Annotated in this window: 63 protein-coding genes and 4 pseudogenes (1 of these 67 only partly in view); 45 read left to right on the top strand and 22 right to left on the bottom strand. The window is 52.9% G+C overall.

The annotated features are described in order from the left end of the window. Window positions 1-934, top strand: a 934-nt coding sequence (locus QXT02_RS04160) for a HisS family protein (RefSeq protein WP_342812097.1), incomplete at its 5' end; no start/stop codon positions are given. On the opposite strand, the gene QXT02_RS04165 is transcribed toward QXT02_RS04160, so the two are convergent. Then, a complete protein-coding gene (locus tag QXT02_RS04165; protein ID WP_342812098.1) occupies window positions 917-1750 on the bottom strand; it encodes a TIM barrel protein in 834 nt (277 codons plus the stop codon). The genes QXT02_RS04160 and QXT02_RS04165 overlap by 18 nt on opposite strands. Window positions 1751-1794: 44 nt before the next feature. On the opposite strand from QXT02_RS04165, the gene QXT02_RS04170 reads away from it, so the two are divergent. After that, window positions 1795-2403, top strand: a complete 609-nt coding sequence (locus QXT02_RS04170; RefSeq protein WP_342812099.1) for a CDP-alcohol phosphatidyltransferase family protein — start codon at window positions 1795-1797, stop codon at window positions 2401-2403. Here the strand turns inward: QXT02_RS04170 and QXT02_RS04175 are convergent. Beyond that, window positions 2400-2711 (bottom strand): PadR family transcriptional regulator, encoded by a 312-nt coding sequence (locus QXT02_RS04175; RefSeq protein ID WP_342812101.1) that lies wholly within the window; start codon window positions 2709-2711, stop codon window positions 2400-2402. The genes QXT02_RS04170 and QXT02_RS04175 overlap by 4 nt on opposite strands. Window positions 2712-2787: 76 nt before the next feature. Here QXT02_RS04175 and QXT02_RS04180 point away from each other — a divergent pair, with 76 nt between their 5' ends. From QXT02_RS04180 to QXT02_RS04200, 5 genes and pseudogenes are all read left to right on the top strand, one after another. Next, window positions 2788-3168 (top strand): hypothetical protein, encoded by a 381-nt coding sequence (locus QXT02_RS04180; protein WP_342812102.1) that lies wholly within the window; start codon window positions 2788-2790, stop codon window positions 3166-3168. Next, a pseudogene (locus tag QXT02_RS04185) lies at window positions 3155-3838 on the top strand (inositol-3-phosphate synthase); the annotation flags it as partial. The gene QXT02_RS04180 and the pseudogene QXT02_RS04185, both read left to right, overlap by 14 nt. Further along, a pseudogene (locus QXT02_RS04190) lies at window positions 3827-5233 on the top strand (LAGLIDADG family homing endonuclease); the annotation flags it as partial. The pseudogenes QXT02_RS04185 and QXT02_RS04190, both read left to right, overlap by 12 nt. 9 nt (window positions 5234-5242) lie before the next feature. Further along, window positions 5243-5653, top strand: a pseudogene (locus tag QXT02_RS04195) (inositol-3-phosphate synthase); the annotation flags it as partial. Then, a complete protein-coding gene (locus QXT02_RS04200; protein WP_342812104.1) occupies window positions 5653-6537 on the top strand; it encodes a carbohydrate kinase family protein in 885 nt (294 codons plus the stop codon). The pseudogene QXT02_RS04195 and the gene QXT02_RS04200, both read left to right, overlap by 1 nt. Window positions 6538-6895: 358 nt before the next feature. Here QXT02_RS04200 and proS read toward each other — a convergent pair whose 3' ends face one another. The 4 genes from proS to QXT02_RS04220 form a co-directional block, all read right to left on the bottom strand. Further along, entirely contained in the window at window positions 6896-8329 is a 1434-nt protein-coding gene (proS, locus tag QXT02_RS04205; RefSeq protein ID WP_342812105.1) for a proline--tRNA ligase, read from the bottom strand. 69 nt (window positions 8330-8398) lie between these two features. Further along, window positions 8399-8824 carry a CBS domain-containing protein gene (locus QXT02_RS04210; RefSeq protein WP_342812107.1) on the bottom strand — a complete coding sequence of 142 codons (426 nt, stop codon included), beginning with the start codon at window positions 8822-8824 and terminating at the stop codon, window positions 8399-8401. 51 nt (window positions 8825-8875) lie between these two features. After that, window positions 8876-9082 (bottom strand): DUF6485 family protein, encoded by a 207-nt coding sequence (locus QXT02_RS04215; protein ID WP_342812217.1) that lies wholly within the window; start codon window positions 9080-9082, stop codon window positions 8876-8878. 42 nt (window positions 9083-9124) lie between these two features. Then, window positions 9125-10189 (bottom strand): aminopeptidase P family protein, encoded by a 1065-nt coding sequence (locus QXT02_RS04220; RefSeq protein ID WP_342812108.1) that lies wholly within the window; start codon window positions 10187-10189, stop codon window positions 9125-9127. Window positions 10190-10287: 98 nt separating this feature from the next. On the opposite strand from QXT02_RS04220, the gene QXT02_RS04225 reads away from it, so the two are divergent. From QXT02_RS04225 to QXT02_RS04265, 9 genes are all read left to right on the top strand, one after another. Beyond that, window positions 10288-10605 carry a hypothetical protein gene (locus QXT02_RS04225; protein ID WP_342812109.1) on the top strand — a complete coding sequence of 106 codons (318 nt, stop codon included), beginning with the start codon at window positions 10288-10290 and terminating at the stop codon, window positions 10603-10605. Next, window positions 10593-10796 carry a DUF2283 domain-containing protein gene (locus tag QXT02_RS04230; RefSeq protein WP_342812111.1) on the top strand — a complete coding sequence of 68 codons (204 nt, stop codon included), beginning with the start codon at window positions 10593-10595 and terminating at the stop codon, window positions 10794-10796. Before QXT02_RS04225 ends, QXT02_RS04230 begins: the two co-directional genes overlap by 13 nt. Before the next feature lie 70 nt (window positions 10797-10866). Beyond that, window positions 10867-11409 carry an isochorismatase family cysteine hydrolase gene (locus QXT02_RS04235; RefSeq protein ID WP_342812112.1) on the top strand — a complete coding sequence of 181 codons (543 nt, stop codon included), beginning with the start codon at window positions 10867-10869 and terminating at the stop codon, window positions 11407-11409. Continuing rightward, window positions 11406-12602, top strand: coding sequence for a nicotinate phosphoribosyltransferase (locus QXT02_RS04240; protein WP_342812114.1), 1197 nt, complete (start codon window positions 11406-11408; stop codon window positions 12600-12602). The genes QXT02_RS04235 and QXT02_RS04240 overlap by 4 nt, the downstream gene beginning before the upstream one ends. Next, a complete protein-coding gene (gene proB / locus QXT02_RS04245) occupies window positions 12603-13406 on the top strand; it encodes a glutamate 5-kinase (protein ID WP_342812115.1) in 804 nt (267 codons plus the stop codon). Continuing rightward, window positions 13397-14734, top strand: coding sequence for a glutamate-5-semialdehyde dehydrogenase (locus QXT02_RS04250; RefSeq protein ID WP_404980436.1), 1338 nt, complete (start codon window positions 13397-13399; stop codon window positions 14732-14734). Before proB ends, QXT02_RS04250 begins: the two co-directional genes overlap by 10 nt. Before the next feature lie 14 nt (window positions 14735-14748). Next, complete coding sequence (locus tag QXT02_RS04255) at window positions 14749-15231, top strand: phosphopantetheine adenylyltransferase (RefSeq protein WP_342812117.1); 483 nt, start codon at window positions 14749-14751, stop codon at window positions 15229-15231. A 64-nt stretch (window positions 15232-15295) separates the two neighbouring features. Then, window positions 15296-16501: a bifunctional phosphopantothenoylcysteine decarboxylase/phosphopantothenate--cysteine ligase CoaBC gene (gene coaBC, locus QXT02_RS04260; protein ID WP_342812118.1), complete on the top strand. Its 1206-nt coding sequence runs from the start codon at window positions 15296-15298 to the stop codon at window positions 16499-16501. Between the two features lies 1 nt (window position 16502). Further along, the gene (locus QXT02_RS04265) at window positions 16503-17441 is read left to right on the top strand and encodes a pantothenate kinase (RefSeq protein ID WP_342812119.1); all 939 of its coding nucleotides are present in this window, start codon (window positions 16503-16505) and stop codon (window positions 17439-17441) included. A 21-nt stretch (window positions 17442-17462) separates the two neighbouring features. On the opposite strand, the gene QXT02_RS04270 is transcribed toward QXT02_RS04265, so the two are convergent. Beyond that, window positions 17463-17984 (bottom strand): nitroreductase family protein, encoded by a 522-nt coding sequence (locus tag QXT02_RS04270; protein ID WP_342812121.1) that lies wholly within the window; start codon window positions 17982-17984, stop codon window positions 17463-17465. A 55-nt stretch (window positions 17985-18039) separates the two neighbouring features. On the opposite strand from QXT02_RS04270, the gene QXT02_RS04275 reads away from it, so the two are divergent. Beyond that, complete coding sequence (locus QXT02_RS04275; protein WP_342812123.1) at window positions 18040-18294, top strand: hypothetical protein; 255 nt, start codon at window positions 18040-18042, stop codon at window positions 18292-18294. An 84-nt stretch (window positions 18295-18378) separates the two neighbouring features. Here the strand turns inward: QXT02_RS04275 and QXT02_RS04280 are convergent, their stop codons facing one another. Next, window positions 18379-18648 (bottom strand): hypothetical protein, encoded by a 270-nt coding sequence (locus QXT02_RS04280; RefSeq protein ID WP_342812124.1) that lies wholly within the window; start codon window positions 18646-18648, stop codon window positions 18379-18381. Between the two features lie 66 nt (window positions 18649-18714). Between QXT02_RS04280 and QXT02_RS04285 the strand changes: the two genes are divergently transcribed. Beyond that, a complete protein-coding gene (locus tag QXT02_RS04285) occupies window positions 18715-20478 on the top strand; it encodes a ribosome biogenesis/translation initiation ATPase RLI (protein WP_342812126.1) in 1764 nt (587 codons plus the stop codon). 18 nt (window positions 20479-20496) lie between these two features. After that, the gene (locus QXT02_RS04290) at window positions 20497-20766 is read left to right on the top strand and encodes a hypothetical protein (RefSeq protein WP_342812128.1); all 270 of its coding nucleotides are present in this window, start codon (window positions 20497-20499) and stop codon (window positions 20764-20766) included. Here the strand turns inward: QXT02_RS04290 and QXT02_RS04295 are convergent. Next, entirely contained in the window at window positions 20763-20999 is a 237-nt protein-coding gene (locus QXT02_RS04295; protein ID WP_342812129.1) for an LSM domain-containing protein, read from the bottom strand. The genes QXT02_RS04290 and QXT02_RS04295 overlap by 4 nt on opposite strands. 142 nt (window positions 21000-21141) lie before the next feature. Between QXT02_RS04295 and radA the strand changes: the two are divergent. The 3 genes and pseudogenes from radA to QXT02_RS04310 form a co-directional block, all read left to right on the top strand. Beyond that, window positions 21142-22065, top strand: a pseudogene (gene radA / locus QXT02_RS04300) (DNA repair and recombination protein RadA); the annotation flags it as partial. A 58-nt stretch (window positions 22066-22123) separates the two neighbouring features. Next, on the top strand, window positions 22124-23041 hold the full coding sequence (locus QXT02_RS04305) for a ParB N-terminal domain-containing protein (protein ID WP_342812130.1): 918 nt from the start codon (window positions 22124-22126) through the stop codon (window positions 23039-23041). Window positions 23042-23049: 8 nt separating this feature from the next. Continuing rightward, window positions 23050-24243: a cofactor-independent phosphoglycerate mutase gene (locus tag QXT02_RS04310; protein WP_342812218.1), complete on the top strand. Its 1194-nt coding sequence runs from the start codon at window positions 23050-23052 to the stop codon at window positions 24241-24243. On the opposite strand, the gene QXT02_RS04315 is transcribed toward QXT02_RS04310, so the two are convergent. Together QXT02_RS04315 and QXT02_RS04320 are read right to left on the bottom strand one after the other, a co-directional pair. After that, complete coding sequence (locus tag QXT02_RS04315; RefSeq protein WP_342812132.1) at window positions 24200-25384, bottom strand: MFS transporter; 1185 nt, start codon at window positions 25382-25384, stop codon at window positions 24200-24202. The genes QXT02_RS04310 and QXT02_RS04315 overlap by 44 nt on opposite strands. Window positions 25385-25386: 2 nt before the next feature. Beyond that, complete coding sequence (locus QXT02_RS04320; RefSeq protein WP_342812133.1) at window positions 25387-27246, bottom strand: threonine--tRNA ligase; 1860 nt, start codon at window positions 27244-27246, stop codon at window positions 25387-25389. A 100-nt stretch (window positions 27247-27346) separates the two neighbouring features. On the opposite strand from QXT02_RS04320, the gene QXT02_RS04325 reads away from it, so the two are divergent. The 11 genes from QXT02_RS04325 to tmk all read left to right on the top strand — a co-directional run bounded on the left by QXT02_RS04325 (window position 27347) and on the right by tmk (window position 38717). Further along, window positions 27347-28105, top strand: a complete 759-nt coding sequence (locus tag QXT02_RS04325) for a 60S ribosomal export protein NMD3 (RefSeq protein WP_342812134.1) — start codon at window positions 27347-27349, stop codon at window positions 28103-28105. Window positions 28106-28157: 52 nt separating this feature from the next. After that, window positions 28158-29831 (top strand): biosynthetic-type acetolactate synthase large subunit, encoded by a 1674-nt coding sequence (gene ilvB / locus QXT02_RS04330; RefSeq protein ID WP_342812219.1) that lies wholly within the window; start codon window positions 28158-28160, stop codon window positions 29829-29831. 8 nt (window positions 29832-29839) lie between these two features. Then, the gene (ilvN, locus tag QXT02_RS04335; RefSeq protein WP_342812136.1) at window positions 29840-30322 is read left to right on the top strand and encodes an acetolactate synthase small subunit; all 483 of its coding nucleotides are present in this window, start codon (window positions 29840-29842) and stop codon (window positions 30320-30322) included. Window positions 30323-30332: 10 nt separating this feature from the next. Beyond that, window positions 30333-31319: a ketol-acid reductoisomerase gene (gene ilvC, locus QXT02_RS04340; protein ID WP_342812137.1), complete on the top strand. Its 987-nt coding sequence runs from the start codon at window positions 30333-30335 to the stop codon at window positions 31317-31319. Between the two features lie 63 nt (window positions 31320-31382). Next, window positions 31383-33041, top strand: a complete 1659-nt coding sequence (gene ilvD / locus QXT02_RS04345) for a dihydroxy-acid dehydratase (RefSeq protein ID WP_342812138.1) — start codon at window positions 31383-31385, stop codon at window positions 33039-33041. Between the two features lie 273 nt (window positions 33042-33314). Further along, window positions 33315-34571: a 3-isopropylmalate dehydratase large subunit gene (locus QXT02_RS04350; protein ID WP_342812139.1), complete on the top strand. Its 1257-nt coding sequence runs from the start codon at window positions 33315-33317 to the stop codon at window positions 34569-34571. Continuing rightward, a complete protein-coding gene (locus tag QXT02_RS04355; protein WP_342812140.1) occupies window positions 34571-35086 on the top strand; it encodes a 3-isopropylmalate dehydratase small subunit in 516 nt (171 codons plus the stop codon). The genes QXT02_RS04350 and QXT02_RS04355 overlap by 1 nt, the downstream gene beginning before the upstream one ends. Window positions 35087-35125: 39 nt before the next feature. Continuing rightward, window positions 35126-36256 (top strand): isocitrate/isopropylmalate dehydrogenase family protein, encoded by a 1131-nt coding sequence (locus tag QXT02_RS04360; RefSeq protein WP_342812141.1) that lies wholly within the window; start codon window positions 35126-35128, stop codon window positions 36254-36256. Between the two features lie 63 nt (window positions 36257-36319). Next, complete coding sequence (locus QXT02_RS04365; RefSeq protein ID WP_342812142.1) at window positions 36320-36883, top strand: UbiX family flavin prenyltransferase; 564 nt, start codon at window positions 36320-36322, stop codon at window positions 36881-36883. A 23-nt stretch (window positions 36884-36906) separates the two neighbouring features. After that, on the top strand, window positions 36907-38079 hold the full coding sequence (locus tag QXT02_RS04370; protein ID WP_342812143.1) for a site-2 protease family protein: 1173 nt from the start codon (window positions 36907-36909) through the stop codon (window positions 38077-38079). A gap of 47 nt (window positions 38080-38126) precedes the next feature. After that, window positions 38127-38717, top strand: coding sequence for a dTMP kinase (gene tmk, locus QXT02_RS04375; RefSeq protein WP_342812144.1), 591 nt, complete (start codon window positions 38127-38129; stop codon window positions 38715-38717). Window positions 38718-38765: 48 nt separating this feature from the next. Here tmk and QXT02_RS04380 read toward each other — a convergent pair whose 3' ends face one another. Then, the gene (locus QXT02_RS04380; RefSeq protein ID WP_342812145.1) at window positions 38766-40067 is read right to left on the bottom strand and encodes an HD domain-containing protein; all 1302 of its coding nucleotides are present in this window, start codon (window positions 40065-40067) and stop codon (window positions 38766-38768) included. 175 nt (window positions 40068-40242) lie between these two features. Then, a complete protein-coding gene (locus QXT02_RS04385; RefSeq protein ID WP_342812146.1) occupies window positions 40243-41259 on the bottom strand; it encodes a sugar phosphate nucleotidyltransferase in 1017 nt (338 codons plus the stop codon). A 70-nt stretch (window positions 41260-41329) separates the two neighbouring features. Here QXT02_RS04385 and QXT02_RS04390 point away from each other — a divergent pair, with 70 nt between their 5' ends. Genes QXT02_RS04390 through QXT02_RS04405 form a run of 4 tightly spaced genes read left to right on the top strand, consistent with a single transcriptional unit; the run spans window position 41330 to window position 44004 of the window. Continuing rightward, window positions 41330-42709 (top strand): signal recognition particle protein Srp54, encoded by a 1380-nt coding sequence (locus QXT02_RS04390; protein ID WP_342812148.1) that lies wholly within the window; start codon window positions 41330-41332, stop codon window positions 42707-42709. A gap of 52 nt (window positions 42710-42761) precedes the next feature. Beyond that, window positions 42762-43058 (top strand): 50S ribosomal protein L21e, encoded by a 297-nt coding sequence (locus QXT02_RS04395; RefSeq protein ID WP_342812149.1) that lies wholly within the window; start codon window positions 42762-42764, stop codon window positions 43056-43058. After that, window positions 43055-43393: an RNA polymerase Rpb4 family protein gene (locus QXT02_RS04400; RefSeq protein WP_342812150.1), complete on the top strand. Its 339-nt coding sequence runs from the start codon at window positions 43055-43057 to the stop codon at window positions 43391-43393. Before QXT02_RS04395 ends, QXT02_RS04400 begins: the two co-directional genes overlap by 4 nt. A 26-nt stretch (window positions 43394-43419) precedes the next feature. Further along, window positions 43420-44004: a DUF655 domain-containing protein gene (locus QXT02_RS04405; RefSeq protein WP_342812151.1), complete on the top strand. Its 585-nt coding sequence runs from the start codon at window positions 43420-43422 to the stop codon at window positions 44002-44004. 14 nt (window positions 44005-44018) lie between these two features. On the opposite strand, the gene QXT02_RS04410 is transcribed toward QXT02_RS04405, so the two are convergent. Continuing rightward, a complete protein-coding gene (locus tag QXT02_RS04410; protein ID WP_342812152.1) occupies window positions 44019-44363 on the bottom strand; it encodes a hypothetical protein in 345 nt (114 codons plus the stop codon). A gap of 76 nt (window positions 44364-44439) precedes the next feature. Beyond that, window positions 44440-44703: a UPF0147 family protein gene (locus tag QXT02_RS04415; RefSeq protein WP_342812153.1), complete on the bottom strand. Its 264-nt coding sequence runs from the start codon at window positions 44701-44703 to the stop codon at window positions 44440-44442. A gap of 66 nt (window positions 44704-44769) precedes the next feature. Between QXT02_RS04415 and QXT02_RS04420 the strand changes: the two genes are divergently transcribed. Genes QXT02_RS04420 through QXT02_RS04435 form a run of 4 tightly spaced genes read left to right on the top strand, consistent with a single transcriptional unit; the run spans window position 44770 to window position 46853 of the window. Beyond that, entirely contained in the window at window positions 44770-45090 is a 321-nt protein-coding gene (locus QXT02_RS04420; protein WP_342812154.1) for an Sjogren's syndrome/scleroderma autoantigen 1 family protein, read from the top strand. 4 nt (window positions 45091-45094) lie between these two features. Further along, window positions 45095-45301, top strand: coding sequence for a FaeA/PapI family transcriptional regulator (locus QXT02_RS04425; RefSeq protein ID WP_342812155.1), 207 nt, complete (start codon window positions 45095-45097; stop codon window positions 45299-45301). A gap of 20 nt (window positions 45302-45321) precedes the next feature. After that, window positions 45322-45921 (top strand): CPBP family intramembrane glutamic endopeptidase, encoded by a 600-nt coding sequence (locus QXT02_RS04430; protein WP_342812156.1) that lies wholly within the window; start codon window positions 45322-45324, stop codon window positions 45919-45921. A gap of 50 nt (window positions 45922-45971) precedes the next feature. Beyond that, window positions 45972-46853, top strand: coding sequence for an ATP cone domain-containing protein (locus tag QXT02_RS04435; RefSeq protein WP_342812158.1), 882 nt, complete (start codon window positions 45972-45974; stop codon window positions 46851-46853). On the opposite strand, the gene hypF is transcribed toward QXT02_RS04435, so the two are convergent. The 5 genes from hypF to QXT02_RS04460 form a co-directional block, all read right to left on the bottom strand. Next, on the bottom strand, window positions 46843-49158 hold the full coding sequence (gene hypF / locus QXT02_RS04440; protein WP_342812160.1) for a carbamoyltransferase HypF: 2316 nt from the start codon (window positions 49156-49158) through the stop codon (window positions 46843-46845). The two genes, QXT02_RS04435 and hypF, sit on opposite strands and share 11 nt — an antisense overlap. A gap of 142 nt (window positions 49159-49300) precedes the next feature. Further along, entirely contained in the window at window positions 49301-50173 is an 873-nt protein-coding gene (porB, locus tag QXT02_RS04445) for a pyruvate synthase subunit PorB (protein ID WP_342812161.1), read from the bottom strand. 4 nt (window positions 50174-50177) lie between these two features. Continuing rightward, complete coding sequence (gene porA / locus QXT02_RS04450; protein ID WP_342812162.1) at window positions 50178-51356, bottom strand: pyruvate synthase subunit PorA; 1179 nt, start codon at window positions 51354-51356, stop codon at window positions 50178-50180. After that, window positions 51353-51613, bottom strand: a complete 261-nt coding sequence (locus QXT02_RS04455) for a 4Fe-4S binding protein (protein ID WP_342812163.1) — start codon at window positions 51611-51613, stop codon at window positions 51353-51355. The genes porA and QXT02_RS04455 overlap by 4 nt, the downstream gene beginning before the upstream one ends. After that, on the bottom strand, window positions 51610-52143 hold the full coding sequence (locus tag QXT02_RS04460; protein ID WP_342812221.1) for a pyruvate ferredoxin oxidoreductase subunit gamma: 534 nt from the start codon (window positions 52141-52143) through the stop codon (window positions 51610-51612). The genes QXT02_RS04455 and QXT02_RS04460 overlap by 4 nt, the downstream gene beginning before the upstream one ends. 143 nt (window positions 52144-52286) lie before the next feature. Here QXT02_RS04460 and QXT02_RS04465 point away from each other — a divergent pair, with 143 nt between their 5' ends. From QXT02_RS04465 to QXT02_RS04480, 4 genes are all read left to right on the top strand, one after another. Then, the gene (locus tag QXT02_RS04465) at window positions 52287-52433 is read left to right on the top strand and encodes a desulforedoxin (protein ID WP_342812164.1); all 147 of its coding nucleotides are present in this window, start codon (window positions 52287-52289) and stop codon (window positions 52431-52433) included. Between the two features lie 132 nt (window positions 52434-52565). Beyond that, on the top strand, window positions 52566-52988 hold the full coding sequence (locus tag QXT02_RS04470; protein WP_342812165.1) for a ferritin-like domain-containing protein: 423 nt from the start codon (window positions 52566-52568) through the stop codon (window positions 52986-52988). A 134-nt stretch (window positions 52989-53122) separates the two neighbouring features. Then, complete coding sequence (locus QXT02_RS04475) at window positions 53123-53395, top strand: glutaredoxin family protein (protein ID WP_342812166.1); 273 nt, start codon at window positions 53123-53125, stop codon at window positions 53393-53395. Between the two features lie 5 nt (window positions 53396-53400). Next, entirely contained in the window at window positions 53401-53895 is a 495-nt protein-coding gene (locus QXT02_RS04480; protein WP_342812222.1) for a ferredoxin-thioredoxin reductase catalytic domain-containing protein, read from the top strand. A gap of 38 nt (window positions 53896-53933) precedes the next feature. Here QXT02_RS04480 and QXT02_RS04485 read toward each other — a convergent pair whose 3' ends face one another. Further along, window positions 53934-54782 (bottom strand): thiamine pyrophosphate-dependent enzyme, encoded by an 849-nt coding sequence (locus tag QXT02_RS04485; RefSeq protein WP_342812167.1) that lies wholly within the window; start codon window positions 54780-54782, stop codon window positions 53934-53936. After that, window positions 54773-54795, bottom strand: partial view of a 2-oxoacid:acceptor oxidoreductase subunit alpha gene (locus QXT02_RS04490; protein WP_342812168.1) — the 3' portion only. Its footprint extends 1669 nt past the window's final position; 23 of the gene's 1692 nt are visible here — the last part of the coding sequence; the start codon falls outside the window, past its right edge; its stop codon occupies window positions 54773-54775. Before QXT02_RS04490 ends, QXT02_RS04485 begins: the two co-directional genes overlap by 10 nt.

Genomic DNA, 54795 nt, shown 5'->3' on the forward strand with positions numbered 1-54795 from the left:
GAAGCGGTGGCGACAGTTTCTTCAGTCCGGGGCGGAGATTATCGGCACAGATGACCCCGCCGCCGACGCTGAGGTAGCCGCTCTGACCAGCCACATCATGGAGGATCTCGGTTTTGCCGATTTTGAGCTAAGGCTGGGGCACATCCGCCTTCTCCGCGAACTCCTCTCCCACGCCGGTGTTAAGAATGAGGCCCAAGACCCCATCCTCAGAGCTGTGGACTCTAAGGAGGAGAGCCGCATCAGCGAGGAGGTCAGAAGGGCCGGGATAAAGCCCGCCGAGGAAAAGCTGCTGCGGGAACTCATTGCCCTGCGGGGTGAGGTTTCAATTCTAGGGAAGGCAACGCCTCTCCTGCGCGGAATTCCGAGAGCTACGGCGGCGCTGAGAAATCTCCAAGCCATCATAGATTATCTGCCCTCGCTAGGCGTCAAGAACTTCTCACTTGACCTCGGCATTGCCCGCGGCCTTGACTACTACACCGATTTTGTCTTTGAGGTCTACCTTGGCGGCGTCCAGGTCGCCGGCGGCGGTCGCTATGATGGGCTGGTGGAGCAGCTGGGCGGGGAGCCGACGCCCGCGGTTGGAGTTGCCTTCGGGATCGACAGAATTGCCCAAACGCTGTTGGAGCGCAAAATGGTGCCGCTCAAGGATCGTTTGAATTGCCTGGTTCTGCCGGTTGACGCGAGCGTCCGTGCCGAGGCGATGGAGGTAGTCACCGAGCTGCGCCGGGCAGGATTGGCGGCGGACATCGATCTCATGGGGCGAAAGTTCGGCAAGGCCATGGAATATGCCAACGCCATCGGAGTAAAACGGGTGGTCGTCATCGGTCCCAAGGAATTGAAGAAGGGACAGGTCATTGTTAGGGATATGGTCACGGGGAAGCAGGAGGCGGTGGCCCGGCAGGATTTGCCCCGGGCGTTAAAACCGGTAGCCTAACTTCTCAAACTTTTTCTTCAAAATCAGCGAATCTTGTTCCAGAACCGGTGATTCAGAGATTATGGTGATGTTTAGGTTTCTCCTGATGACTTCCCTGACCAGCGGGTCCACCGGCGGCTGGTCGAAGGAAATCGGCAGATGGCGTCGCTCGTTCCCCGTCCCGGGTACTTTAGCCGGCGTCCACTCCATGCTGGTGAAGTGAGTGTGCAGATGTTTTAACTTCAGCGGCTCCAGCTGGTCGAAGATCTTTCCATAATCTATTTTCCCCGCGCTTCTGGCCCAGAGGTGGGCGAAGTCGACGACGGGCTCGCAGCCGCGGACTTCTTGGCAGAGCCTCACCAGCTCCTCGAGCGACCCGAAGGCGCTTATCTTGCCTGTGGTCTCGTGGCCCAGCACCACCCCTTTCACACCCATCGCCTTCATTCTGTCCAGCATGTCAAGGTCGGCCTCCTTCACCACCTGGTAAGCAGCTTCTGGGGTCAGCGAGCCGTAGAAGCCGGGATGAAAGACGGCGATCCGGGCACCCATATGGTAGCAGCGCTCCACGGAATCGAGAATTCTCTTCTTTGAGGCCTCAAGCTTCTTCTTGTCCGTGGAGCAGAGGTTGATGAAGTAGGGGCAGTGAACGGAGAGCTCGATCTTCAGCTCCCGGGCCAGCCTGCCGACCTCCTCGGCGGTCTGGTTGCTCATCGCCACGCCGCGGACGAACTCGATCTCCATCGCGTTCAGCTTCAGCGCTGCAACCTGCTTTAGGCCGCCGAGGGTAGTGTGGTCCTTGCTGGAGATGGGGACTCCGGCGGGGCCTAAATATATCATGGTCTCCAAAACCCTTATGGCGGCGGAGAAAAAAGCTTCCGCTGGTGGAAGTTGACATGTTGAGCCGGGTCCGCGAGAGGGTTAAGGACTTGATAGCGCCGGTGGCCCAACTTTTTGCTAGGAGTGGGTTGAGCCCGAACGCGCTCACCTTGCTAGGGTTGGTTTTCGGCATCATCGCGGCTCTTCTCTTTGCCCTGGGGGAGCAGCTCCTCGCTGGAATGGTCCTGCTGGTGGCGGGATTTTTTGACATCATCGACGGAGCCGTTGCCCGGCTGCTTCAGAAGGAAACGGCCTTCGGCGGGGTGTTGGACTCCGTCGTCGATCGCTACGTGGATTTCCTTTTGTATGCCGGCATCATCTACGCGCTTATCCACCACCGGATTGCCGAGCCCGAGATTATGCTGGGCTGGGGGTGGCTCTGGGGATTGCTGGCAATTGCGGGTAGCTTCATGGTGAGCTACACTCGGGCCAGAGCTGAGGCCGCTGGTTCTGGACGGCTGGACGTAGGATTTGCCGAGCGGGCCGAGAGGTTAATAATTTTGGCGATCGGGGCCCTGCTGAGCCTGACACTCTACGCGGTGGTCATTATCGCCGTGATTGCAAATCTAACTGCCGTGCAGAGGATGTTGGTAACCAGACAGAGGTTGCACTAAGCGGCGAGCTTGGTGTAGGTTTCCTTAAAATAATCTATCGCTTCCTGCAGTAGGTCTTCTCCCTTCTTGGTTATCTTGTAATACTTCCTCGCCGGCTTGCCCCGCTGCTCCTTCCAGGAAACCGTGACGTAGCCCCCTTTCTCGAGACTGTAGAGAACGAGATAAGAGGTCACCGTGGGCGGTTTCCAGCCGAATCGTTTCTGGGTCTCTTGGCGCAGCTCGTATCCATACATGGGTCGCTCCTGGAGCAGCTTCAGGAAGTAGGGCCAGATCATCTCGGTCGTGGTCTTCCGTTTTATCCTTGCCATGGCCATAGAAAACCAAAATTAAGTGGTTAGCAAGCCTTAAATAGTTAATTTTTAGATATATTTCATAGGTTGAAATATGGTTGTAACAAGTTTACATTGTGAGAACTGCGGCTACGAGTGGAGGCCGCGCGGGGTCCCTCGGAGGTGCCCCTCCTGCCGTTCCCAGCTCGGGGAGACAAGGGCCCGCCAGTGGAGGCTCGCGGAAAGGCGACTAGCACAACTGCTGGCGGCCCGCGGCTGGAGTGCCGTCTTCCCTGCGGGAAGGCCGATAGACGTTCGTGTTGAAAAGGGCGGAAAAAAACTGTTTCTGGATGTTAAGTCAGGGCAGGACTATCTCCTCAGAGGGTCGCAGCTGGAGGAGCTGCTGCAGCACCGCAAGGACGGAGCTGAGGTGGGCTTTGCGCTGGAAAGGAAGGGAAAGTTCTACCTCTTCAAGTTGGTGGATGTGCTGGGGTGATGGTGTGGCTGAAATCAGATTGGCAATCGTTGGTGTCGGTAACTGCGCCTCATCGCTGATTCAGGGCTTGGAGTACTATAAGGAGGCGCGGGAGGATCAGTTTGTTCCCGGACTGATGCACGTCAACTTCGGCGGCTACCACATTCGCGACATCAAGCCTGTCGCCGCCTTTGATGTCGACGCTAACAAGGTTGGTCGAGATTTATCCGAGGCCATCTTCGCTCCGCCCAACTGCACCAAGAAGTTCTGCGAGGTGCCGAGGCTGGGCGTGGAGGTCAAGAGAGGTCCGATTTTAGACGGCCTCGGCAAGTACCTCAAGCCGGTTATCCCCGTTGACCCCACGCAGCAGCCGGTGGACGTGGCGGAGGAACTCAGAAAAGCAAAGGCCGACATCTTGGTGAGCTATCTTCCCGTGGGCAGCTATGAGGCCTCGCGCTTCTACGCCCAGCAGGCGATCGAGGCGGGCTGCGGTTACATCAACTGCATACCTGAGTTCATTGTCTCAGGAAAGGAGTGGGGGGAGCGCTTTAAAAAGGCCGGGTTGCCCTGCGCTGGCGACGACATCAAGTCACAGGTGGGCGCGACGATACTGCACCGGACGCTAGCCAAGCTTCTGATCGACCGAGGCGTCAAGCTGGAGGAGAGCTACCAGCTGAACATCGGCGGCAACAGCGTAACCGGTGATGAGGAAATTCTGCTTGAGGTGGATGGAGTTTTGACTAGGGTGAGAATCGGTGATTTCATAGATCAGATGATGGCAAAGTACCCTGTAAGCCTCAGGGATGGAAAAGAGGTGCTAGAAACTTCGACCATGAAGGAGGAGATAAGATGTTTCACTATCACTGACGATTATCAGCAGGTTCTAGCACCGGTGACGAAGCTGATCCGCCACAAGATCTCAGAACCTATTTTGGAAGTTACCTTGGCCGAGGGACATAAGATCAGGATAACGCGGGACCATAACCTTTTCACCATAGGCGACGACGGGAGATTGAAGCCGCTTCCAGGGAGAGAACTCAAACCTGGCAAGACTTTCGTGGTCGTACCGGCCAAGCTTGTGGACGATAGGGAGGAAGTGGACGCGAGAGATCTCACCCCCTACTTCGATGGCGCCTGGGCGGTGAAAGCAGAGGAAGAATTTCTTTCTGTTCACAATCACCCTGAAATTAGCATCCCAGTGAACTTTCCTATCACTGACGAGTTTCTGCAGGTAGTCGGGCTCTGGCTGGCGGATGGGTCATTTGATAGAAAAGATTCAGCTGCCAATCTAGAAATTGGCGTGGGTAATGATCCTGAATGTTTGGAGGTAATAAATAGATGGGCCAAAAACTTTAATGTCCAGTACGAGATCCGCGGTGACAAAAAAGTTGCGGTGAGAATTAGGTCTAAAACTATAGGGACGATAATGAAAAGGGCCTTTGGCTTAGACGGTAACTGTTACACAAAAAAGGTACCTGATTTTGTCTTCGACCTGCCGGAGAAGCAAGTGGCTCAGGTTTTGAAGGGCTACTTCAGCGGTGATGGTTGTCTCGTGGGAAAACAGGTAAGATGCACCTCTGTGTCGCAGCCTCTCATCCAGGACATCCAAACATTGCTTTTGAGGGTCGGCATTTATTCGGCTGTGTTTAGCGAGGACGGTGGAGAAAGCAGCTGGGGACCTTCCTACCAGTCCGCTAGATTGTGGCACTGTGTCATTTCCTCCCGTGAAATGCTCAAACGCTTTGTGGAGAAGATAGGGTTCATTCAGCGCCAGAAAAATGAAGCTATCAGAAAGGTTGTGGCCAGCAGAAGTTTTGATAAATTTTTCATACCCAAGATCCGTTTAATAGAAGAAGCTGGAATTAAACCGACGACGCCATATCGACTGCCAGCGGTAGAGGGCCGGATAGTCCTCTCGCAGCTCGACCGCGTTAAAGATGGGAGAGTTCGGGAACAACTGAGAAAACTTTGCCAGGGAGACATAAGGTTCGTGAAGGTGAAAGAGGTCAGGGAACTTCCCGCCGAGCCACGGCACGTCTATGATTTAAGCGTTCCTAGATATGAGAGATTCGTTTGCTCTAACATCTTAGTGCATAACACCGACTTCCTAAATATGCTTGAGGAGGAGCGGCTGAGTTCAAAGCGGGTGAGCAAGACCGAGGCGGTTTCCAGCCAGGTGCCCTATGAAGTCCCGCTCAGGATTGGCCCTAGTGATTACGTTCCTTTCCTTAAGGACAATAAGGTCTGCTACATTTACCTGCGGGGCCGCAAGTTCGGCGACATCCCGTTGACGATCGACGTCAAGCTTTCAGTTGAGGACTCGCCCAACTCCGCCGGCGTGGTCATCGATGCCGTCAGGGCGGTGAAGCTGGCCCTCGACCGTGGCATCGCCGGGCCGCTGATTGGAGTCTCCGCTTACTTCTTCAAACATCCACCGGTTCAGATACCGGATGACCAAGCGAGGCAGGCAGTGGAGGACTTCATAGCTGGAAGGAGGGACAACTGATGGCGCCGGATGTCGTTGTCATCGGGCACGTGGCGTTGGACATCAACGTCTTTCCTTGGGGAGTGGTGGAAAATGTCCTTGGCGGCGCACCCACCTACTCAGGGCTGCAGTTTGCCGCCCTGAAGCAGGAGGTGGGCATTGTGGCTAAGGTGGGCGTCGACTTCACCGAGAAGTTCCCGCCCATTTACAGCAGACTCGGGCTCGACACCGAGGGGATCTACGTCGCCGGCGAGTACACAACCACCTTTGAGAACATCTATGACGAGCAGGGGAACCGGACCCAGGTCTGCAAGCACGTGGCGCCAAGGATAACTCCCGAGGACATCCCGAGCCGCTACTTGGACGCGAGGGCTTTTTATGTTTCACCGATTGCCAACGAGATCACGCCGGAGCTGCTGAAGTTTGTCAAGAGGGAGTCTAACCTGGTGATGCTGGACCCGCAGGGAATTCTGAGAGTTATCAGTGCTGATGGCAGGGTCGGGATTAGAGCTAGAGATCTTTCGGGGTTCCTCAGCCATGTTGATATCGTCAAGCTGGGGAGGGAGGAGGCGATTGTCCTCGGCGGTGACGTTGAGGAGGGTATGCGCGGCCTTCAGAGGATGGGTCCGAGGGTGGTCATCGTCACTAGGGGCGGCGAGCCGACGACGGTTTTGAGCGAGGGAGGGTTGGTCAGGATCAATCCTCTTAAGGTTGAGGCTAAGGACATGACCGGAGCTGGCGATGTCTTCGGGGCGGCCTTTCTCACCAGATACTTGGCGACGCGGGATGTCTTGAGATCGGCGAAATTTGCCGTGGCCGCTGCAGGTTTGAAGGTCAGATACAAAGGACCGACGGGATTCCCGACCGAGCCGGAGATCCTAGAAGCCGTTCAGCGCTTGACTTGATTAACCGGTTTCCTGTTAAATCCGATTCTCCTCGTTTGGAACACCAAGCCCACAGCTTCGGGCGAGATCGGCCAGTTATAGAGCCTCCAATCGTTGCGGTACTTAACTCCGCGGGATAGAAACAGCTCCCCTCTGTTTATCTTTCTGTGGAGCCTTCTAGGCGCTGATTTCGTTCTTGGTTTATCCCACATTCTAAGATATCTGGTTTTATGAAGAAAGGCCGCCCGTGACATTGGCTGAGTTTTGTAAATCAAAGTGGTGAACAATGGTTGGTGGGTTGATTTGCAGACTTCTGCTACTAATGAGCTGTAAAAAAGAGTTTGGGTTAGAGACGTGTATCCGTCCACATGCTGTGATCTTAATAAGTCTTGGCCAAGAGCGCGTTTACCGTCGCCTGCCGAGAACAGATGGGGCATTTAGCGGTTTGCGTGGGCGCGCTGTCGATTTCCTCTCCGAGCATTTCTCCCTCAGTCTTCTCCGCTATCTGTTTGCCGCAGGATTCCTGACCGCACCAGGGAATTCTAACAATACCCCCCCGTTTTTTCAGCAACTCCTTGGCTGACTTCAGATCTGTGGTCGAGTTTACAAAGCCTTGGAACGATTTTTTAGCCCTCTCGCGAAGGTGATTGGTGATCTGCTCCAGAACTTGGACCAGCTGGGTTTTCAGGGATTTTCTGGCGATGGTGAGCTTCTCGCCAGTATCACGACGCACGGCCGTGATCTGCTCCCTTTCCACATCCTTGGGGCCGATCTCAATCCTGAGCGGCACCCCTCTTCGCTCCCAATAATAAAATTTGTTGCCCGGGCGCAGGTCGCGGTTATCAAGATGGGCCCTGATGCCAGCAGCAGTGAGTTCCTCCTTTACCTCACCAGCGACCTTTTCCACCGGAGTTTCCCTTTCCTTAAACGGGATCGGGATAATCACCACTTGGACCGGGGCAACCTGAGGCGGCAGACAGAGTCCGTCGTCATCCCCGTGAGCCATGATCGCCGCCGCCACCGCCCGCTCGGAAATCCCGTAGCAGGTCTGATAGACAAGGTGGTGCTTGCCATCCACTCCTTCGTACCTCAGCCCGTAAACCTTGGCGAAATTCTGTCCCAAGTTGTGGATGGTGCCGATCTGCAGCGCCTTTCCGTCTGGGGTGATGGTGTCAAAGGCGATGGAGTAAACCGCGCCCGCGAAGGTGTCCCAAGGCGGGCGTTTGCTGACGATGTAGGGCACGCCGAGTTCATCGTAAAATTTCTGGTAAATTTTGATGGCCTCCTTGACCTGCGACTCCGCCTCATCCTTGGTGGCATGAGCAGTGTGAGCCTCCTTGAACGTGGTGACCTCACGCAACCTGATCATGGGCTTGGTCATCTTAGTTTCATAGCGGAAGACGTTGACGACTTGGTAGACCTTGATCGGCAGGTCGGCGTGAGTCCTGATCCACAGGGCGAACATGGGATACATGGAGGTTTCCGAGGTTGGGCGCAGGGCTAGCCTGATGTTCAGCTTCTGATTTCCACCGTGAGTCACCCAGTAAACTTGTCCACCGAAACCCCTGATATGTTCGGCCTCCTTCTGAAACAAGGTCTCAGGTATCAGTAGCGGGAAGAGCACTTCATGGTGACCCGAACTCTCATGAAGCTGCCTCAGGATCGAAAAAACCAGATTGCGGAGCTTCATCCCATACGGTCTCCAGACATACAATCCCTTCACTGGGTAGCGGGTGTCCATGATGTCAGCTTCCTGGAGCATGTCGCTGAACCATCCGCTGAAATCCTGTCGCCATCGCTCCCTTTTAACCAAGCCACCACCTTCCGATAATCGCCGTCTGAGGTTTAAGTAATTATTGAGGCCGGTGGTATCTTGAAAAGTTTAGTCCACATCCCAGCCGATGATGGCTAGGTCAAAGTTGGTGATCAGTCCAACCAAGTTTCCGTCTCTGTCGATGACCGGTATTCTCCGCAGCCTTTTGTTTTTCATCAGCTTAACCACGTCCAGCACCGTGGCGTCATTGTAGCAGGTCACCACCGATTTAGTCATCACATCCTTGGCCTTCATCTTCTTGGGATCCTTCCCCTCATAGACGACTTTTCTGATGACATCACGGAATGTTATCAGCCCCTTCAGCTTTCCAGCCTTGGTCACGGGGAGACACTCGACGTTTTTGTTTATCATCTTCTTGACCATGCTGAACACGGGTTCCTCGGTTTCAACGGTGATGACATTTTTAGTCATGATCTCCTCAACGGTTAGATTTGAGACGGTTGAACCCCTAATGGAATCAGATACTTCTTTCATCTCACCACCTCCAGCTCAGAAACATCTCGTGTTATATGGGGTTATAATTACTTAAACCCGCCCCTTATAGTACTCTAAAAATGTTCGTAACGATCGATCGTAGATTCGCTCGACCTCTGGCGGGAAAAGGCAGGCGGGCAGCTCTCCCATTTCCCAGTGGTACCTGAGGCACTCGCAGCAGATGCCCTTTCTCGGGCAGGGCTCGTAGGTGCAGTTGCATTTCTGTCTGTTTTTCTCAAGGTTGCAGGTTCTTTTCATGGCACTCATAAAGAAAACGACCCGCTTGGTTTAAAAATTTTGTCAGCGAGTCAGCGCCGCGTAGCCGTCTCTTTTCACCGCCACCGTATCTTCCCAGCGAGCTCCCCCAACACCCGGGATGTAAACACCTGGCTCCACGGTGAGTACCATCCCACGGCGAAGGGTGTCCCGCGATAGTGGATATAGGTTCGGGGCCTCGTGAATCTCAAGCCCCACCCCATGGCCGCCGCCGTGGTTGAAGAATTTTCCGAATCCCGCCCGCCCGATAAACCTTCTGGCGGCGGCATCCACAATTCTTGCTTCTACCCCATCTTTTATCCTTTCCAGGGCAGCATGCTGTGCCTCCTTGACCACTTGAAGAATCCTGAGCTGTTTCCTGCTTGGCGAGAGAGCAAACGTCCGCGTCATGTCAGAGGCGTAACCGTTGAATATCGCGCCCAGGTCAACGACGACGAGCTCTTCCTTTCCCAGCTTTCTCGAGGTCGCGGTTGAGTGTGGCAACCAAGAATTGTTACCCGAGGCGACGATGGTTGGGAACGGGGTCCCTTCCGATCCCGCCTTTCTCATTTCATACTCGATCTCAGCAGCAATCTCAAGCTCAGTTCTACCAGGTTCGATGAGTTCCGCCGCCAGCTTCATCCCGAGCACCGCTATTTTTGCCGATCTTCGCAGCAGGTTCAGCTCTTCAGATGATTTTATCATCCGCAGGTTTTGCACGACTTCCGGTGACAGCAGATAGCCGGCTTCATGCAGGCCGCGGATTTTTCTGATGAAGTTCCTGTCTCCACCATCATATCCAACCGAGCGGGAGCCGATTTCCTCGAGTACCTTGGCGATGAGCTGCCAGAGCTCCATGAAAAAGACCCTTTCACCTCGTTGCAGCGGGGCCTTCCAGCTGGAAAAGCCCCTGATGTCCTTAATCTTGCTCTCCCTCTTGGCCCGCTCCAGCTCCAGTCGGCTGCAGATCAAAATAGGTTCACCGTCGACCGGTACAATTACTGCCTTGGCCGCGGTGGTTTCGGCCAAGTAGCGGGTGTTCCTGAGGGAGAGGTAAGCATCTAGGCCGCGCCTTTCGAGTTCTCCTTTCAACCTCTTAATTTTTTTCAAGCCGAACCCACTATCTTTTGCCTTCCCGGTAAAATAAGGGTGAAGTCGGCGATTGATCGCTTATAAATAACCAGCACAAAAATTGTCGTTGGGTCATCTTGGTGTTGGTTCAGTCGGTGTTCGACAACGATGTCCGTCTCAATTTTTCCACACTCAGAATCACCCTCGCCCGACATCCGGAGATGGTCAAGATGAAGCGGCTGGATCAAGAGGTGGTCACCGCAGTCTCGGAACCTGATTTTGTCCTCGCAGGCAAGTATGGAGAGAACATCGCCGTCAAGAGGATCGTGGCCGGTTACTTTTCAGGTAAGTGGCTGCTGGTCCCATATCAGGAGGGTGGGGACGTGAGTACGGTTTCAGCAACATCGCAAATAGAAAAAATGGTGGGAGGAAGGCTGATCCTGTGGAAGCGGTAATAAAAAATGTTGAGGACATCGATGCCTTTTATGACCGCGTTCATGACGTCCTTTACCTCAGTTTTGGCGGGGTTTATCCCGCCGAAGATTCTGAGCTGACCAGTAAGGATGTGATAGTCAGATACCGAGGACGCCGTATCGTTGGCATTACAATACTGGAGTTCTTCAAGCGCGTTTGCCGGTCAACGTGATTTTTTAGCTTTCAGTCCCGAAGAGCCTGTGATATTTATTTAGCGGGACTATCATTATTGGGGATAATTTTTGAGGGCAGCATTGATCGTTATTGATATGATTAACGACTTCGTGACGGGTAAGTTCGGTTTCAAGGGTGCTCTGGAAATCGTGCCCCGGATTCAGCAGCTACTCACAGCCGCCAGAGTCAAGGGAGTTACGGTGATTCATGCCTGCGATGCCCACACCCCAGCCGATCCCGAGTTACGGGTCTGGGGCGAGCACGCCATGGCCGGCACTAGGGGGGCTGAAGTAATCCCAGAGCTGAGCCCCCTCAAGGGCGAGGCAGTGATCTCCAAGCGCACCTATGATATTTTTCAGGTGCCCAGATTGGTGAGACTTCTCAAGAAAAAGGGCATCGAGGAGCTTGTGCTGGTCGGGGTCGTAACTGAGATATGCATCCAACACTCAGCGGCCGGGGCTTTCTTCAACGGCTACCGGGTGGTGATTCCGAAGGACTGTGTGGCCTCCCCGGACGAAAGGGACAAGGAGCGCGCTTTGGAATATATGAGGAGAATTTACGGCGCGCAAATCACAAATTCTAAGGAAATAATCAAAGGGTGGGGAAAATGAGAACCTTCAACGTTGCCTCCGATGAGGAGATAAAAAAGGGCGCCACCACCGATATCTACTTCGTCCGGACAAGCCAAGTCCTGAAGGCGAAGGGGCTTGATGGAAAAAGAGTGATTGCGGAGGTGACTGCAGGAGGGCTCCCGGAGGGCTGGCCCTGGGGGGTCCTCTGCGGCTTGGATGAGGTGGCCACCCTCTTTGAGGGCTATCCGGTCGATGTCTACGCAATCCCTGAGGGAACCATTTTCCGCCCGCAGGATCATTTTGGAAACAGGTTGCCCGTCATTGTCATCGCGGGACCTTATGGTAGTTTCTGCGAGCTAGAAACACCAATGCTGGGGCTGATCTGTCAAGCATCGGGCGTGGCCACGATGGCGGCTAGGTTGAGAAAGCTGGCCTGGGAGAAGCTGCTGGTCTCCTTCGGCATCAGGCGCGTCCACCCGGCCCTTTCCCCGATGATTGACCGGGCGGCCTACATTGGCGGGTTTAATGGGGTTTCCAGCCTCTCTGGTGCAAAGAAGATTGGAAAGGAGCCGATGGGGACAATGCCCCACGCCCTGATCGTTGTCTTCGGTGATCAGGTGAAAGCTTGGAAGGCATTCGACCAAGTGATCCCGCGGCAGGTGAACAGGGTGGCGCTGGTTGACACCTACTTTGACGAGAAGGCGGAGGCCATCATGGCAGCCGAGGCCCTTGGTAAAAATCTCTGGGGAGTCAGACTGGACACGCCGAGTTCGAGGAGGGGGAACTTCGTCGAGATAATCAAAGAGATTAGATGGGAACTAGACATCCGTGGCCATCGTCAGGTGAAGATAGTGGTCTCAGGGGGGATAAACGACCAGAACATAACCGAGCTGGTCAATGCAGGAGTGGACGGCTTTGGGATCGGGACCTCTCTGAGCAATGCCCCCACGATTGATTTTGCCATGGATATAGTCGAGATGGATGGAAAGCCCGTGGCCAAGCGAGGAAAACTCGGGGGAAGAAAGCAGGTCTGGAGATGTCGAAGGTGTCTGAAGGATGTGGTGACGCCGTTTGGGGAGCGAGCGCCGCGATGTCCTGCCTGTCGCGGAGGAACCGCACCGCTGTTACAGCCATTGATAAAAGGTGGAAAAATCGTGGCGGAGGAGAAGTCCGTGGACAGGATAAGGTCTTATGTGCTGTCGCAGTTAAAGAGAATTCCAATGGTGGCCTAGATGGACCAACAGACGGTGAGGAAACAGCTAGCTAAGGCGAAGAGGATTGTGGTTAAGATAGGCACCAGCAGCATCACCGATGAGAACCATCGCCTTGACCCGGAGAAGATCGGCAGGCTGGTATCCAACGTGATGGGGCTGCGGTCGCGGGGCAAGGAGGTCATCTTGGTTTCTTCGGGAGCCATTGGGGCAGGTATTGGCCGTCTCAACCTTGACGGCAGACCCAAGGACATCCCCGCCTTGCAGGCGACAGCTGCGGTGGGCCAAGGCATGCTGATGCAGGTTTACTCCAAGTATTTTGGCGAGTATCAACAGCCGGTGGCGCAGATCTTGCTAACGGCGGAGGACTTCAGCAACCCCCGGCGCTACCGGAACTTCAGGAATATGCTTGCCACGTTAATGAAGTGGGGTGTGGTCCCGGTAGTCAATGAGAACGACAGCGTGGCCTCAGATGAGATAAGGCTGGGCGACAATGACATCCTCTCCGCTTATGTTTCCATAGGTGCTTCGGCCGATCTCCTCGTGATCTTGACCGATGTCGATGGTCTTTATATGGGCTATTCCAAACGGGGAAACCGTGGTAAGTTGATTAAGACGGTTGATGGGTCGCTGAACGTGGAACGGTACGTGGATAAGGCCTCCCGGGGTTTTGGTGGCATGCTCACCAAGATTAAGGCGGCCCGGATGGTGACGGAGAAAGGTATCCCAGTGGTGATAGCCAGCAGCAGCGAGGAGAAGGTTCTGGAGAGAATTTTGGACGGAGAGGAAATCGGTACCTTGTTTCTTCCGGTGAGATTAAGATGAGCGAGGTCCTTGAAAAGGCGGCTGCGGCTAGGAAGGCGGCCCTGAAACTGGCCACCATCACCACCGAGGTCAAGAATTCGGCCCTACTGAAGGTCGCCTCGGCCATCCTAGAGAATAAAGAGGCACTTTTGAGGGCCAATGCTGAGGACCTGAAGGCAGCCGAAGGACTCTTAAAGAGGGGTAGAATTTCCTCTCCACTATTTCAGAGGCTCAAGCTTTCCGAGGACAAGCTGAAGGAGATCGCCAAGATGGTTCGAAGTGTTGCGGAGCTTGAGGACCCCGTGGGACGGACTCTGTATGCCGTGGAGCTTGATCGGGGCCTTGAGCTTTACAAGGTTTCCTGCCCCATCGGAGTTATCGGCGCGATATTCGAGGCCCGCCCCGACGTCCTGCCACAGATATCAGTGCTCTGTTTAAAGTCGGGAAACGCGGTGGTGCTCAAAGGGGGCAGCGAGGCCCGGCGCTCCAATGAGGCCTTCTTCAACGTGATTAAAGCAGCCAGTGAGGCGACTGGAATTCCGCCCGGGTGGATCCAGCTGATCGAGGCCAGAAGGGAGGTCAGGGAATTGCTGAGACTGGACGAATATATTGATCTGCTGGTTCCCAGAGGAAGCAAGGAATTCGTTAAGTTCATTCAGGCGAACACCAACATCCCAGTCCTCGGGCACGCTGAAGGGCTCTGTCACATCTACGTGGACGCCGACGCCGACATCGAGAAGGCGTTAAAGATCTGCTACGATGCCAAGGTACAGTATCCGGCCGTCTGTAACGCTGTGGAGACGATCTTGGTGCACAGCAGAATCGCTGAGCAATTTTTAAAGCCGCTGGGAAAACTTTACGCTGAAGCCGGTGTTGAAATTAGGGGCGACGAAAGGGTGAGGAAAATCATTCCCGAAGCCAAACGGGCCACGGAGAAGGACTGGCGCACCGAGTATTTGGATCTGATCATCTCAATCAAGGTGGTCGACAGCATTCAAGAAGCCATAGACCACATCAACACATACGGCTCCAAACACACCGATGCCATTGTAACCGAGAACGGAAGGAACGCCCGGCTCTTTCTCACCGAGGTCGACTCATCCAGCGTGATGCTCAATGCTTCCACTAGGTTCAGTGATGGCTACCGCTATGGACTTGGGGCCGAGGTCGGCATTTCCACAGGCAAGATCCACGCCCGCGGCCCGGTTGGTCTTGAAGGGCTGACCACCTCAAAATACTACTTGCTCGGAGACGGACATGTTGTGGCCGACTACTTGGGACCGGAGGCCAAACCTTTTACCCACGTCCCGCTGAAAAAAAGATGGTCTGAGGTTGAAAGGGAACTCTAGAGGTCGGTGGTGGTTTGAAGTTCCGGAAGGTTGTGGTCGGCGGCACTTTTGATTACCTGCACAATGGACACCTTGCCATTATCTCCAGGGCCTATGAGATTGGGGAACGGGTTACCATAGGCATCTGCTCTGACGAGATGCAGCAGCTCCTTATGAAGGACTCCGCCGGCATCCAACCTTTACCCATCAGATTATGGAGGCTTCTGAATGAGCTGCACAACCGGGGCTGGCTAGGGCGCACGGAACTAAATGTTTTATCGGATCCTTACGGGACCGCGGTCAGCGACAGGAACATCGATGCGATAGTTGTCAGCCCGGAGACAAGAGCGAGGGCTGAGGAGATAAACAGGATCCGGATTTCAAAGGGCCTGAATCCTCTGGAAATCGTGGAAATCCCGTTTGTCCTGGCCGAGGACGGCAAGCCGATCTCCTCAATAAGAATTCGGTATGGCGAGATCGACGTCCACGGTAAAAAACTGAACCAATCTAGGATTTAGCGACTAAGCTTTAAATTACGGACCAAACAACGTTTAAGCGCGATGGAAAGCCCATGGTGAATTTATGCATCCGTCAAAGGATATACAGGGCACGAGTGGTTCAGAACTAAGCGGCCGCAAGATTGCCCTCTGTATCACGGGTAGCGTTGCCGCGGTCAAGTGTCCTGAGCTGGCAAGGGAACTCATGCGCCAGGGGGCCGAGGTGCGCACCTGCATGTCCCAGCAGGCCACCCAGCTGATAACGCCGGAACTGATGCACTGGGCCACCGGTAACGAGGTCGTCGTCAGGCTCACCGGCAGGTTGGAGCACGTGGAGCTGGCGGAGTGGTCCGACTTAGTTCTGGTGGCACCGGCCACCGCTAACACGATTGCTAAAATATCCTGCGCTATTGATGACACCCCGGTGACCTCCGTCGTCTCGGTTGCCCTCGGGCTCAAAAAGCCCGTGGTGGTGGTTCCAGCGATGCATGCGTCGATGTTTGCCCATGAACTCTTTCAGCAGCACTTGACGAGGCTCCGCTCGGTCGGTATCCAAGTCATAGGGCCGAAAATTGAGGAGGGTAGGGCCAAGATAGCCGAGGTTGGAGAGATAGTTCAAGTTGTCATCAGGACACTGGGTCCTAAAGACATGGCTGGTCGCCGGGTTCTGGTCACGGCTGGCCCCACCATCGAGCCGATAGATCCAGTCAAGATAATCACCAATCGGAGTTCGGGAAAGATGGGTCTGGCCATAGCCCGCGCGGCTGCGGCCAGAGGCGCCGAGGTATCTTTGATTTATGGTCCCGGCACCGAGATCCCACCAACTGGGGTGAAGGTGATCAGAGTGCAGACGACACAGGAGATGCGAGATGCCTTTGTGAAGGAGCTGGAGTTGCGACCCGACATAGTTGTTGCTGCAGCGGCTCCTCAGGATTTCGTTGTGGAAAGACCATCTGAGTGTAAACTCAGACATACGGAACCGGTGACGCTCAGGTTGATTCCTGCTCCCCGTGTTCTTTCAGGAGTGCGCGAGTTCTCCCCAAGTTCCTTCGTGATCGGTTTTAAGACAGAATGTGGGGTTAGCGATGAGGAACTCTTTCACGCCGCAGAAGCCAAGTTGAATGAGGGTCTCGATATGGTGGTGGCAAATGACGTGAGTCGGCCAGGAGCAGGATTTGGCACCGACACCAACGAGGTTCTGATCGTCACGAGATCAGGCTGGAGAAAAATGAGGGCCACTAAGACAGAGATTGCAGGAGTGATCTTGGATTTGGCTGTGGCTAAAGCTTAAGATGCTGGTGGTCAGGCTGGCGGAATCGTTGAAATTGCGAAAACAGCCTTCAAGCGCAGCAGCGTTTGTTCCAGCCCACATCTCCGGTTTTTTTCAACCCTGTGAAGCCAGCACACCTGAGAGGACGGGATCAAGGAACTGTGGGCCATGCTTGAATTTTGGTGTAAGAACGGAGGTTAATGTTGAAAGTTCCGACCGCAACAGGGTGGAGGTGTTTATTAATGGCAAGCCGGCACCCGAGGCTAAGACGACGTTGACGGTAGCGGAGCAAATTTTGAGCCAGGTGGAAGAGACTTTTCGGTTGAGAGTAGATCATTTCTGTGAGGTACCGGTGGGCGCCGGATACGGAGCAAGCGGGGCCGGGGCTTTGGGCACGGCTTTTTCCCTAGCCAAGGCGTTGGGCCTGCGCCTGTCAAGACGCCAACTGGTGACAGCGGCCCACGTGGCTGAAGTGCGTTGCTGCACTGGGCTGGGTGACGTGGGCGCCCAAGCTCACGGTGGTCTTGTCATTGGTTTGGAGCCCGGTGCACCACCATACGGAAGATGGAAGGGGATAAGAGTGCCCCGGGAGGTTAAAATTATCTGCGCCACTTTGGGTCCCATTCCTTCGAAGAAACTTTTGAGCGAAGCGGATTTCAGGAGGCGCGCCGGAGAAGTGGGGACCTTGGCTTTCAAAAAAATGATGGAACGGCCGGACGTCTATAACTTCATCACCGCCTCGAAGGAGTTTGCGGAGAATTTGGGACTTTTCGACGACGAGCTGAAGGAGCTGGCCAGAGCGGCTGAGAGGTCCGGGGCCATTGGCGCCAGCCAGGTCATGATCGGGCGCGCGGTTTTTGCCATTGCCTGTGGGGAAAGCATCGCCCGTGTTCAAAGGACCTTTCTGGAGATGCTGGATGCTGAGTCGCTCTTGGTCGCCGACATTTATCGGGGCGGATGAGCCATCGTTGGAGAATTTTCTTTAAAAGGTTTCCAGATGTATTCTTTCCTTCAACGGTGTCCGGGGAGTGGGCTTTGGCTTTTCGCGTGGCTTGCCAATCGGAATCATTATCAGCGGCCTAATTCCCTCGGGCGCCTTTATGGCTTCAGCGACAGCTTTTTCATCGAAGGCTCCAACCCAGCAGGTGCCATAGCCTAGGGCGTAGGCCGCGAGGTGGATATTTTGTGCCACGGCTGCTGTGTCCTGAATGCAGTAGAGGTTTCTCCCTCGATCACCATAGCGGCTGGCGGTTCGGTTAATGTCCGCGCAGATTACAATAACGACTGGGGCCTCGGCCAAGAAGCTCTGGCCCCGGGCCGCCTGAACCAGCTTTTGCTTGTTCTTCAGGTCCTTAACAATGACAAATTCCCAAGGCTGGCAATTCCCCGCGCTGGGGGCGGCTATTCCCGCCTCCAGAATTTTATCCAGATCGGCGTTTTTAATGGGTTCAGGGATAAAGCCGCGGATGCTCCTCCGTCCCTTGATCGCCTCGAAGACATCCATTCAATCGCCGAAGTAATTTTATAAAAGAGTGTTAAAAGTTCTTTTGGTGGATTCGGTGATTGAGTCCTCAGAACTGGACTGGATAGTCCAGAAGACGGCGGAATTCCTCGCCGACAAGGTCAAGGACGGCCCCCTGACCGATCGGGACATCAACCTAGCTTTCGAAATCTTTGCTAGACCGCGTCTGGAGAGCTTAAGTTCATCGTTCGAGAGCGATCTGGAGCGCATCCAAGCGCGCGATTTAATCATGATGAAGCTGAACGACCGGGCCAAGCAGCTCAATGCTGAATTTTGGAAAAAGACAGAATAATTGCCTTTAGCCTGTTAATCGTTGACGTTCCATAGCTTGGGAAGTACGGGGCAAAGAATTGAGGGGAACCGTCCTTGTTCGGTTTTAGATCAGGAGAGGCTTGCCCGTCCAGATCCAGAAGATAATCAACAGGCAAATTATGGCAACCAAGATTAATCCCACGCCCCACTTTCTCGCTTGAGCCTTGATGCAGATGTAACCGAAAATCCCGGTGGCGCCTATGATCACAATCAACACGATGGTAAGGATGATCTGGGCAATCAGCTTAACCCAGCCCCCACCGAGGAAAAATCCAAGGAGAGGCAGCACGATGACGAGGAAGACGATGATTCCCAGCAGGTACGCCGTCCTCATCTTTCCACCAATGCCCATTACGTGTGGTTCTTTTAAAAGTTAGTGTAATACCAGTAGGGATTGGCCATGCCTAGACTCGCGGTAATACGGCAAGATTTCTGTCAGCCGAAAAGATGTTCATTAGAGTGCCATCGCTTTTGTCCCGGCGTCAGAACCGGTGATGAGACGATAGTAGTTGACGAAAAGACGGGCAGGCCGGTGATATCGGAGCAGCTGTGCAGCGGTTGTGGGATCTGTGTGCATAAGTGCCCCCTGAAGGCGATTTGCATCATTAACCTTCCCAGCCAGCTCGAGGGCCGCTGTGTTCACCGCTATCAACCCAACGGCTTCGCCCTCTTTGAGTTACCTATTCCGCGCGCCGGTAGCGTCACCGGGCTGGTGGGTCCGAATGGGGTGGGAAAGACGACGGCGCTTCAGATCCTAGCCGGACGCTTGAAACCCAATTTAGGTAAGGAGGAGGCGACCCGGAAGGAGTTGATCGAATTTTTTAAGGGCTCGGAGCTTCAGAACCACTTCAAAAAAATCGATGAGATCAAGATAGTTTACAAGCCGCAGGCAGTCGATGACCTGCCCAAGGCCGTCAAGGGAAAACCCCTGAAATTACTTGAAAAAATTGACCAGCGCGGCGTGGTGAAGGAACTGATTCGCTCCCTAGCGCTCGAGGAGTTTCTTGATAGAGAGATAAGGATGTTGAGCGGTGGGGAAATGCAGCGTTTGGCCATAGCGGCGGCGGTTGCCCGGGAGGCCGACATTTACTTTTTCGATGAGCCCAGCTCACACCTCGATGTTCATCAGCGCTTGAACGCGGCGGCGGTGATCAGGTCGCTGGCAGCCGCGGGCAAGGCAGTCATGGTTGTGGAGCACGACTTGGCGATGCTGGACTATGTTTCCGACTATGTGCACGTCCTCTATGGTAAACCGGGAGTTTATGGAGTTGTCTCTTCTCCACGAGGCGTCAGAGGCGGGATAAACGTTTTTCTCGATGGTTATCTTCCTGAGGAAAATATCATGTTCCGGAGGGAGCCCATAAAATTTGAGTTGAGGCCGCTTTCAAAGGTCGGGTCGGGTGGGAAACCACTTTTGAGTTATCCCCGGTTGGTCAAGGCCTTCAAGGATTTCCGGCTGGAGGTTTCACCGGGCGAGGTTTTTGCCGGTGAGGTGGTTGGAGTTGTAGGCCCGAATGCTGTGGGAAAAACCACCTTCGTCCGCATACTGGCCGGCGAAGTTAAGCCCACCTCTGGCAAAATTGATTTTAATTTTTCCGTGTCGCATAAGCCACAGTATCTGAAGGCTGATTTTGATGGCACAGTTGAGAAATGGTTGCATGAACAGCTGGGTGATTTTGACCCCTCCTTTGTCCCGGATATTCTACAACCGCTCGAGATAGAACCGCTGATGGAAAGGGAACTGAGGAGCCTAAGCGGCGGTGAGTTGCAGCGCGTCTCAATAGCCGCTTGTCTGGGGCGCCGAGCCGACCTTTATCTGCTTGACGAGCCTAGTGCCTATCTAGATGTGGAGCAGCGGTTGAATATGTCCAAGTGCATCAGGAGAACCATGGAGAAGAAGGAAGCCGCAGCCTTCGTGGTAGATCATGATGTGCTCAGCATCGATTACATCTCGGATCGATTGCTGGTTTTTACCGGTGAACCCAGCAAGGAGGGCAGGACACATGGCCCCTTGGGGATGCGCGATGGCATGAACCTCTTTTTGAAGGAGGTGGGCGTGACCTTCCGGAGGGACCCCCAGACCGGACGCCCGAGGGCCAACAAGCCCAACAGCGCCCTGGATAGGGAGCAGAAGGCGAGGGGTGAGTACTTTTATCTTCACTGATAAAGTTAAGGTGATAGCATGGGAGTCGCCGAGGATATTAACTGGCTGAAGGCCGACGAGGCTGGGGTTGGTAAGGTCTTTACCATCATCGCCAAACAAGGCGGTTTAAAGCTGCGTGAGCTCAAGGAGCTTTATGGTTCCGAGGACTGGTGGCCGGTAAAGGCACACCTCAGCGCCCTCATTGCCAGAGGACTAGTGACTGAGTTTGAGGGAATTTACAAGCTAACCGAGGATGGCAAAAAGGTGCTGGAGAGCTTTAAGGCGATGGAGGTTGTCAAGGCAATTTAAGTTGAAATATCCGTGACGTTTCCGCCCTTGAGCAGGACGAATCGGTGTTTTATCGGTCCTTTTTCCGTTAGCTCCTCAGTGTTCTCTAAGATCATGTTCATATGTTCATCGTAACTCGTCAGCTTACCCCGGAATTTTCTACCGTCCTTTACCGTTACCAAAATAACTGAGTTGAGCAGTTTCTCGATTCCGGCGATGGTTTCGACATCCTGAGATTCAATTTCCACTTCCATGCAGATCCAGAAGTAATGATGTAATTACTGCCTAAAATATTGTCTCCCGGTCTTCGAACAATAGTTTCGGCTACCCCCCTCCTCAAAAAACGCTTGAATAGTCACGGGAAGAGGTCAGATGGGGAATGATGAGATGGTTGAACTTGAGGAACTTGAGGGAGTAGGTCCAGCAATTGCCGAGAAACTGCGCGCGGCCGGTTATGATTCTATTGAAAGCATCGCCGTGGCTACTGCTGGTGACCTGATGGAGGCCGCCGAGATTGGATTGAGGGTAGCGATGAAAGTGATAAACTCGGCGCGGGATGCTTCGAAGATGGGTTATGAGAAGGCCATAGAGGTCTTGGAGAGAAGAAAACACCTTGGTCGCGTTACTACAGGCAGCCAAGGCTTGGATAAAATATTGGGCGGAGGAATTGAGACTCAAGGCGTAACTGAGTTCTTTGGCGAGTTTGGTTCCGGTAAATCACAGATAGCTCACCAGCTCTGTGTTAATGTACAGCTTCCGCCTGAGCAGGGTGGTCTGGTCGGGAAGGCGGTTTACATAGATACTGAGAACACCTTTAGACCGGAGAGGATTTCCCAGATGGCGATAGCTCTGGGCGAGGATCCTCAGAAGATACTCGATGGAATCTACGTGGCTAGGGCGCACACAACAGACCACCAGATGCTGCTGGCCGAGAAGGCTGCTGAGATTGCCAAGGAGGACGGTGTCAAGCTGTTGGTGATAGATTCTCTGACGGCGCTTTTCCGCACCGAATATTGCGGGAGGGGTGCCCTCGCGGAGCGACAGCAGAAGCTGGGGCGCCACATCGCTGAGTTGCACAAGCTGGCAGAACTCAACGACATCGCCGTCTTCGTCACCAACCAGGTGCAGGCGAGGCCGGATATTTTCTTTGGTGACCCAACGAAACCTGTGGGTGGCCACGTGCTGGGCCATGCGGTCACCGCTCGCATATATCTTAGAAAGGGCAAGGCCAACACTAGAACGGCGCAGCTAATAGATCACCCGGGATTGCCTCCTGAAAGTGCAACTTTTCAGATAACTGAGGCTGGCATAAGGGACTGAGGTTATTAGGCCGAGTTTTGCCATTCTAGCCCGGAGATAGGCTAGGCGATTAGAGCAGGTGCTGATAAACCGGTTCCATTATCTTTTTGAAAGGAGCCACGCCTATGCTATTGGTGATGTTCTGGGTTTCAAGCTCGAGGCGCAGGGGCTGGAAATCGAGATCGGAATCAAGCCCGTCGGCGGGGTCTACATCCATGAGGAGATAATTCCAAGGATGCTGGACCAACTTATTTTAGACATGAAGCAAAACGCTGAGGTGAGAAACCCCATTGTGGTTGACCGAAATACCTCTGTAGTGCTCGACGGCATGCATCGTGTAGCCGCCATCAAGAAGCTGGGATGCCGCTATCTGCCCGCGTGTTTGGTCGACTACCGCAGCCCAAGGATTCAGGTCGGCTGCTGGTACCGCGTGGTTCAGGACTGGGTGAGCGATGCAAGGCTTTTGAATATTTTCATTTCTCTAGGGTTGAGCGTTGAACCTTCTTCCTTTGATTCGGCTTTAAATGAGCTTGAGGCTAGAAGGGCCACCGCTGCCCTCTTCACGGCAAGAAATTGCCATTTGATCCGGGCGCCGAAAACCGATATCGTTGAAAGCTACCGGTGGGTAAAACGTTTTGAATCCATCGCTGAAGAGCAAGGCCTCCACATCGGTTATGAGATGGAGCACGATGCCGAGTGGCAAGTTCGGTCAGGGAAATGCTCTGCTGCCCTCTTGGTGCCCAGGACGACCAAAGAAGAGGTGATCAGGACAGCTTTGTCAGGCATGGTCTTCACCCACAAGACGACCCGCCACATCTTGCCCGCCCGCCCAGTTAATGTCAACGTTCCCCTTGACTGGCTGATGGGGGAAAAGCCCATGGAGGAGGTGGAGAGGCTTTTGGTGGAATACCTTTCGGGAAAAAAAGTGATGAGGCTTTCCAAGGGCAGTTTTTACGATGGCAGGCGCTACGATGAGGAGCTTCTGGTTTTCAGGTGAACCAATTGGTGGATAGAAAGTTCGTGATAGTTGTCGGGGATGGCATGGCTGACTATCAGGTGGAGGAACTCGGCGGAAGGACGCCGCTGGAAGTGGCAGACAAGCCCAATATGGATTATTTGGCCAGCGAGGGAAGGATGGGCCAGGTTAGCACCATCCCGCATGGAATGGCAAAGGATTCCGCCGTCGCCGCTCTTTCCATCCTCGGCTACGATCCTAAAAAATACTTCACCGGACGTGGCCCTCTCGAAGCCGGTTCCATGGGCATCGACCTAGGCCCAAAAGATGTTGCTTTCAGGTGTAACTTGGTTACGGAGAGGGACGGTAAGCTCGTCGATTATTCCGGTGGCTGCGTCACCACCGAGGAGGCCGCGCAACTGCTTGCCGAGTTGCAGAGGCAGGGGCTGGGTGAGTTTCACCTCGGCGTTAGCTATCGGCACATTTTTGTCCTGCGGAATGCCGAGATCAGCAAAGGGTGTTCTCCCCCCCATGAGATCGTTGGTGAGCCGATATCTGAGCACCTCATCAAATCCAAGGATAAGGTCTCTCAATCTCTGAACAGGCTCATTTTGGCGTCAAGGGACATATTGGGCAGCCACCCCGTCAACCTGAGGCGGATAAAACAAGGTAAGAATCCCGCCAACATGGTCTGGCTCTGGGGCCCGGGCAAGCGTCCCAATCTGGAGCCCTTTGAGAGGAGGTACGGGGTCAAGGGAGCCATAATTTCGGCGGTGAACGTGATCAACGGCATTGGGGCTTGGGCTGGCATGGAGATCATTAAAGTTCCCGGCGCCACGGGATACTATGACACCAATTACGAGGGTAAGGCCGATTATGCGCTGAAGGCTCTAAGGCGCAGGGACCTTGTCCTCATCCATGTGGAGGCGCCGGACGAGGCAGGTCATGCAGGTGATGCTGAGATGAAGATAAAAGCTATAGAAGATTTGGATCGGCGTCTCCTAGGCAGGATCATCAAAAAAGGCAGAGAAAATGTCATTTCGGTTCTGCCTGATCATCCCACGCCGATTAAGGTCAGAGCACACACGTCCGATCCGGTGCCTTTTATGATATTTGTCCCGGGCGCAAAGGGCGACGGGCTCAGGTTTACCGAGGCCGATGCTGAGAAGGGCTCACTGGGTTTGATAAAGGGATCGGAGTTCATGAAGCTGGTCCTGTCATTGGGCTCAGCCGATGGCTCCTGAGCGTTTTTCTCAGCAGGATCATCGCCGCAGCCTGAGCCGAGATGGAAAATAAGACAGCAATTTGAGCCAAGTTGTTATCCATGAGAAAACCAAAAATGGCACCGCTGACGAGAAAACCAAACCCGTAAAAAGTGTGGAAGACCCCGTAGGCCGATCCCCTTACCTCTATCGGCGTGAGATCAGTCACGGCGGCCCTGTAGATTGACTCGTGCATTCCAAAAATTATTCCGAAGAAGATTGCCGACAGAATGACGAATTCCAGCCCGGGCATGAAGATCAGGGTCGAGGGGAAAACGGAGAGCGCGAAGGGAAGGTAAAGCAGCTTTCGGCCTATCCGGTCGTAGAGATAGCCGGCCAATGGCGCCGCCGCCGCGTCCACGGTTTGGGCGAGCAAATAAATGAGGGCCACCAACCAGGGCAAGGTTTCCGGTGAAGCCCGGTAGAGGATTAAGCCAATTGATACCAAACCCATCGCGTTTAGCGACACTGAGATCGCGTAGATAATAAATTCACTTGGAAGTTCCTTAAAAGTGGATCTTTTTTCACTGACGGTCGGTATCGTGATGAGTGGCCTGATCCTGAGATAGATAAGAAAGAGCATGATAATCATAAGGAGGTAGGGAATGAAAAGGGCCGAGAAGGCAGCGCTGAAGTTCTCCCCGGTCGCGAATAGGGTCGCAGCGACAATCGCCGGCCCTGTTATTGCCCCGATCTGATCCAGCAGCTCGTGAATGCCGAAGGCCTTACCGCTGCCTATACCTTTGGTAGCGTAGGAGAAGACGGTGTCCCGAGCTGGAGACCTCACCGCTTTAGATAGTCTTTCTATTAGGACAAGAACCATGGCTAGAGGCCAGCTGCCCGCCAGCGCCAGCAGCGGGACGGCTATCAGCAGCGAATACCCGATGATGAAGATCGTCCAGTAGGATCTTGTCTTGTCGGAGAGGATGCCGAAGATCATCCTCAGGGCGTAGCCGAAGAACTCACCCAAACCTAAGATCAGACCAACGATAAAGGCAGAGGCACCGAAGCTGAGGAGGAAGGGTGAAATGACGCTCCTCGAACCCTCGTAGATGATGTCCCCAAGTAGGCTGACGAGGCCAAATGTGAGGATGCTTAAAGCGGCGACTCGCCTAGGCTGCATGTTCATCCGCCGAAGAAGATCGGGCGCAGCGATAACAATCGGTTCATGGCGAGGGGCCTGAAGGGCATCCCTTTGGTCAGTTGCTTAATTTCAGCGGAGAGCTCCTCCATGGTCAGTAATTTAAGTCCCTTCTCTCCTCGTACCCTGACTGGAATTTTTTCCGATCCTAATTCCTTGTCACCGATGACGATAATGTAGGGCACCCACTCTCGCTCGGCATCCCTCACCTTCTTTGAGACAGATTCCTCTCTGTCGTCGATGTCAACTCTTATCTGGTTCTTCTCAAGAGCCTCAGCGATTTTATTGCAGAAGTCAAGGTGACGGCTGGCAAGCGGCACGATTCTTACCTGAGTCGGCGCGAGCCAGAGGGGCAAGCAAGGTACTCCGCCCGCCATTTGGGCCTTGGCAGCCTCCTCCAAAATCGCGTAGATCCACCTCTCGATAGAACCGATGGAGGAATGCAATATCACGCAGTTCCGTTTTTCACCTCTTTCATCAACATAGCGAATATCATAGCGTTCCGAGTCCTCGAGGTCAAGCTGGATGGTGGAAAGCTGGGCATTTCCACCCACCGAGTCGATCATCTGAAATTCATGTTTTAGGATCCAGTAGTGTTTTCGTTCGGTGAGAAGCTCAATCAGGGCCGGGCGCTTGACCAGTTGCAGCAGACGGACGATGAAATCTTTGTTCTGGCGATAGAAATCCTCGACCACACGAAAGACCACCACATATTCAACTCCCATTGAACCTACCATCTTAACATAGACTTCAAAGAGCCGTTCATATTCCTCCAATCCCTGCTTCAAGTCAAGGCAAAAGCAGTGGATGTCGGGCATGGTGAAAGCCCTGAGCCTCTTCAGCCCCACGGTTTCACCGCTCTGCTCAAGCCGGTAGGACGGGGAAAGCTCGAAAACCCGCACCGGCATCTGCTTGTAGGTCATTAGGGTGTTCTTCATCATCTTGAAAAGTCCAAAGTCTCCGGAGAACCTCAGGATGAGTGTTCGGTTGGGTAGTCTGATCTTGTAGTCCTTTTGCAGGAACTTGGCCGCTTGCTCGGCTATGTCCGGTTCATCGGCGCGGTAGAGTACTGGAGTTTCTATCCTGACAGCACCGATTTCTGCAGCGATTTGCGAGGCGAAGTCCTCCAGCAGACCCTTGATGAGGGCGCCGTTGGGATAGAAACGGAAGTGTCCGGTATCGCTCGCTGGCTCGTAGTCCACCAGCTCCAGCCGCCGCATCAGCTTGATGTGGGCCGGTTCTCCTCCCGGCTTTTGTCCCAGTTCCTCGCTCAAGAGGTATTGCTTGAGCAGCGGGTTTTTCATCAGCGGCTGGCAAGATTCGATCTCGGCTAGGTTTAACTCTTGTTCACCACCTTCGGGTGTGAGGAGGATCCATTTACCCGGTGCGGCCCTAGCGACCAATTCTGCGGCTACAGGGGCTTCCGAGGTAATGGTACGGGATAGCTCTGAAAGAGGATGTCCCTTGCAGCTGATGGTGAATGCCTTGTACCAGCCAAAGGGCAGCCGATGGACTTCAAGACCGTGTCCTCGGAGTTCCTCGGCGGTGGCATCGAGCAGTTTGATGGCTGTTTTAGGTGAGGCAAGCGAGGAACTCAGGTGAGCATAGGGATAGATAGCGACCCTTTGCGCCTCCACTTTCTTTGCGATGTTGAAGATCTCCACAGCGGCATTTTTAGCCACTTGTTTGATGTTGTTTTCGTCGGCTTCTTCAGCGGCCGAGAAGACAACGAGCACATCATCGATTTGTCCCGAGCACTGCTCAGGTCTGATTTCCTCAGCTGCGGGTGTACGTTGCTTTACCTCGAACTTGAGGTAGTCGGCATGTATCAGCAGGATTTGCAAACCAGCACCGCGGGAACTTGATTTTGTAAATTTAATAACTTATCGTTTCAAAGGCACCGAAACAGCGTTTAATTCAAAGGGCAGAATGGAATTGGTGCTGATGAGAAGATTTTGCTATAAATGTGGGGCATTCGAGGACGATGCCGGACCGTTGTTGCAGGGGCTCTGCCAACGCTGTTTTTCCGACCTACCGCTAATGGAAGTCCCCGCCGAGATTGAGGTGGTTCTCTGTAGGGATTGTGGGGCTATCAAGATCGGAGGAAGGTGGCAATCTCAGTTCTCCGGAGAGCCGGTGAAAGAGGCGGCGCGGCAGGCGTTGCTCCATTCCGTCCGCGTGTTGAGTTATACTGATTCCGAAAAGCGCCTTCTTAGAGCCGCTGAAGCGCCGGGCCTTCGGTTTGAGGTGGAGCCGCGGTTGGAAGAAAGCTTGGTGGTGGTCAGGGCTTCGGGCAAGCTTCACCCACTACAGAAAATTCCCAAAATTGAGGAGCACGCCTTGAAATTGGACTTGAAATATACTACCTGTGATGTTTGCAGGTTGAAAAGGGCCAAGCATCATGAGGCGATTTTGCAATTGCGTGATTTTTCTTCGACTGAAAAGCGACTTCAGATTCAAAGAGAAGTGGAAAAGATAGTCGCCCAATTAGGGAAAAGTGAGCCTAGGAATTTTATCGCCAACTTCAAGGAACAGCATGGTGGCTTGGACTATTACCTCAGTTCAGTGAATTTGGGAAGGAAGATAGCGGCCTTGCTGAAGGAGAGGTTTGGAGCTACCGTTATCGAAAGCGCGAAGCTCATCGGACGAACAAGAGACGGGCGGAAAAAATATCGTGTTTCAATTTTGGCTAGATTTATGTAGTTGTTTATAAAAAGTTGAAATAATAACTTTATAGCTGATGCCAATGGTCGAGATGACTGGAGCGAAGGCGCTTTTCGAGGCTCTGAAGGCAGAGGGCGTGCGGAACATCTTCGGGATACCTGGAGGTGCTATTATCCCTGTCTACGATGCGCTTTACGATGAAACCGAAATTCGCCACATACTCACTAGGCATGAGCAGGCAGCAGCGCATGCGGCTGATGGTTATGCTCGCGCCACGGGTAGACCGGGCGTTTGCCTTACCACCTCAGGCCCGGGTGCGACCAATCTGACCACCGGAATCCTCAACGCCTACATGGATAGCTCGCCGGTGGTTGCCATCTCGGGGCAGATGCCGAACTCCGTGCTGGGCAGTGACGCTTTTCAGGAAGCCGACATGCTGAGCATCATGCTGCCGATAACTAAGCACAACTTTATCATCCGCAATGTCGCCGATCTCCCCGCCATAATCAGGCTCGCATTTAAAACAGCCACCATCGGGAGGCCGGGCCCGGTGCACATAGATCTGCCTAAGGATGTTCAAGTAAGCAAAGCCGACCTAAAGATTCCTGCCGAAGTGAATTATCAGAAGGTGATAAAGTATGACCCCAACCCTGAGGACATCCGGAAGGCGGTTAAAATGCTGGTTGATGCCGAGCAACCAGTGATATATGCCGGCGGCGGCGTCATCATCTCCTCAGCTTCAGCCGAGGTCGTCACTCTGGCTGAGATGCTGGGTGCTCCGGTGGTGACTTCTTTGATGGGCAAAGGCGTGATTCCAGAGGACCACCCCCTCGCGCTCGGCATGCTCGGCATGCACGGACGCATGGCGGCCAACCTTGCGGTGAGTGAGTGTGATGTTCTGCTGGGAGTGGGGGTCAGGTTCAGCGATCGGGCCACCGGAGACGTTCGTCACTTTGCTTCACGAGCTAAGATCATTCACATTGACATCGATCAAGTGGAGCTAGGTAAGAATGTTCGAGTGGATCTACCGATAATCGGTGATGCCAAGCGGGCTCTCACCGAGATAATAAACGGGCTTAAGCTGCAGGTGAAGCAGGATAGAACCAGCGCTTGGCTGCGGAGGGTGAAGAAGATGAGGGAGGAGCTAGCCCCGAGGATGGATTACGATGAGGTTCCCACCAAGCCGCAGCGCGTGATTAAAGAGATAATGAGCGTGCTTAACGATGACGCGATCATCGTGACTGAAGTGGGACAGTGCCAAATGTGGGCAGCTCACTTTTACGTGGTCAGAAAACCCAGACATTTCATCTCCTCGGGTGGCTTGGGGACGATGGGGTTTGGATTCCCAGCTTCGATGGGCGTCAAAGTGGCCCGGCCCGAGTGTGATGTGGTCGATATAGCTGGAGATGGCAGTTTTCTCATGAATTCCCAGGAGCTGGCCACGGTGGTGGAAAACAAGATAAATGTGGTTTCCTGTATCTTTAACAACGGTTACCTCGGCATGGTCAAGCAGTGGCAGGACCTCTTTTATCAGAAAAGACGTTCAGGGGTCTACTTGGGCAAGGCACCTGATTTCGTGAAACTTGCCGAGGCCTACGGCGCCTGGGGCGATCGTGCCTCGAGGCCAAGTGAGATAGCGCCTAAGCTGAGGGAGGCGCTGAAATGTGGAAAGCCTGCGATACTCGATATACCAATTGACCCCGACGAACATGTGTTACCGATGGTGCCATCCGGAGGGAGGCTGGATGAGCCAATACTCACGTAGGTGTTGAGATGAAAACGCGAATGTTTTCTGTGCTCTGCCAGAATGTTCCTGGAGTCATGATGAGGATATCCAGATCTTTCACTAGGCGTCAGATCAACTTGGACTCGATCACGGTGGGCATCGAGCCCAGCGGTCTGGCCCGGGTTATCCTAACCTTCAAGGCCGACGATCGTCTAGCGGAGTTCATGCGCAGGGTACTTGCCCGAGCCGAGCCGATAATAGATGTCGAGGTCATTGATCCGGAACGTAGCATTGCTAGGGAGATTGCGCTGTTGAAGACCAAGAAGCTTGATGAGGAGCAGCTTTGGAAAGTGGTGCAGAAAGTCGAAAGCGCTGGCGGCAAGGTTTTGGAGGACAAGGGGAACGTTTTGATCATCGAACTCAGTGGCAGCCATGAGCACATAGAAAAGGTGGTCGCGGAGCTGGGTCCGGATATTCTCAGGGAGGTCGCCCGCTCGGGTCAGGTTCTTATATCCCGAGAGACAACATAAAAAAGATAACATGGCGAAGATATATTATGATAAGGATGCGGACATTGCCCCCTTGCAGGGAAAGACAATTGCCATCATAGGTTACGGAAATCAGGGGCAGGCCCAAGCCAAGAATCTCAGGGATTCTGGATGCAAGGTGATCATCGGCAATATAAAGGATGCCAGTTATGAACAGGCGAAGCGGGATGGTTTTGAGGTTTACGACATCCCGGAGGCCGCTAGGCGTGCTGATATTATCCACATTTTGATTCCGGATGAACACCAGGCCGACGTTTATCGGGAGCAGATTCAGCAGCATCTCACCGCGGGCAAGGTCCTCTGCTTTAGTCATGGATTTAACATCCATTTCAAGCAAATAGTGCCACCTAAGGATGTGGACGTTATCATGATAGCTCCGAAGGCGCCCGGGGCCATGTTGCGACAGATGTATGAGCGCGGTTCCGGAACGCCGGGATTACTGGCGGTTGAACAGAATGCCAGTGGGAGGGCTAAGGAGATAGCGCTAGCGATGGCGAAGGGAGTTGGGTTGACTAGGATCGGGGTTGTTGAGACCACTTTTAAGGAAGAGGTGGAAACCGACCTGTTTGGCGAGCAGGCGGTGCTGGTGGGTGGAGTTTCCGAGCTGATGATCGCCGGGTTTGAAACTTTGGTCGAGGCGGGCTATCAGCCGGAGATAGCTTACTTCGAGTGCATCAACGAGCTGAAGCTGATCATCGATTTGGTCTATGAGCACGGCATCGAGGGGATGATGAAGGCCGTTAGCAACACGGCCGAGTATGGTGGTCGCACTAGGGGCAAATGGATAGTCGATCGTAGAACGAGAGAAACAATGAAGCGGATGCTGGAGGACATCAAGAGCGGAAAGTTTGCCAAGGAATGGATAGAGGAGAGCAAGGCGAACCTGCCAAACCTGCGCAGGATGCGCGAGGAAGGGAAGAAGCACTTGGTTGAGCGGGTCGGAAGGGAGCTGCGCAAGTGGGCCGGAATCGAAAAGTGATAATTTCCCTCTACCGCCAGAATTTTATATTTATAACGTGATGCCTTCTCGGAGGCAGGACCGATGAAGCTTCGCAGCCGAGAGGTAGTGGTTGGGCTAGAGAGCCTTCCCCGCCGAGCTCTGTTGAGAGCCGATGGCCTGACCGATGCTGATATCGAGAGGCCGTTTGTGGCCATAGCCAACTCCTACAATAACATTGTGCCGGGACATTTACATCTGCGGCAGCTGGGCGAGGCGGTTGCGGCGGGTGTTCGGGAGTCCGGTGGCACACCTTTTGAGTTTAACACTATTGGTATCTGCGACGGCATCTCGATGGGAACCCGAGGAATGTGTTACTCGCTGCCCTCCCGGGAAGTCATCGCCGACAGCGTCGAGTTGATGCTTGAGGCTCATAGATTCGATGCCGTAGTTTGCGTGGCTAGCTGCGATAAGATCGTCCCAGGGATGCTGATGGCCATGGCGCGGGTGAACATTCCCGGGATAATGGTCACTGGCGGGCCGATGATGCCTGGAGAATGGGGCGGGCAGAAGTTGGATGTGATCAGCGCCTTTGAGGCCGTTGGTGCGGTTAAGTCGGGCAAGATGAGCGAGAGAGAAGCACGGATTATCGAGGAGCGCTGTTGTCCCGGCTGCGGCTCATGTGCGGGACTGTTCACGGCCAACACCATGGCCTGTCTCACCGAGGCTATGGGAATGTCACTACCAGGGATGGCGACCGCTCACGCTGTTGATTCTAAAAAAGTAGCTCTAGCCAAGCGGAGTGGCTCTCAGGTTCTGAAGTTGCTTCGTCTGGGGATAACAACTAGAAGGATAATGACGCGACCTGCCTTTGAAAATGCGGTGATAGTAGACATGGCCATTGGGGGCTCGACGAACACCGTGCTGCATCTTCCGGCAATCGCCCACGAAGCCGGGATCAAGTTGGATCTGGATATATTTGATAGGTTGAGCCGAAGGACGCCGCATCTCTGCAGCTTGAGGCCTGGAGGTTCACACACGATGCTTGATTTAGACAGGGCTGGTGGAATACCTGCTGTCATGAAGCGGCTGAGTGGGCTAATTCGGGGCACACCTCTTACCGTCACTGGCAGACGGGTTCGGGACAACTTGAAGTTCGTCAAGATACCGGAAAACGATGTCATCAGGCCGCTCAATCGACCGTACCATCGCGAGGGCGGCATCGCGATTTTATATGGTAATTTGGCCCCGAAGGGAGCTGTGGTAAAATACGCTGGCGTTAGTCCTCGGATGATTCGGCACAGAGGGCCGGCAAGGGTTTTCGACCGTGAGGATGACGCGGTGAAGGCGATATTAGGTGGCAAGATCAAACGTGGTGATGTAATTGTCATCAGATACGAGGGACCCAAAGGAGGCCCTGGGATGCGTGAGATGTTAGCGGCTACTTCTGCCTTGGCTGGCGTGGGGTTAATCGATTCCGTGGCTTTGGTGACTGATGGGAGGTTCTCCGGCGGGACGAGAGGTGCAGCAGTGGGCCATGTTTCGCCCGAGGCCGCGGAGAAGGGACCCATCGCCGCCGTTGTCGAGGGAGATAAAATATTGATTGACATTCCCGGACGCAGGCTGGAGGTAATGGTTCCGGAGCAGGTGCTTGAGGAGAGGCTGGCGAAGGTGAAACCGCTTCCACCGAAAATAAAAACTGGTTATCTGGGATTATATTCTAAAATGGTTAGCTCGGCTGCAGAGGGAGCCATAAGACTTTGACCAGTTTTCCAGAAAGTGCGGAAATTGTACTCATTCGGCACGATTTCAAGGGTCTAAAATTTGACTGTTTGAGAAACGACAGCCTCGAATAAAAACACAAGATATAGCCATGTCACAGGTTTACCTTGCTCAACAAATTTCAATCGTTTTATTTGGCATGAGATAGCTGTGTCATCCAGTGGCTTAAATCCCAAGCGAGGCACAATAGCCAAATGTTTACTGGCAATCACAATAAAACTTAAAGATTGGGCCACTTAATCAGGTTGGAAGTTCATGCCGATGACGATTGCGGAGAAAATACTGGCCCGGGCGTCGGGGCGCCAGAGCGTGTCTCCTGGCGAGATAGTTGAGGCCCGAGTTGATGTTGCCATGATTAATGACATCACCGGCCCGATCACGGTGGAGGCTTTGGAGCAGATCGGCGTTAAAAGAGTCTGGAATCCCTCGAGGGTGGTAATCGTCTTGGACCATCAGGCACCAGCCACATCGATCGAGGCCTCTCGAGAGCACATTGGGTTACGCAGGTTCGCGGCTCGGAACGGGGTTCAGAATTTTTTTGAGGTGGGCGAGGGAGTATGTCATGAGGTGCTTCCCGAAAACGGTTTTGCTCTTCCCGGCGAGCTCATCGTCGGAGCCGATTCCCATACCTGCACCTATGGGGCCTTCGGCTGTTTTGCCACCGGTATTGGTTCCACAGATATGGCGGCTGTCTTCGCCACCGGAAAGCTGTGGTTCCGTGTGCCTGAGAGCATGCTGGTGAGAATCGAGGGGACGCTGAGAAGCCGGGTCTCACCGAAGGACCTGATTTTAAAAATCGTGGGCGAGGTCGGAGCCGATGGTGCCACTTACCGTGCCATCGAGTTCTCCGGCAGCGGTCTGAGTAGGATAAGCGTTGGGGGTAGAATGACGATGTGCAACATGGGGGTCGAGATGGGGGCAAAGACAGCTATTGTCCCCCCCGACAGAACCACCTTTAGATATTTAAGGGGAAGGGCCAGATGGGGTTACCAACCAGTTTACAGTGATGCCGGTGCGAGTTACGTCGACGTAATGGAACTTGATCTGTCAAAACTTGAGCCTCAGGTAGCTCTGCCCCACAATGTGGACAGGGTGCGACCGGTGCGTGAGGTTGCCGGGGTAAAAATCGACCAAGCCTTTTTGGGCAGTTGCACGAACGGCAGGCTTGAGGACTTGATTGAAGCGGCCAAAGTGTTGAAGGGTAAAAAAGTAGCCCCAGGAGTAAGGATGCTGGTTGTTCCGGCGTCACGAGAGGTTTACTTGGAGGCGCTCAGAAAAAAGGTACTGCAGAAATTCGTGGAGGCTGGTGCAATGGTGGGATCGCCATCATGTGCGGCCTGCATGGGGGGGCACATCGGAATCATCGGACCGGGAGAGGTCTGCATCTCCTCGTCCAACCGGAACTTCAGAGGGCGCATGGGCAGCCCGGAGGCCAAGGTTTATCTGGGCTCTCCAGCTACGGTTGCCGCTTCAGCCCTGAGAGGAGAGATCACTGATCCGAGGGACGTGTAATGGCTAAGGCTTGGGTCTTTGGAAATAACATCTCAACCGATGACATCATCGCCGGGCGTTATCTGGTCCAGAGAGATCCGAAGCAGCTGGCCAAACATGTGATGGAGGCGGTGGATCCGAGTTTTGCCGCCAAGGTGAGGGCTGGAGATGTCATCGTGGCGGGAAAAAACTTCGGCTGCGGTTCAAGCCGGGAACATGCACCGATGGCTTTGAAGGGAGCAGGAATTGCCGCGGTGGTGGCTGAATCGTTTGCTAGGATATTTTTCCGAAACGCGATAAACCAAGGGTTACCTGTGTTGATCTCCAAGGAGGCAAGGCGTGGATTCAGGACCGGTGATGGTATCCGGGTGGATATCAGCAGGGGCGAGGTGCTCAACACCAGCACGGGCAAGAAATTTGATGCTGAACCGCTTCCAGATTTCCTGATGGAGATCTTGCGAGCCGGTGGACTGCTGCCTTATCTCAAGAGGATGGGTCGGAAAAGTGGTTTCTTGAGGGAAAAAACCGCTGTTTAAGCTTAAGAGCCCTGATGTCAAGATTGTTCAGGTGATAGTTTGACAAGGTACAAAATAGCAGTCATCCCGGGTGACGGCGTCGGCCCGGAGGTTATTCGAGAGGGCGTCAAGGTCCTTCGTGCTGCGGCGGATGTGGCGGGCGGAATTGATCTGGATTTTGCGGAGTTCCCTTATGGCGCCGAGCACTACCTCAAAACAAATGAGCTGATCCCAGAAGAAGTGTTAAAAGAACTGTCCCGTATGGATGCGATTTACCTCGGAGCCTTGGGCGATCCCAGAGTACCTACTGGAATCCTGGAGCAGGGAATACTGCTCAGGTTGCGTTTTTACTTTGATCAGTACGTAAATTTGCGTCCCGTTAAGCTCTACCCGGGCGTACCATGCCCCCTGGCTGGAAAAGGACCGGAGCACGTGAACTTCTTCGTGGTCAGAGAGAACACGGAGGACTTTTACGTGGCACTGGGTGGAAGGGCTAGAGGCAAGCAAAAAGCCAATTTAGATCTCATCAGAGCGCTGTATGAGGCGAAGTTTAACCTAGACATCGATGTCGATAGGGATGAAATAGCCTATCAGCTTGGGGTCATAAGCAGAAGGGGAGCCGAGAGGGTCATTCGCTATGCGTTTGAGCTGGCCCGGAGGAAGGGAAAAAAGCGCCTGACCTCCGTGGATAAAGCCAATGTCCTCACTCATGTCTACGGGCTCTGGCGAGAGGTCTTTGAGTCGGTGGCTAGAGAGTATCCTGAAATTGAAACAGAATATGCCTTTGTGGATGCCGTTGCTATGTGGTTCGTGAAGAATCCCGAGTGGTATCAGGTGGTGGTGACGCCGAACATGTTTGGGGACATCATCACCGATCTCGGCGCCATGATTCAGGGAGGTTTAGGTCTGGCACCGGGTGGCAACATCAACCCAGATGGCGTGAGCATGTTTGAGCCCATTCATGGATCAGCGCCAAAGCATGCGGGAAAAAATGTGGCTAATCCAATAGCCACAATCTTGGCCGGTCAGATGATGTTAGAGGAACTGGGTGAACAGGAGGTTGCTGACATCATCGAGGCGGCCGTCGTTGAGGTGCTTCGAGAGAGGAGGGTCAGGACTTATGATTTGGGCGGAAGATCGAGCACCTCGGAAGTTGGCGATGAAGTGGTTAGAAAGATAGAGAACAGGTAGCGGGAGGAAGACTTCGGTTCAACGGGGATATATTAGTTCAGTAAAGATATTAGTTGGGAAAACATGAGGCTGGTTGTCGCCATAACCGGAGCGAGCGGTGCTCCATACGGGCTGAGATTTCTCGAAGCGTGTCAACGGCTGGGGATAGAAACAGAGCTCATCGTCTCAAAAAGCGCGGAGAAAATCTTGATGCTGGAGCTGGGAAAAGCCGCCGCTGATCTTCGCAGGCTGGCCACGCGGAGCTACTCTCCCGATGATTTGGAGGCGCCACCATCCAGCGGGTCTTATCCTGTTGACGGCATGGTGGTGATTCCCTGCAGCATGAAAACGCTGGGTGAGATCGCAAACGGCATCTCTCATGATCTGATAACCCGGGCGGCTGATGTGATCCTTAAGCAGAACCGCACGCTGGTGCTAGTGCCGCGCGAAACTCCACTTAGCTTGATTCATCTGGAAAACATGACCAAACTCAGGCGAGCCGGAGCCATAATTTTACCCGCCGCCCCGGCGTTTTACATAAAGCCTGAAAAAGTAGCGGACCTGGTGGACTTCATCGTGGGACGGGTTTTGGAGATGTTTGGCATCGATCACGGCCTTTATCCCCGTTGGTCCGGCGCGGGTGAGTGATCGGTGCTGGCCGAGGCGATAGGATGGGGTTAAATCTGCCCCCGATCAAGAAGTTTGAGTGCACGGAATGCAAGTATGCTGATTATAGGATTTCCGCCCGTGAGATAGGTGAGACGATACCCGGGGGCTGTCCGAGATGTGGAGGAAATCTGCGGGTCGCGGCCGAAGAGGTGCCAGATTGGCTGAAGAGGCCGCTTGAAACAGTTGCAAAAAAATTTGAGATTTTGGATTTAGTGGCGCGAAGGGATAGAATTGAGCTTGAGGTTTCTTCGCGAAACGTTCGCAGCGCCTTTCGCTATGCGTTAAAGGTCCTCGAAAAGGAGGATTACCTCCCAGTGATGCGGGAGCATGAGGGCGAGCTGAGGCTTACTCTGGTGAAGCGTCCGGCTATTCGGGAAGGTAGGATCCTGACTAATGTGGCACTTTTTGCTGCCACAGTGGCTTCAACATTCATCGCCGGATATTACCTCTTTGACAGCTCATTTACCAGTGCCGCGCTTTTTTCCGCGTCGCTTTTGACAATGTTGGTGGCTCACGAATTAGGCCATAAGCTGTCGGCTCGGCGCAATCGAGTGGCTTCCACGCTCCCCTACTTCATCCCTGCTCCCCCGCCATTTCCCTTGGGGACGTTTGGGGCGGTTATCAACATAAAGAGCCCCATACCCACCAAGGAGGCCCTTGTCGAGATGGGCGCCTCCGGACCAATCACCGGGTTTGTTCTTTCAGTGATAATAACCTTCATCGGCCTTTCGCTTTCAGTCCCGAGTCAGCTGGAGAACCCGCTGCCGTTTGTACCTTTAATGTTCGGTTTGCTGCAGCTGATAAGTTTGGGCAGGGTCACCAGCGCTTTTGAGTTAAACCCGTTGACATTCTCCGGCTGGGTGGTGATGCTCCTGACCATGTTCAACATGATTCCGGTGGGGCAGCTTGATGGCGGACATATCGCTAGGGCGGTTCTAGGGCGCGACCGCCACTTTTTGCTGACTAGGATGTTGGGGTTTTTGTTGATGCTCTTAGGGTTGGCTTTTCCAGACATGCCGATTTTCTTTGTTTGGGGCCTTTTGATCTTAGTTTTCTTCAGAGGTTATCATCCCGGGGCATTGGATGACATTTCACCGCTTTCCTTGCGCCATAAATTTTTAGCGGCAGCAGCACTGGCGGTGTTTGTGCTCTGTTTGCCTCTTCCTCTCGGGTAGACGATAGATAAATAGGCAGGGTGGAAAAACTCAGCTATGGTGCCCGGGTGAGGGGAAAATTCATCTGCATTGAGGGATTAGATGGGAGCGGGAAGAGCACTCAAGTGAGATTGCTCGCTAATTGGTTGCGAAATTTGGGTTATAAGGTAGTTGTTACCGAGGAACCAACAGGAGGTCCGATCGGTAAAATAATAAAGTTGGCTTTGGCGGGAAAGCTTAGGATACCGGTGGCAGCTGAGGCACTTCTTTTTGCCGCTGATAGGTTGCAGCACGTGGAACAGGTGGTAGCTCCGTCGCTCAATTCAGGCAAGTTCGTTATTTCAGATAGATACACGGCCTCCTCCCTTGCCTACCAGTCGGCCCGTGGGCTTCCCCTCAAATGGGTAATGAAGGTAAATGAGATGGCACCGGAGCCGGATCTGATGATATTGATAGACGTTCCTGCAGAGGTTTCGGCTCAGAGAATAAATCGTTCGCGCAAACTTGATGAATTCGAAAAGAGCCTTGAACTTCAGCGAAAGGTTAGACAAGTATATTTGAGCATTGCCAAGTTATGCAAGATGAAGGTGGTCGATGGCAATCGTTCGATCGACGAGGTTCAGGCGGAAATTCAACAGCTGGTGAAAAAGCAGCTGTAATCTCTTTGGTTTTGCGTCTGGCTTGTTTTGACGGTAGTTCTCAGCGGACTACATGTTTATCTGGGCTGAAAATGGTAGCGTTTTGAAGACTTCACTGGCGGCCTTTTCAACGTTGGTTCTTTGTTTTGAGCTGGTATAGACTCGGATAATATCAACATATCCTTTCAAAACGTTAATTAAGCGTGAGTACCTAGAGAGCTGCACGAGTTCCTTGTTTCCGCCGCTGTAGGTGAAGACCGGGATTTCCATGGGATCAATTTCTCGAGGGTAGTATGGAATAGAATCCAGTGTTGGAACATCCACCACGACGTCATCGCTGTCAACTCCGGCTAGCCTAGCGATCTCCTGCTCTTTCTGCTGTCTTACGTTTTTGTCGCTCAGTAATTTTGCCACGTAGGCATCTTTGACGTGAACATCTCTCTGGTAAGCGACCTTGAGGAGTTCTCTGTTGTCTAGCATTTTCATTATCTCTTTGGCTTTTTCCGCCCGTCTCCGCTTTTCAGGATCGTTGAAGTCAGGGGGGTTAAGCTCCCTTAATTTGGTCGCCACATAACCATCGTCCATTTTCAGGAACTCGTTCACGCTGGCGAAGGAAGTCAGGCCGATGAGTTCGTCGGCATATTCCATCGCCTTATGGAGAAGAATTTCCGCGGATCTGACCGCGTGGTGGTAGTAAACCGCCAAGAACATCTCATATCTGGCTATCATGAAGGCTTCAAGTGCGTAGAGCGCCTTAAGATCGATGGCGATGTCATTTCCATAGACATCCATCGCCTGAATCAACCTGTTGATGTCGATGCGGCCGTATTCGACTCCAGTATAGTAGGAATCCCGGACCAGAAAGTCAAGTTTGTCGGAGTCAACTTGGCTGGCCGTGATCTGGTGCAGATAGTTCCTGCCCCTGCTATCTTTTCCAAAGGCAAGTTTGACGATTTCATCCGGCCCGTAGCCACACTCCTTTAATGCATCGGCAAGCTCGCTCTCCTTTACAATCTTGGCACCCATCTGCTCGTGGTTGATGCCGCGCTTTTCCACGATCAGTTCCTCATAAGAGTGGGAGAAGGGGCCATGGCCGACATCGTGCAGAAGGCTGGCGAGCCTGACGAGCTGCCACTCGTTTTCAGATATCTCAACACTTTTTCTCAAGGATTCGGCGATTTGCCCAGCCACATGCATGGCGCCCAGCGCATGTGAGAATCTAGTGTGTTCGCCGCCGGGATATACCAGCGACGCGATTGAAAGCTGCTTTATTCCACGAAGGCGCTGGACCGGCCAGGTGTCGATTATCCGGCGTTCCACGTCAGTTATGCCGATATAGCCATGGATGGGATCGCGAATGTATTTGATCATCATACGCAATCTTCTCTGTTGCTGGGGCTATTTAGCTGTCGCTGGGAAACAAATCAGGAAAAGTTGGAGTGGTTTAAATTTAATCGGGTCTTTCGGTTGGACTCTCTGGAGACCATCATTTAGCGATAGATTGGCTTCTTGTTTTTGCGGGATTTTTATTCAATTTCCAGTAATTCTATCCTCTTTCCCCATATTTCTCGAAAACAGAGATGAAGATGAGATCCTTGTCACTGATGTTATGTACCCGATGAAATTCTCCCGGGGCGATTGTCACCACGTCTTTTTCCCTGACACGCCGTCTGCCCCCGTTCATTTCTATTTCCCCCTCCCCCTCTATGAAGAAGTAGACCTCACCCACAGGATGAGAATGACCGGTCGTTTGTTTTCCTACATGTAAAATGGTGATGGAGAGTACTAGGTTGCCCCCGATCGTCCTGTCGCAGACGATGTAGCGTTCGTCGTTTTTTACCACCCTTGCCTCGCGGAAGGCCTGAAGGTAGCTCTTGTGCGAAACATCGTACCACTCGCCGCTGAACAAGTAGCCCTTGACCTTTTCTCCAAGTTGCATCAGATGCTGGATGAAGAATCCTGGAGCGTCCTGCTTAGAACTCCTGCAGAACTTGCCGAGAAGGGGAAAGATGCGTTTGGGAAAGATGTAGACTCCGGTGCTGACGTAACTGCTGAGAGGGGGACGGACCTTTTCCTTAAAATCGGTGAAGAAGAAGCTGGTGGCAGGAGGAGGATAATCGTCGCTACCATCAAATTTCACCGTGGCCATTTCCTCGGGCTTCATCTCGGGATTCTGCCCCACGTAGTATATGCCCACGAGCGGCTCTCCGGTGTAGCTTGAGACGAAGTCCTCAAAACCTGAGGAAAAATAGTTGTCGGCGCATACTACCATGAGATCCTCCTCAATTTTTTTCGCGTTGATGGCGTTCCAAATTGCCGAGACAGCCCCTAATTTCTGCTCCTCGGCCATGGCTTCCTCGACGATGAGGTTTTGGTAACCGGAGAAGAACCCCTCAAACTTTTTGTTAGTGGAGATGATCGGTTCCAAATTCACGGCGCGAAGCTTTTTGATCAGGTTGTTAAGGACGGTGTCTCCCTTTTCCATGATCATAGCCTTGGGCATCAGCTCCCCAATTGTACCTAGCCTTTTGGCAAAGCCGCCGGCGAGGATTAAGGCCTTCATGCCATCACTGGGAAACACTTAGTTACTATGTTTATTTATCTTTCATGAGAGAAGTTAGAGAAGTGAGCCGATGGTTCTGGAGCAGCTGGGAAGGGCCCTCCATGGTGCCCTGCAGAAGATAACTCGCGCAGCCCACGTTGACGAGCGGGCCGTGAAGGAGCTGGTCAGGGAGATCCAGAGGGCCCTGCTTCAGGCCGATGTCAACGTTGAACTTGTGTTGAACCTCACCAAACGGATAGAAAAGAGAGCGCTGGAGGAAAAATTACCTCCGGGGATGAGCCGCAAGGAACATGTCATCAAGATAGTTTACGAAGAGCTTTCCGGTTTTCTGGGGAAACCGGCGCCGCTTCAGCTCGAGGCGGGGAAATCAAAGGTCCTTCTCATGGTTGGACTTCAGGGCAGCGGTAAGACCACATCCGTTGCCAAGCTTGCCGCCCACTTCAAGAAGCGCGGTTACAAGCCGGCCATCGTGTGCGCTGATACCTACCGCCCGGGAGCTTATGAACAGCTGAGCCAGCTGGGGCAGCAGATAGGCGTTGAGGTCTTCGGTGATCCGGGCTCTTCCGATTCGATAAACTTGGCCAAAGAGGGGGTTAAGCGCTTCAAAAAGGAGCGTGCTGAACTCATCATCGTCGATACTGCGGGCAGACATCGCCGGGAGGAGGCTCTGATGAAGGAGATGCAGGAGATAGCCAAAGCAGTAGAGCCCGATGAAATCATGCTGGTCATCGACGGAACGATAGGCCAGCAGGCGAAGGAGCAGGCGACGGCGTTCAAACAGACCACACCTATAGGGTCTATTCTCGTCACCAAGCTGGATGGCACGGCCAAGGGCGGCGGTGCCCTCTCCGCCGTGGCGGCCACCGGGGCGCCGATTAAGTTCATCGGGGTCGGGGAGCACATAGAGGACCTAGAACCGTTTGTGCCGGAGAAGTTCGTGGCTAGGTTGCTCGGGATGGGCGACATCGAAACCCTACTGCAGAAGATTGAGGAGGTGGCGAAAGAGGAGAAGCTGAAGCCCGCTGATATGAAGGCGATGATGGCGGGCAAGATAACACTCCGTGATGTTTACGATCAGCTTGAAGCTCTTAGCAAGATGGGACCGCTGAGGAAGATCATGCAGATGATTCCTGGCGTCGGGGTTTCCCTGCCTGAGGAACAGATGAGGGTTGGCGAGGAGAAGCTGAAAAAGTTTAAATACATCATGCAGTCGATGACCCCGCAGGAGCTTGAGGACCCCAAGATAATGAATTCCTCACGCATCCGTAGGGTGGCTAGGGGATCGGGCACCACAGAAGCCGAGGTCAGGGAGTTATTGAAGCAGTATGAGATGATGAAGAGATTCATCAAGACGTTTGCAAAGGGAAGAGGCCCTAAGTTGGGCCAGCTGGGGAAGATGTTTCGGGAAGTCCCTAGGGGCGGGGATAAGGGCCCTAGAAAAGGCTCTTAAACGAGGGAAACTATCAACTTAATTAGACAGTGAAAAATTTGGTGTGATTATAATGTCCGGACGTTCCAAAGGCTTGAGGAGCAAGAGTCGGAAGAAACTGACCAAGCACCCTCGTCAGAGGGGACTCACTCCCGTCAGCAGAGCAGTTCAGGATCTTACCGTGGGTGCTGAGGTTTCAATCATCTTGGACCCCAGCGTGGTCAAGGGACAGCCCCATCACCGCTACCATGGTAGAACTGGGGTTATTAGAGAGAGGCGGGGGCGAGCCTATGTTGTGGAAGTCCGCGATGGTGGCGCAATAAAAAAGATTATTTCCCGTCCCGAACACCTGAAGGTGGTGGAGGCATGATCGGCAAGCGCGTTGTTAAGGAGAAACCTGTGCCCCTTGCGGAGGTTCTCGGCATTTTGGAGAAGGTCAAGAAGGAGGGAGAGCTGGAGTACTGGCAAAGACTGACTTATGACTATGCGCAAAAGTTTGCCAAGGTCAAGCCGAAGGAGGCGCAGGAGTTGATGGAGGAACTCCTCAAGATGGATAAGATTAAGGAACACTTGGCCGTGGCGATCATCGATCTCATGCCGGAGACCAAAGAGGATCTGGAACTCATTTTCTCGAAGGAGAGGGTTAAACTCGAAGAGGATGAAGCGAACAAGGTTCTCGAGCTAGTTAAAAAATATAGCGGCTGAGACAGCAGGCTCGGGAGCGTGTTTTAGTGGAGAAAAAGTATGAGGACCGGGGAATAGTACTTGATTTTCTCCCCCAGGGGCACCCGAACGATCCTAGGCCCATCCATCTGAGGGAGCCCATAGCCCAGATACTTGGCGATACCTTCTTTACTCTGTTGGAGGTGGTCCCAATTAAAGGAATGACCTTTGTGCCGCATGAAAGGGTTTCCATCGGCAAGGGGGAAAGGGACAAGGTCGAGAGGATAAAACGACGGATTGGTTACGAGGATTTAACTGCCGCTGCCAAGGCCGAGCTACAGCCGGCGGTGGAGAGCTTGGTCAACGAAAATCCGGAGCGTTTTGTTGAGTTCTTTAACAGGGCGGCGCCGTTGACAACACGCTTCCACCAGCTCGAGCTGATCCCGGGCATAGGCAAGAAGCTGATGTGGGCGATAATTGAAGAGAGGAAGAAAAGCCCCTTCGTTGATTTTGCTGATATAGAGAATCGGGTGAAGGGGTTGGTGAACGTAAAGTCGCTCGTCGCCAAGAGAATTGTGATGGAGCTGCAGGGAGTTGACAAATACCGGATATTTGTCCGTCCTCCGGCTAAGAGGGCAATGCTTGAGGAGTAGTGAGTTTTGCCTTTTTAGCTTTCAGAGTTTTTAGCGCAAAGCTCGTTCAGGACGTCGATCCAAGCGGTATCGAAACCTCGTTCGTCAGCCGGTCTGAACTTCTGCGCGGTTCTGGTCTTGGCCTCGTTTAAGATTTCAGCTATTTGTTCACCGTAGTTTTTTTCAAGTACCTTGTTGATGGTGGAGAGTTCCCCTCCAGATTCCATTGCTGAGACCATACCCTGTAACGCCAGCAGGTAGCCCTTCGTAAACTCGTCGCCGGAGTTAGTTTTACTTCGGGTTGCTTCCAGCCACTCCTTGGCACCCTTGACGTCTTTCTTTTTCATAAGTTTTATCAGGGGCTTTAGATCGATTTCCATAGCTAACCAGACCCCTCAGGCAGCAATCACCTCATGGTTTTTCGCAGGTGCAGACAAGGGTTTTCAACTTTCATCCTCACTCTCGAATTGTCTCCAGAATGCTGATGGCGTTCCAGATCAGGGTGCGGGTGTGAACGGGCATGTTGGGATCGTTGCTTATCTCATCCAAGATTGAAATGGCAGTTGAGGCCCTGACCATGGCGTCGTGACTCTTGTTCAGGAGGGCGTTCTTGGCCTCGCCGGCTGCCCTGCGGATGTTCCGCGGAACTGTGGTGTCCTCTGCCATGCGCGACATCATCTCTGCAACCTGCTTCAGCTTTTCCTCTGAGGACACGGACATCACCCCGCCACATGCGCAATCATCTAATTTTAATCTTGGGTCCCAATAAAGGGTTTTGGGGTGGGCATGAGGGAAGAGGACATACCCAAGGTTGTGGAGATGTTGATGGCGGGGGGCAAGATGTTGGCGGTACATTGCGGCAGCTGTATGAGTCCTCTCTTTGAATATCAGGGAAAGGTCGTCTGCCCCGTTTGCGGTGGTCAGGCGAAGAAGTCAAAGCCCGAGGCCAAACCGTCATCGCTTGACAAGATCAGGGAAACGCTGCAGGCTAAGATTGACACCCTCGCCGAGCAGCTTGCCAAGGAAACCGATCACGCTAAGACTTTAGAGCTACTGGATAGAATAAAATCAGCCCTAGAGGTGCTGGAGAGGCTTAAGGAGAGGTGAGGGTTTGAAGAGGGATTTGATTTTGAAGGCCCTGAAGGAGGCAGGGACGCCGGTTACCACTGAGGAGTTGGCAAGGATGACAGGCATTGATATCGTGAGGCTGCGCGTAGATCTCTATCATCTTACTGAAGAGGGAAAGGTGGAGAGAAGGCTGCGTGGGAACACTCCGGTGTGGACGATAAAGCTGGGTATGTTTCCGGAGCAGCGCTGAATAGGCAACCGCGTGATTTTTTGTACTGGTTGGATCTGGTCAGGATTGTCGGTGCTGGGGTGGTTCTCGGAGTCATCATGGGCCGAATAATCGTGAGGAGACCTTATCATCTGGAGAGGCTGCACCCTAGGACCTGGTTACCCTTGGTCAAAAGAATGGGCCCTAGGCGTTGGCTGGTTCTCCTCGCCATCTCGCTTTCAATAGCTTTTCTCTCCCTTGTTTTCTCGATGGCGACGGGATCTATCTTACAGCATTCGGGGATAGAGACGGTTTCTCCCGAGGAATATCCTTTTGTTTCAATTGAGCGGAATTACCCTTGGCTGACGCTGCTCTTGGTCAACATCCTTCCGATTTTTGAGGAATGGATTTTCCGTGGCGTGATAATGGATGAGTTAATCCGCTGGCGCAGGTCCAAGCTTCTCGCGGTCCTGACCTCAGCCCTTCTCTTTTCGGCCTTTCACCTTTCCAATCCGGGAACCTATCCGGCGATCGTCATTTCCATGCTACCGGCCAGCCTGCTGCTTTCCGTATGCTACCTCTACACCGGCCTAGGCGGTGTTATTTTGGCCCACAACTCATACAACACAATTCTGGTTGTGATTGGGATTCTGGCGGGATAGTATCTTACTCGGTCTTTTATTTTAAAGGCTCAGTAATGGTTGGGGAGCGGTTGGCGATTAGAGTTGTTAAATCCAACGGTCAGATCGAGGATTTCCGCCCTGAGAAGATATTGCGCACGCTCCGGAGGGCGGGTGCCAACAGAAAGCTGGCTGAAGAGATAGTCAAAAAAATTGAGGCCAGTGTTTACGATGGGATAACCACCAAGGAAATTTTAAGACTCGTTAAGGACATGATCTCCGAGCGGCAGCCTCCGGTGGCGATGCGCTACGACCTCAAGGATGCGATAATGCGCCTTGGCCCTGCAGGTTTCAACTTTGAAAACTTTGTTGCTGAACTGCTCCAGTGCTATGGGTACCAGACTAAGCTGAGGAGCATCGTTAAGGGGAGATGTGTGCAGCATGAAGTTGATGTGATAGCGGAGAAGACGGATGGTGATTTTATTCGTGCCATGATTGAGTGCAAGTACCACAACTTGCCCGGCGGCGCAGTGGGGCTGAAGGATGTTATGTACACCTACGCGCGCTTTTTGGACCTGAATGAGGCCGCCGAGCGTGGGGAAGGCAAATGGTTTGACGAGGTCTGGTTAGTTTCGAACACCAAGGCCTCTAGCGATGCCACCAAGTATGCTGAGTGTCGCGGAATAAAGCTCATATGTTGGAGATATCCTCGGGGCTGTGGTTTGGAGAAGATGATCGAGCGGGAGGAGCTATATCCCGTTACAGTTTTGCGTTCTGTCGATAGAGCAACCTTGGAAAAATTGAGTTCCGCGGGGATCATTTTGGTTAAACAGTTGCTCACCTCCGAGCCGCGTCAGCTGGCTAGGACTGGACTGGGGAAGAAGCGTTTGAGCGCGTTGGTTTCGGAGGCTGAACAACTGTTGGGTAAGAAAAACGGGGTTGATCGCGCGGTCTCCAGATGTGCTATAGTTTAAACTTCATCTGAGAGGCGGCCACCGCTTGTCCCACCGAGAGGCAGCCGTCACCCGGTGGTAGAAGTTCATGGCGGATGAATTTTAATCCAGCCTTTTCCACCTCTTTTCTCAAGGCAACGGTAATCGCCCGGTTACAGAAGACTCCGCCAGAAGCCCCGATAACCTCGATTCCTTCGGATCTTGCCACTTCAAGGGCAATCTGGCCCAGCCCACGGGCAATTGCCAGCTGAGCCGCGGCAGCGATGTGCTTTCTCGGGATGTGTTTTTTCATGGCAGAAATGATATCGAGTAACAATTTAGAAGTGTTTAAGATCAATTTTCCATCAACTTTTTCGATATGGGGTTCTATTTTGGCCTCGCCGGGCTCACCACCTCCTGCGGCAGCCTCCAGTTTTATAGCGGGCTCGCCCTCATAGGTCCGCTGGCAGCATATTCCCAGCAGACAGGAGATGGCGTCCAAAACCCGGCCGCAACTGCTGCTCAGGAAAATGTTGAATTTTCTTTTCAATTGATGAAGGACCACTTCCCGTTCCTTTTCTCCGTGCTTAAAGCCGTTCGGGCAGTATTCCCTGAGGAGACGGTCAAGCTCATCTTCCCTGATATGATCCCAGAGAATTCCAGCCACCATTCTGGCCGGGTATACCGCCGCCAGATCACCGCCTGGCATCATTTGTTTCATCAGGCCCCCTCGATGCTCGTAAGAGTCGAGTCTGGCCACCATGATCTCTCCACCCCAGGCCGTCCCGTCCGGCCCATAACCGACGCCGTCCGCAGCAACGCCGATGAGTTCGTCGAGCCCGTGTTCAGCCATGAGTGCGCAGAGGTGAGCGTGATGGTGCTGGACGGAGATGGTGCTGGCTTGGAAAGCCTCCGCCAGCTTAGGGGCAACGCGGGAAGTTGAGTAGCTAGGGTGCAGGTCGTGGGCCACAAGATCAACTTTTTTCAGGCCCAGCAGGTGCATCAGTCTACCGATGGCCTCCTGTAAGTAGTCAAGGGTTTCGAGCTTGGAGGTGTCCCCGATGTGCTGGCTGGGAAAACATCTGTTGCCGATTAAAATTGAGGCAGTGACGTTAAGGTCTCCCCCAAGCGCGAGCACGGCTGTCCGGCTGTTGAAGGACAACTGAATGGGCTCGGGGACGAATCCGCGCGATCGCCTTAGGAAAGCAGGTTTACCCTCAATCATTTTGACTACTGAGTCGTCGCACCTGTTGACGATGACTCGGTTGTGCAGCAGCAGGTAATCAACGACATTTCGGAGTTTCTCTAGGGCTGCGCCATTGTCCACGATCATGGGGAGGCCGGTCACGTTGGCGCTCGTCATCACATAGGCGGGATCCTTGCCCATAGCTAGGAGCAAGTGGTGGATTCCGGAGTAAGGGAGCATTACCCCGACGGTATCGAGTCCTGGAGCCACCAGCTCGGACAGGTAGTAATTGTGGGAGCGTTTCAGGATGACGATGGGCCGGCGGTAGGAGGTGAGCATTTCCGCCTCTTCCGGCGAGACTTCAGCAAACGTTCTCACCCTCTCCAGATTTCTCGCCATCACTGCGAATGGCTGCTGGGGGTGGTCGAACTCCCTTCTGAGCCGTTGCAGCACACCGTCGTCGGTGGTCTTAGCTGCGATGTGAATGCCTCCTATTCCCTTCACGGCAACTAAATATCCCTCATCAAGCAGGCGCGCGGCTTCAGCAATCGGGTCTTCACTAACAACGATTTCACCGTTGGAGTGATACAGCTTCATGCGCGGCCCGCAGCTAGGACAGGCGATGGGCTCGGCGTGATATCTCCTATCGGCTGGATTCTGATACTCGCGCAGGCAGTCCGGACACAACGGGAAGAATTTCATCGAAGTTCTGACCCGGTCGTAGGGAAGCTCTTCAATAATAGTGAATCTTGGGCCACAGTTGACGCAAGTAATGAACGGGTAGTTATGCCTTCGGTCATTTTTATCGAACATTTCGCTAAGGCAATCCTCGCAGAGGGCAAGGTCTGGAGGGATAACTGAAGGAAGGCCCAATATCTTTTTTTCGCTTGGTTGGACCTGAAAATCTTGAAATTGCTTGGATGGCGGTTGCCAGAAAATAGCTAGCGATTCAATCCTTGAAAGCGGAGGTTTTTCAGACCGGAGCGCTTGAATGAATTCCAAAATTTTTCCTTTGTCTCCCTCAACTACTATCTGAACTCCAGCATCGCCCATATTGCGAACGAATCCCAGAAGGCGATGTTTAATTGCCAGCCGGTAGACGAACGGCCTGAATCCCACGCCTTGGACGATGCCGCTGACCTGAATTTCAGCCCTTTCCATCTCTCTCCCTTTAATTCCAGTTTTTCAGATAATAAATTGAACGTGACGCTAATCGCGTTTAATTGAACCAAATCTAGTCGGTAGATATTTTATTGGATATTGAGATCGGTTCGGTATCATCGATTTTTTTCGATTCTGAGGTTTATGGTATCCCGAATTTTTGGCACTGTTCGTCAACCATTCTTTGGATCTGAGCTATTTCCTCGTCGGTCAGGTGCCTGAATCTTCCCTGCATTTTCAGGTAATCGGCGATAGGCCTTCTTTTGGTGGGCTTGAAAGTGACGTTTATCTTGCCGGCTTCATATTCGTAGAGGACCCAAGCCCCAGTGAGCACAGCTAGGCGAGCCACCTCTATTGACTTGCTGCTTTCTATCCTCCAACCAGGAACGCAGGGCGCGTGAACATGTACGTAAGTCGGCCCCTTGATTGACGCTGCTTTTTTTAACTTTTTCTGAAAGTCAATTGGATAGGCAACAGAAGCCGTGGCCACGTAAGGGGCTCCGTGAGCAATTATTATCGCAGGTATATCTTTTTTCGGCCGATCCTCACCTTTTTTCACCTTTCCGACCGGTGTTGTGGTAGTCCAAGCCCCGAAGGGAGTGGCCCCGCTGCGCTGTATTCCAGTGTTCATGTAAGCCTCATTGTCATAGCAGATGTAGAGCATGTCTTCCCAGCGCTCCACAGCACCCGAGAGGGCCTGCAGGCCTATGTCCGCAGTCCCACCGTCGCCTGCTATAGCCACTGCTTTAACGTCGTTTTTGCCCAGCACCTTCAGCGCGCGAGAAACACCGGAAGCCACGGCAGCAGCATTTTCAAAGGCAACGTGAATCCAAGGGACCCTCCAAGCAGTTTGGGGATAGGGGCTGGTGACTATCTCCATGCAGCCGGTGGCCTCACTGATGATGACGTTTTTGCCCAGCGCCTTCAGCGCGTGCCGCAGCGAGAGCACACAGGCGCAACCAGCACAAGCCCTGTGTCCCGGAGCCAGCAGCTCCAGATCTGAGATGTCTTTCATTCCATCACTCCTCGACAAGTTTTTCCTGAAGGCCCAGCCATCTGACTTTTTCTTTCACCTCTCCCGTTTCAGCGGCTTTCTGAGTTTCTCTGACCGCCTGCTCGATCTGGGCCGAGGTAACATCCCGTCCCGCTAGGCCACAGATGAAGTTGATCATCAATGGAGCTTGTTTAGTATTGGCGAAAGCCGCCGCCGTGTCGATGAAAAGGCCTCCAGCATATCCCAGTGAGATGTCCTTTTCTAGCACCGCGACCGCTTTGGACTGCCCTAACGTTTCTACTATTTCATCGGTTGGGAAGGGACGGAATGATTTTAGCTTGACCAACCCCACCTTCTCTCCCTTGCTTCTTAAGTTGTCCACAACGTCCCTTGCGCTGCTGCTGAGCGAGCCCATGGTCAGTATCATCACCTCGGCATCATCGCAGCAGTATTTTTCCATAATCCCATAACCTCGGCCGAAGCGTTTCTTAAACTCTTCGTCAACTTTAAGGATCTTGGCCTTGGCTCCCTGAACGGCTTTCTGGAGCAGATACCTGAACTCCATGTAGTATTCTGGCACGCCGACGGCGCCCATCGTAACTGGCTTATCTGGATCGAGCGCGTAGGGATAGTGATAAGGTGGTAGAAAGGCATCAACTTCCGTCTGCTCCGGGCAGTCCACTGGTTCGAGAGTATGGGAGAGGATATAGCCGTCGTAGCAGATCATGACCGGAAGTAAAAGTTCCTCGGCTATGCGGAAGGCCTGAATGGTGGTGTCAAGGATCTCTTGGTTGTTTTCACAATAAAGTTGAATCCAGCCAGAGTCCCGCACCGTCATCGAGTCCTGTTGGTCACACCAGATGCTAAGAGGCGCGGAAACCGAACGATTGGCGTTGGTCATAACTATAGGAAGCCTGAGACCTGAGGCGACGTAGAGCATCTCGTTCATGAGAAGAAGTCCTTGGGATGATGTGGCCGTGAAAGCACGGACACCTGTGGCCGCAGCGCCGATGCAGGCGCTCATGGCGCTGTGCTCGGATTCCACCTTTATGAATTCGGCGTCCAATTCTCCGTTTGAAACGTATTCCGCTAGCTTCTCAACAACTGTGGTCTGAGGCGTAATCGGATAGGCCGAGATGACTTTTACCCGGGACAGCTTAGCGGCAAGCGCAACCGCCTCGTTTCCATCCATTATCTGCTTCATGTCTTACATTCCTCCTTCATGGTTATGGCTTTTACCGGGCATTCGTTGGCGCAGATACCGCAGCCCTTGCAATACCTGAGATCTATCTTGGGTGGTTTTCCCTTGGATATCGCCATTTCCGGGCAGAAGAGCCAGCAGATGCCACAGCCGGTGCATTTGGCTGGGTCTATGCTAGGACAGAAAACCCTCCATTCACCTGTCTCATAACTTTCGGCGTTTCCGGGTTCAGTTATTATGGCTCCGGGTTTAAGCTTCATACTACCACCGTCTCTTCGTATGCTTGCCTAGCTGCGTTAATGTTCTTCTCAGCCATTTTTCCAAATCTCTTTTCAATCACTTTCTGTATGGACTCCAACGAGACCACACCGGTAGCTTTTGCTAGAGCGCCGAGCATGGTGGTGTTGGTTATCGGCACACCAATGGCTTCAATTGAGATTTTAGTGGCATCAACAACGGCGACCTTTACTCCCTTGAGATTTTTTGGGACCTCCTTGGAGTTCAGAATCACGACTCCGTTCGGTTTTAAACCCGCAGCCACGTCTATGGAACCGATAAGAGTTGGGTCTAGCACCACCACATAGTCCGGCCTGTAGACCTGTTCATGGGTGCGGATGGGTTGTTTATTTATTCTGGTGAAGGCCACGACTGGTGCCCCTCGTCTTTCCGCTCCAAAGAAGGGAAAAGCCTGACAATAGTTTCCCTCAAGGAAAGAGGCCTCCGCCAATAGCCGCGCCGCGGTGACGGCGCCCTGCCCGCCCCTGCCGTGAAATCTTATCTCTATCGTGATAATCCCCACGCTCAGCTTTTACCAAACTCTGCTTACCTTTATAAATTTTAATCGGTGGGGTGAATATAATTTAAAATTAATCTTTAGCAGAAAATTTTCGAAAGTGATAAATAAAATAGGGTAAACCTTTATAGGGATTTTCAATGGCTAAAAAGGGCGAAAAATATCGTTGTGAAAAATGTGGGGCAGTCGTCGTAATAGACGAAGAGTGCGGCTGTGCAGCCTGCGATTTGATCTGTTGCGGCGTGCCGATGAAGAAAGTCACAAAACCGGCTAAAAAGGCCAAGTAGGTTCCTTTCTAGTTATCTTTTTCTTTTTTTTGGCACTACTTACATTTTTAAAGCTAGGGATTTTGGAGTTTTTTGGGCGGCTGGGAATCGAAAAAGGTAAAAGTTTTAAAAACAACTTAAATTAGGTGAAAAATGAAAGTGTCAAAGGAATTGTTAGATCTTTTAAACGATGCTATTGCTAGAGAACTTCAAGTCGCAATTCAGTACATGTGGCAACACGTAATGTGGGGCGGAGTGAAAGGTTTCGCAGTTAAGGATGAACTGAAGAAGATAGCGATAGTCGAGATGAAACACGCGGAGAAGATTGCGGAGCGGCTTTACTATCTTGGTGGAGTGCCAACTACCAAGCCCTCTCCGATAGTGGTGGGCAAGAACCTCAAGGAGATGATCGCCCAGGACATCAAGGATGAAGAAAACGCGATTTCTATGTACAAAAAGATAATCGAGCTGGCCAGAAAAGAAGGCGACGAAGTGACCAACTTAATCTTTAGGCACATCCTTGAGGATGAGGAAGAACATCACGACACCTTTACGACGTTGATGGAAGAAATATAAGTTTGGTTCTAATCCGGTAGAAAATATAAAAATATTTTTTTGTTTTTTAAATCAGCGATGGTGCTAGGTAATTTTCGAGCTAAGAAAAGATTTTAAGTTTTCCGTGAATTAAATTTTGAGGAATTCAAACGCAGATGAACCATGTCGAGGGAAAGAAAAGGGGGCGCATATTTCTTTTTGCCCTGAGCACGTGCGTCTGGTGCGCCAAAACAAAGAAGCTTTTAGACGACCTAGGTGTGGATTATTACTACGTGGATGTAGATCTTCTTAAGGGTGAAAGCAGAGAAGAGGCGCTGAAGGAGATGGAGCGCTGGAATCCCAAGAGATCTTTCCCCACGCTGGTGATAAACGACCGGCACATCGTTGGCTTTGATGAGAAGAAGATAAAAGAGGCGCTAGCTGCGTGAAAGAGATCGCAGTTTCCCCAGAGGAAGTGAATAGGCTTTACGAGAAGTTAAAAAGAGAGGGCGAGGCCGCGGGTTATTACCTGAATGGTGATGTTGAGTTCGCGAAAAAACTGGTGAAGGGTTTGTTGATAAATGAGCAGAGATACGGTTACTGGTCCTGTCCGTGTAGGCTGGCTTCAGGTAAAAAGGAGGAAGACTTGGATATTATTTGTCCCTGTGATTATAGAGATGCAGATCTAGTTGAATACGGATCCTGTTATTGCGGATTGTATGTCTCAAAGGAAGTGTTGGATGGTAACAAGGAGTTAAAATCAATACCGGAGAGAAGGCCTCCACCGGAAAAAAGAAAAATGTCAGAGGCAACCGTTGAGGGCCCCTTTTTACTCCCGCTCCCGGTCTGGAGATGCACCGTCTGCGGTTATCTTTGTGCAAGGGAATCACCGCCGGAGATTTGTCCCATCTGCAAAGCAAAAAAGGATCGCTTTAAGAGGTTCATTTGAGAACGTCGGTGTGTCGCTACCAGTTCAATTCTCATCGATCACATGAGCTGCAGAAGCGCCTGTTTTATTGAATTTGCTGGGTTTTCATCGGCAAGGATCCTGTCGCCCAGCAACTGTTTTTCATAGATTTGTTTTTCGACACGGTAGAAGATTCCCAGCGGCATTCTGTCTGTCTCCCCCGCCTTGCTCCATGCGGCTGAGAAGTTGGTATCATCATGTCCCTCTTTGTTTAGATCGTACATTTTGGGCAGATATTTTTCCCGAACAGGATTGAAAGTAACGCATTCCTGGATCACGTCGATAAAGCTGAAGCCGCGATGCCTTACTGCTTCCAGCATCATCCCTTTCAGGTGTTTTGAATCTCCGGAGAAGCCTCGAGCCACAAAGGTTGCGCCACAGGCGAGCATGAGTTGCAGAGGATTGAGCGGGGTCTCGAAGCTACCCTTAGGCGCTGATTTTGTCCTAAAGCCAACTTTTGTCGTTGGAGTCACCTGCGAGGTCGTCAGGGCGAAGACCTCGTTGTCGTGCACGATGAGGGTAACGTCCAGATTTCTTCTGGCGGCGTGAACGACGTGGCTGATGCCCTCGGCGTAGGCATCGCCATCGCCGGCAAAGGCGATGACTTTCAAACGTTGGTTAGCGACTTTTATCCCCATGGCCGGAGGCAGAACCCTCCCGTGGAGGCAGTAGAAGCTGTTGACGCGGAGATAATCTGAGATTTTACCGTGACAACCAACACCTGAGAGTACCACCACCTCCTCTGGCTTGACCTCTCCGGAGTTCACCAGTTCTGCTAGCACCTGTTTGGCCGTCACCAGTATGCCGAAGTTATTGCAGCCAGGGCACCAGGTGTTCTTGGTCGGTGTGTCAAAATCCTTCATCTCCATCCGAACGCCTCCT

The organism is Hadarchaeum sp. (SeqCode) (assembly GCF_038871235.1).
Classification (GTDB): Archaea; Hadarchaeota; Hadarchaeia; order Hadarchaeales; family Hadarchaeaceae; genus Hadarchaeum.

What these genes read in the sequence shown, in the direction of transcription:
- QXT02_RS04470 (WP_342812165.1), top strand. Translation starts at nt 52,566, where the DNA reads ATGAAAGTGTCAAAGGAATTGTTAGATCTTTTAAACGATGCTATTGCT.
- QXT02_RS04240 (WP_342812114.1), top strand. Translation starts at nt 11,406, where the DNA reads ATGAGAACCTTCAACGTTGCCTCCGATGAGGAGATAAAAAAGGGCGCC.
- proB (WP_342812115.1), top strand. Translation starts at nt 12,603, where the DNA reads ATGGACCAACAGACGGTGAGGAAACAGCTAGCTAAGGCGAAGAGGATT.
- porA (WP_342812162.1), bottom strand. Translation starts at nt 51,356, where the DNA reads ATGAAGCAGATAATGGATGGAAACGAGGCGGTTGCGCTTGCCGCTAAG.
- QXT02_RS04280 (WP_342812124.1), bottom strand. Translation starts at nt 18,648, where the DNA reads ATGAGGACGGCGTACCTGCTGGGAATCATCGTCTTCCTCGTCATCGTG.
- QXT02_RS04215 (WP_342812217.1), bottom strand. Translation starts at nt 9,082, where the DNA reads ATGAAAAGAACCTGCAACCTTGAGAAAAACAGACAGAAATGCAACTGC.
- QXT02_RS04290 (WP_342812128.1), top strand. Translation starts at nt 20,497, where the DNA reads ATGGGAGTCGCCGAGGATATTAACTGGCTGAAGGCCGACGAGGCTGGG.
- QXT02_RS04315 (WP_342812132.1), bottom strand. Translation starts at nt 25,384, where the DNA reads ATGCAGCCTAGGCGAGTCGCCGCTTTAAGCATCCTCACATTTGGCCTC.
- QXT02_RS04325 (WP_342812134.1), top strand. Translation starts at nt 27,347, where the DNA reads ATGAGAAGATTTTGCTATAAATGTGGGGCATTCGAGGACGATGCCGGA.
- QXT02_RS04165 (WP_342812098.1), bottom strand. Translation starts at nt 1,750, where the DNA reads ATGATATATTTAGGCCCCGCCGGAGTCCCCATCTCCAGCAAGGACCAC.
- porB (WP_342812161.1), bottom strand. Translation starts at nt 50,173, where the DNA reads ATGAAAGACATCTCAGATCTGGAGCTGCTGGCTCCGGGACACAGGGCT.
- ilvC (WP_342812137.1), top strand. Translation starts at nt 30,333, where the DNA reads ATGGCGAAGATATATTATGATAAGGATGCGGACATTGCCCCCTTGCAG.
- ilvB (WP_342812219.1), top strand. Translation starts at nt 28,158, where the DNA reads ATGACTGGAGCGAAGGCGCTTTTCGAGGCTCTGAAGGCAGAGGGCGTG.
- QXT02_RS04485 (WP_342812167.1), bottom strand. Translation starts at nt 54,782, where the DNA reads ATGGAGATGAAGGATTTTGACACACCGACCAAGAACACCTGGTGCCCT.
- QXT02_RS04415 (WP_342812153.1), bottom strand. Translation starts at nt 44,703, where the DNA reads ATGTCCGTGTCCTCAGAGGAAAAGCTGAAGCAGGTTGCAGAGATGATG.
- coaBC (WP_342812118.1), top strand. Translation starts at nt 15,296, where the DNA reads ATGCATCCGTCAAAGGATATACAGGGCACGAGTGGTTCAGAACTAAGC.
- QXT02_RS04295 (WP_342812129.1), bottom strand. Translation starts at nt 20,999, where the DNA reads ATGGAAGTGGAAATTGAATCTCAGGATGTCGAAACCATCGCCGGAATC.
- QXT02_RS04465 (WP_342812164.1), top strand. Translation starts at nt 52,287, where the DNA reads ATGGCTAAAAAGGGCGAAAAATATCGTTGTGAAAAATGTGGGGCAGTC.
- QXT02_RS04270 (WP_342812121.1), bottom strand. Translation starts at nt 17,984, where the DNA reads ATGGATGTCTTCGAGGCGATCAAGGGACGGAGGAGCATCCGCGGCTTT.
- QXT02_RS04365 (WP_342812142.1), top strand. Translation starts at nt 36,320, where the DNA reads ATGAGGCTGGTTGTCGCCATAACCGGAGCGAGCGGTGCTCCATACGGG.
- QXT02_RS04380 (WP_342812145.1), bottom strand. Translation starts at nt 40,067, where the DNA reads ATGATCAAATACATTCGCGATCCCATCCATGGCTATATCGGCATAACT.
- ilvN (WP_342812136.1), top strand. Translation starts at nt 29,840, where the DNA reads ATGAAAACGCGAATGTTTTCTGTGCTCTGCCAGAATGTTCCTGGAGTC.
- QXT02_RS04350 (WP_342812139.1), top strand. Translation starts at nt 33,315, where the DNA reads ATGCCGATGACGATTGCGGAGAAAATACTGGCCCGGGCGTCGGGGCGC.
- QXT02_RS04395 (WP_342812149.1), top strand. Translation starts at nt 42,762, where the DNA reads ATGTCCGGACGTTCCAAAGGCTTGAGGAGCAAGAGTCGGAAGAAACTG.
- QXT02_RS04370 (WP_342812143.1), top strand. Translation starts at nt 36,907, where the DNA reads ATGGGGTTAAATCTGCCCCCGATCAAGAAGTTTGAGTGCACGGAATGC.
- hypF (WP_342812160.1), bottom strand. Translation starts at nt 49,158, where the DNA reads ATGGAAAGGGCTGAAATTCAGGTCAGCGGCATCGTCCAAGGCGTGGGA.
- QXT02_RS04390 (WP_342812148.1), top strand. Translation starts at nt 41,330, where the DNA reads ATGGTTCTGGAGCAGCTGGGAAGGGCCCTCCATGGTGCCCTGCAGAAG.
- QXT02_RS04400 (WP_342812150.1), top strand. Translation starts at nt 43,055, where the DNA reads ATGATCGGCAAGCGCGTTGTTAAGGAGAAACCTGTGCCCCTTGCGGAG.
- QXT02_RS04410 (WP_342812152.1), bottom strand. Translation starts at nt 44,363, where the DNA reads ATGGAAATCGATCTAAAGCCCCTGATAAAACTTATGAAAAAGAAAGAC.
- QXT02_RS04210 (WP_342812107.1), bottom strand. Translation starts at nt 8,824, where the DNA reads ATGAAAGAAGTATCTGATTCCATTAGGGGTTCAACCGTCTCAAATCTA.
- QXT02_RS04355 (WP_342812140.1), top strand. Translation starts at nt 34,571, where the DNA reads ATGGCTAAGGCTTGGGTCTTTGGAAATAACATCTCAACCGATGACATC.
- QXT02_RS04200 (WP_342812104.1), top strand. Translation starts at nt 5,653, where the DNA reads ATGGCGCCGGATGTCGTTGTCATCGGGCACGTGGCGTTGGACATCAAC.
- QXT02_RS04475 (WP_342812166.1), top strand. Translation starts at nt 53,123, where the DNA reads ATGAACCATGTCGAGGGAAAGAAAAGGGGGCGCATATTTCTTTTTGCC.
- QXT02_RS04285 (WP_342812126.1), top strand. Translation starts at nt 18,715, where the DNA reads ATGCCTAGACTCGCGGTAATACGGCAAGATTTCTGTCAGCCGAAAAGA.
- QXT02_RS04455 (WP_342812163.1), bottom strand. Translation starts at nt 51,613, where the DNA reads ATGAAGCTTAAACCCGGAGCCATAATAACTGAACCCGGAAACGCCGAA.
- QXT02_RS04265 (WP_342812119.1), top strand. Translation starts at nt 16,503, where the DNA reads ATGCTGGTGGTCAGGCTGGCGGAATCGTTGAAATTGCGAAAACAGCCT.
- ilvD (WP_342812138.1), top strand. Translation starts at nt 31,383, where the DNA reads ATGAAGCTTCGCAGCCGAGAGGTAGTGGTTGGGCTAGAGAGCCTTCCC.
- QXT02_RS04385 (WP_342812146.1), bottom strand. Translation starts at nt 41,259, where the DNA reads ATGAAGGCCTTAATCCTCGCCGGCGGCTTTGCCAAAAGGCTAGGTACA.
- QXT02_RS04175 (WP_342812101.1), bottom strand. Translation starts at nt 2,711, where the DNA reads ATGGCAAGGATAAAACGGAAGACCACGACCGAGATGATCTGGCCCTAC.
- QXT02_RS04180 (WP_342812102.1), top strand. Translation starts at nt 2,788, where the DNA reads ATGGTTGTAACAAGTTTACATTGTGAGAACTGCGGCTACGAGTGGAGG.
- QXT02_RS04420 (WP_342812154.1), top strand. Translation starts at nt 44,770, where the DNA reads ATGAGGGAAGAGGACATACCCAAGGTTGTGGAGATGTTGATGGCGGGG.